Raw genomic sequence first — 56,826 nt, 5'->3', positions numbered from 1 at the left:
CGCTGACGCCCGCGAGGATGACGGGGACGGGCGTGAGGACGAGGAGCACGAGCCACGGCTCGGCGGCGTAGACGGGGCCGACGCCGACGCCGACCCCGAGGGCGACCACCGCGACGAACCCGACCGCAGCGCTCCAGGCGGCCGTCGTCGCGGCGCCCAGCCGGCGTACGACGTGCGCGAGGCCCGCGCCCACCAGCGCGGCCCCGGCGAGGCCGAGGGCGACGACGGGCGCCCCGGCGAACTGGTGCGCGAGGCCGGCGGTGCCGAGGCCGAGGGCGAGTGGAGTCGCTGCGCCGAAGGCCACTCGCGGTTCGACGGGCACCGACGGACGGAGCCACAGTCCCGCTGCGATCGCAAGGACCATCGCGGGAACCCAGGCCAGCGTGGGAGTCGGCACGACGACGAGCGCCGTCGCGGCGATCAGCGCAGCGGCGAACGGCGGCGCCACCAGCGCAGCGCGGTCGCCGCGCGCGAGCCGCGGTGCGAACGCGAGCCCGCCGAGGACGAGCGCGCACGCAGTGCCGGCGCACATCCACGGGGAGTCCCATGGCGCAGGGAACGGGTGGTGCGCCGCATCCGCCCAGCCGGGCAGTGTCGCCATGGTGATCGCGAACACGGTGGTCGTCACCACGAGGTGCAGGATGCCGAAGACCCCCGCCGAGGCCGCGGACCAGACACGCGCTGCGAGCACGCGGCCCGCGACCGAGAGCAGGAGGACGGCGGTGACCGCCCACCACCAGATGTCGGTGCTCGCGTGGGCGATCGCCCATGTCATCGCGGCCGCGGTCATCCCGGCCGCCGCGAGCGTCGGGATGGAACCACGAAGACGCCGGGACACGGGCGTTGCGGCGACGGCGAGGGCACCGGTCGCAAGCGCGAGCAGGATCAGGACCGCCACCGAGATGGTCGATGCGATGCCGCTCGCCGCCACGACGGTGAACAGCGCGAAACCCAGGGGGAGGGCCATGAGGGTGCGAAGCCGACGCAGGAACGACAGCGCGATCGCCGCCCCGATCGCCATCACGATCGGAGTCAGCACGACCCCGGGCTCGGAGTCGAAGGAGGTCGTGCTCACATTCGCGTCGCCGGGGACCGCCCAGACGAGGAACCGTTTGAACAGCAGCCCGGCGATCGCGGTGACGCCGAGCTGGATGCCGGGCACTGATGCGAGGACGGCGACGGCCGCGGCCGGGAGGAATGCGTTGCGCGCGTCGGCGTGGATGCCGCGTCGGAGCGTGAATGCCGCGAGCACGCACGCGACCGCGGTCGCGGCAGCGGGAGCGATCCAGACGGCGTCGGCGGCCTCGAGTTCGCCGGCCACGCCGAGCGTCGGGGCGAGCGCCGCGCTCGCGCCGGCGATGACCGCGGCCACCTGCGACCACGCCGGGTGGAGGCGCGCGGTCGGCAGTCGCAGTGCGGCCACCGCCAGCAGCCAGACCACCGCGACCGCGCCGAAGGCCCATGTCGCACTCCAGGTGATGTCGGGGAGCGCCCAGATCGCCGTGAGGAAGGCGAGCGCGCCGGCGGCTCCCGACTCGATGAGCACCACCGTGCGTTCGACCCGGGGCCGCACGAACAGCGCGGCGAGGCCGGCGGTCGCGGCGGCGAGGAAGCCGAGCCACACGCCGGTCGGGACGTCGGACTCGGACACGAGCCCCGCGGCGAGCAGGAACAGCGCGACCGGGGTGATGCCGGCGGCCGCGAAGCCCGGCACCCGGACCCCGCTCACGAGGCGGGACGCGGCGAGCAGCCCCGCGACGACGAGCAGTGCAGCACCCCAGTACGTCGAGACTCGGAGCGACCCCGTGCCGAAGACGTCGTTCGCGCGCACGGTGTACACGTCGAGCAGGAGCAGCACCACCGCGACGGATGCCACGCCCTCCGCGGTGCCGGGGAGCCGACGCGCCCGGAGGAACCACGCGAGCGCGAGCACCAGCACGCTCGCGGACGCGATGATGATCGAACGCACCTCGAGGCTCGCCACGAGGTAGGCCACGAAGAGGAACACGATCGCGGCGACCGAGAGCAGCACGACCCCGAGTGCGAGCAGGAGCACCTGCACGCCGGAGCGACGCGGGGCCGGCGGGCCGGCGGCGACGGTCGGAGGAGCGCCCGGCGCTCCTCCGCCGGCGGGGGCCGCCACCGGTGCGGCCGTCGTGGCAACGGGCGCAGCTCCGGCCACCGGTGCCGCCGGTGCCGCAGCCGCCGGCACCGGGGGCCTGGCGGGCGCCGTCGACCACCACGCTGCCGCGCCCGCGGCCTCGAACGCGGCTGCCTGGTCCGACCGCATGCGCGCGATGACGGCCTGGCGCCCGCGCTCCGCCTCGTACACCCGTGTCGAGGCGGCCAGCAGTTCGGATGCCGCGGGCACGGCGAGCTGCAGACCGCACACCTCGCACGTGGTGCTCCTGAGCCGTGAGAAGCAGGACGGGCAGAGGGTCGTGTCGACGAGTTGTGCGGGGTCGGTCGGCCAGCTTCGCGGGTCCCTGGGGAACGGTCCGGGTCGCGTCGTCTCTGGCATGCGCTCACTCTGGCATGCCGTTCGGCGACCGTACAGGATTTCCACAGGGTCGCCGGATCCCGCAGTCGGCCTGCGGGCGGGTCGAGCCGAGCGCACCGCCGCGGAGGCGCCCGAATCGGGTCGGATCCGCCGGCGCACCGGGGCGGCCCGGGAGCGTGCGGCCCGTGCAGTAGACTTTCGTGGGTTCATCCGTATTCCGGCGCGTTCGGCGTGCCGTCGCGGATGGGCTGACGAGTTGAGTCAGCGACTCGGGGCGTAGCTCAGCTTGGCTAGAGCGCCCGCTTTGGGAGCGGGAGGTCGCAGGTTCGAATCCTGTCGCCCCGACGGGTCGTGAGATCCGACACGAACTTTCCACACAACAGGAGATCTTCCCCATGCCGACCACTTCGGTTGAGAAGCTGAGCCCCACGCGCGCCAAGCTCACCATCTCGGTGACGCCCGAGGAGCTGAAGCCCAGCATCGCCCATGCCTACGAGCACATCGCCGAGCAGATCAACGTGCCCGGCTTCCGCAAGGGCAAGGTGCCGCCGCCCATCATCGACCAGCGGGTCGGCAAGGCCGCCGTGCTCGAGCACGCGGTGAACGAGGGCCTCGACGGCTTCTACCGCGCCGCGGTCACCGAGCACGAGCTCCGCCCGCTCGGCCGCCCCAACGCCGACATCGTCGAGTGGCCGAACGAGGCCGACTTCTCGGGCGACCTGCTCCTCGCGATCGAGGTCGACGTGCGTCCCGAGATCGAGCTCCCCGACTACCGCGGCCTCGAGATCACCGTCGACTCGGTCGAGGTGGGCGACGACGAGGTCACCGCTGAGCTCGAGCGGCTGCGCAGCCGCTTCGGCACGCTCATCACGGTCGACCGCCCCGCGAAGTCGGGCGACTTCGTCACGCTCGACCTCGTCGCCGTGATCGACGGCACCGAGGTCGACACCGCGAGCGGCATCTCCTACGAGCTCGGCTCGGGCGAGTTGCTCGAGGGCATCGACGAGGCGCTCGACTCGCTCACCGCGGGCGAGACCACCACCTTCGAGTCGAAGCTGCTCGGCGGCGACCACGAGGGCGAGACCGCCGAGATCACCGTCACCGTCACGGCCGTCAAGGAGCGCGAGCTCCCCGAGGCCGACGACGACTTCGCGCAGATCGCGAGCGAGTTCGACACCCTCGACGAGCTCACGGCCAGCCTCACCGAGCAGGTCGCCCGCAACAAGTCGTTCGGCCAGGGCAGCCAGGCCCGCGACCTCCTCGTCGACAAGCTCCTCGAGCTCGTCGAGGTTCCGGTCGCCGACAGCGTCATCGAGGACGAGGTGCACCGTCACCTCGAGTCCGAGGGCCGCCTCGAAGACGACGAGCACCGCGCCGAGGTGACCGAGTCGAGCACCAAGGCGTTCCAGACCCAGATCGTGCTCGACGCGATCGCCGAGGCGGAGAAGGTGCAGGTCAGCCAGGACGAGCTCACCCAGTACCTCGTGCAGGGTGCCGCTCAGTACGGCATGGACCCCAACGAGTTCGTGCAGATCCTGAGCCAGAACGGTCAGATCCCCGCCATGGTCGGCGAGGTCGCCCGCAACAAGGCCCTCGCGATCGCACTCGGCAAGGCCAAGGTCACGGATGCCGCCGGCAATCCCGTCGACCTCTCGGAGTTCACCGCCGTCGGCGACGAGGCGGAAGCCGAGGCCGAGCAGGCGGAGGCCGCGTCCGACGAGGCCGAGGCGAAGCCGGCCCCGAAGAAGCGCACGACCAAGAAGGCGGCCGACGACGCTGCCGCCGACGAGGCGGACGCCGAGGAGCCGAAGAAGCCGGCCCGCAAGCGCGCCGCCAAGACGGACGACGCAGAGTAGTCACCTCTCGACGATGTCGAGCGAAGGGCCGGATGCCGCAGCGCATCCGGCCCTTCGTCGTCCCGGCGAGCGACGGCTCAGTGCGGGAAGAGCAGCTCGCCGCCCACGAAGAACAGCACGAACACCGCGACGACGGCGGCCAGGATGATGAGCACGAGGGATCGATCGCCGCGCACGACCGCCCAGATCGACAGCACCACGCCGATCACCCCGACGCCGAAGATGAGCGGGCTCGGCAGCGGGAACGCGACGCCGACCTTGAGGACGAACAGCAGGATGAACGCCAGCGTCACGCCGAGTCCCCACCATCCCAGCCGCTTCGCCGGGAACACCTGCACCGCCATGCGCCGCCGCCTCGCCTTCCGGACCCTCGGGCCACCACCACCGCGTGGTGCCCCACACGATAGGGGCGGGCCGGACCGCGGGGTCATGACCTTCGGCCCACCGGGCGGCGGCTCCGCGCGACGCACCCGATATCGTCGAGGGACGACCGGAGGGACACCCGCATGACCGACTGGCAGGAGCGCGTCCACGCCGTGTGGGCGGCGACGGACGAGCTCGGCGACGACGAGGTCGTGCGCCGCATCGACGCGCTCGCCGCCGAGCGGCCGGAGGCGGATCCGCTCGCCCTCTTCGAGCGGGCCGGCGCGCGCGACTCCGCGGGCCTCGAGGAGGAAGCGGAACCCCTCTACCGCGCGGCCCTCGCGAACGGCCTCGGGGGATCCGAACGCGTGCAGGCGCACGTGCAGCTGGCCTCGACGCTGCGCAACCTGGGTCGTCCGCTCGAGTCCATCGCGCTGCTCGACGCGATCGAGCCCGAGGCCGGGGAACTGCGCGACGCCGTCGTCGCGTTCCGCGCGCTCGCGCGGGTCTCGGCCGGCGACGCCCGCCGCGCGGCATCCGAGGCCCTCGGCGCGCTCGCGCCGCACCTGCCCCGCTACCGCGTTTCGCTCGCCGCGTACGCAGCGGAGCTCGCGGCATCCGCCTAGGGCGAACAGCCCGGATCGCGCGCGTTGCACCGGATAGATTCGAGACAAGCGACAACCGAAACGGAGCGACACATGGCCGAACCGACACTGGGACCCAGTGTTTTCGATCGACTGCTGAAGGACCGCATCATCTGGCTGGGATCCGAGGTGCGCGACGACAACGCCAATGAGATCGCGGCGAAGCTGCTGCTCCTCGCCGCCGAGGACCCGAAGAAGGACATCTACCTCTACATCAACTCGCCCGGCGGCTCGATCACGGCCGGCATGGCGATCTACGACACGATGCAGTTCGTGCCCAACGACATCGTCACGGTCGGCATCGGCATGGCCGCATCCATGGGCCAGCTGCTGCTCACCGCGGGCACCAAGGGCAAGCGCTACATCACGCCCAACGCGCGCGTGCTGCTCCACCAGCCGCACGGCGGATTCGGCGGCACGTCGAGCGACATCCAGACGCAGGCCCAGCTGATCCTCGACATGAAGAAGCGCCTCGCCGAGATCACGGCGGCGCAGACCGGCAAGTCGGTCGAGCAGATCAACCGCGACGGCGACCGCGACCGCTGGTTCAACGCGCAGGAGGCGCTCGAGTACGGCTTCGTCGACCACATCCGCGAGTCCGCGCTCGACGTGTCCGGCGGCGGCGGAACCGACCAGGCGTAGGCACCGAGAGAAGAGAGAACGAGCGAATGAACACCCCTGCTTTCGGCGGCACCGCGTTCAGCGGTGTCCAGGCTCCAGGCTCCCGGTACATCCTGCCGAGCTTCGAGGAGCGCACGGCCTACGGCTACAAGCGCCAGGACCCGTACGCGAAGCTCTTCGAGGACCGCATCATCTTCCTCGGCGTGCAGGTCGACGATGCGTCGGCCGACGACATCATGGCCCAGCTCCTCGTGCTCGAGTCGATGGACCCCGACCGCGACATCATGATGTACATCAACTCGCCCGGCGGTTCCTTCACGGCCATGACGGCGATCTACGACACGATGCAGTACATCCGGCCGCAGATCCAGACCGTGGTGCTCGGACAGGCTGCGTCGGCTGCGGCGGTCATCGCCGCGGCGGGCGCGCCCGGCCGTCGCCTCGCGCTTCCGAACGCCCGCGTGCTGATCCACCAGCCCGCGATGGGCGAGGCCGGGCACGGCCAGGCATCCGACATCGAGATCCAGGCGGCCGAGATCCTGCGCATGCGCTCGTGGCTGGAGGAGACGCTCGCGCGCCACTCCAACCGCACGCAGGAGCAGGTCAACACCGACATCGACCGCGACAAGATCCTGTCGGCGAACGAGGCGCTCGAGTACGGCCTCATCGACCAGGTGCTCTCGTCGCGCAAGCAGCTGCCGTCGCTGGCGCGCTGATCGGGCCCCGAAGGGCGGGTGCGGATGCCGCATCCGCCCTTCGTCATTTCGTTTCCGCCAAACCGTGGCGTATGGGCCCCACCCCCATGCGGTCGGGCTAGGCTCGGAGCAGACGCGTGAAAGGGAGGGTGCGATGGCACGCATCGGGGAGAGCGCAGACCTGTTGAAGTGCTCCTTCTGCGGCAAGAGCCAGAAGCAGGTGCAGCAGCTCATCGCCGGACCCGGCGTCTACATCTGCGACGAATGCGTCGAGCTCTGCAACGAGATCATCGAGGAGCGCCTCGCCGAGGCGGGCGAGGCCGAGGCGGGGGAGTTCGAGCTCCCGAAGCCGAAGGAGATCTTCGCGTTCCTCGAGGAGTACGTCATCGGCCAGGAGGCCGCGAAGCGCGCCCTCGCCGTCGCCGTCTACAACCACTACAAGCGCGTGCGCGCCCGGGCCACGATCACCTCCGCCGACCGTGCCGACGACGACGTCGAGATCGCGAAGTCGAACATCCTCCTCATCGGCCCCACGGGCTGCGGCAAGACGTACCTTGCGCAGACCCTCGCGAAGCAGCTCAACGTGCCCTTCGCGGTGGCGGATGCCACGGCGCTGACCGAAGCCGGCTACGTCGGCGAAGACGTCGAGAACATCCTCCTGAAGCTCATCCAGGCTGCCGACTACGACGTGAAGCGCGCCGAGACCGGCATCATCTACATCGACGAGATCGACAAGATCGCCCGCAAAGCCGAGAACCCGTCGATCACGCGGGACGTGTCGGGTGAGGGCGTGCAGCAGGCGCTGCTGAAGATCCTCGAGGGCACCGTCGCATCCGTGCCGCCGCAGGGCGGCCGCAAGCACCCGCACCAGGAGTTCATCCAGATCGACACGACGAACGTGCTGTTCATCGTGGCCGGGGCGTTCGCCGGGCTCGAGGAGATCATCTCGTCGCGGGCCGGCAAGCGGGGCATCGGGTTCGGCGCACCGCTGCACTCCAAGCAGGACGAAGCGGAGCTGTTCAGCGAGGTGCTCCCCGAGGACCTGCACAAGTTCGGCCTCATCCCCGAGTTCATCGGACGGCTTCCCGTCGTGGCGACCGTGACGCCGCTCGACCAGCACGCGCTCATGGAGATCCTCACCGAGCCGCGCAACGCGCTCGTGAAGCAGTATCAGCGCATGTTCGAGCTCGACGGCGTGCAGCTCGACTTCGAGCACGCCGCGCTGGAGTCGATCGCCGACCTCGCCGTGCTGCGGCAGACGGGCGCGCGCGGCCTGCGGGCGATCATGGAGGAAGTGCTCGGGCCCATCATGTTCGAGGTCCCCTCCACCACCGGCGTCGCCCGCGTGGTCGTCACGAAGGAGTCGGTGCTCGAGAACGCGGCGCCGACGATCGTGCCGCACAAGCCGCGCCGCGCCGAGAAGTCGGCCTAGCCTCCTCGCGCAGAACGCGATGCAGGCCTGACGTGCGGGCCTGCTTCAGTCGAAGACGCGCAGCAGCTGCCAGTGCGTGCCGTCATGGGCGACGTCGAAGACGTGGGCCTCTCCGTCGCCCGTGACCGCCTGGAATCGCCAACCGGTGATCTCGAGCGGCGGGCCGCCCGGTGCGCCGGAGTCGGCGAACGGCTCCCACCAGTCGCACGGCGCCACGAGCGGGGTGGGGGTGTCGTTCACGCGGAAGCGGCGCGCCCGCCACACGAGGCGCAGCGGCTCGCCGGCCTCGCCTGTCCAGACCTCGACCGGCTCCTGAGTGCGCAGCATCCGACCTCCACCGACATTCGAAGATATGTTCGATGGTAGCACCCGCGGGCACGCCGGACGAGGGGCGATCCTCCGAGCGGATGCCGCGGAGGCATCCGCTCTCGTGAGGTGGCCAGGGGCGCGACGAACCGCCGCGCGACGCACTGCGCGGCGGCGAGGCGGAACGGCGGTGTCAGGCCAGGTCGTCGTCGGTGCGGGCGCCGAAGACGATCTCATCCCAGCTCGGCATCGACGCGCGGCCCTTCTTGGCACGGCTCACCGGCCCGGTCGCGGACTTGCCGCCCCAGAGTGCGCGTGCGGCGGAGCCGGGCGGCTCCTCGGCGGTCGGCTGCGGTTCGGGCGCGGCGGCGGTGGGAACCGGAGGGGGAGGGCTGGGCTCATGGCGCAGCACCGGATTCAGCGCGGTGGGCTGGGGGAGCCGCTCCTGCTCGCCGGTGGCGGCCTCCCGCTCGCCGCGGCGCCGCCGGAGCGCCTCGAGCAGGTCGGCGGTCTCGCCGGTCGAGGGCGCGGGTTCGTCGGCCCGCTTGATCGCGGCCCGCGCAGCGGCAGGGCTCGAGACCGAGGGAGTGCTGCGGGCGTAGGGCAGCACCTCGATCTGCGGGGCGGTGTCGTTGTCGTCGCCCTCGGGCTCGTCGAAGGTGAACGCCCCGCTGTCGAAGCGGGACTCCTCGGATTCGGGGCCGACGGCGCGCAGCCGGGGGATGAGTCCGCCCTTGACCTCGCCGTGCTGCGACAGCGTCATGGCCTCGGAGTTCTGCGGATGCAACGACTGCTTGCGCGGCTCGAAGCCCCATCTGGCGTCGTGGTCGATGCCGTCGGCCGTGAACTCGAGCTTGACGATCCAGCCGCGCTCCTCGTCCTTCCAGCTCGCCCAGCGCTCCCCGTGGGCGCCGAGTTTCGCGAGGCGCTCGCGCACGACCGTGCCGAACGAGGTGGGCTCATCGCCCGCCTCCATGTCGGCGGGGACGTGCACGGGCACCGCGAGCGCCGAGGTGATCACGTGCTCGCGCTCGGCGAGCACCGGACCCTCGAATCGGCGGATGTAGTCGACGGACGCGCCCGTGAGTTCGGCGACGTCCTCGGCGGACAGCCCGGAGCGGATGTGGGACTGCACCTCGCGTGGCGACAGCCTCGGACCGGTGTGCTGCTCTGGCTGAGCCTGGCGGATGCGCGACTGGAGCACCTCGTCGATCTCGATCCGGAAGCGTGCGCCGTCCTCGGACGCCGCGAGCAACGCGCCGTTCTCGACTCCGATTACCTTCAGTTCCTGCATCGCGAGAAGCCCTTCCGTGCCTTCGTCTCCGCCCAAGGATGCCATGCCGTCTTCGGTGCCGCCGGGAATAGGCCGGGCGTGCCGGAAGTTGTGCATTCCACAGGTTCGACGGCGCCGGCCAATTGGTTTGCTAACGCACTTGTTTTAGTGCAGACTGTGCCCGCCGAATCTTCGGCAATGAGGAAATGGATGGGAATGGCAACGGATTACGACGCACCGCGGAAGACCGAAGACGACTCCGAGTCGATCGAGGCCCTCAAGGAGCGCGTCCCCGACAAGATGTCCGGTGTCGTCGACGTCGAGGACGCCGACAACCCCGGCAGCTTCGACCTGGCCGGCGCTGATCTCTCCGACGTCGAACTCGACGTCGTCGTGCTTCCGCCCCAGGCGGACGAGTTCACCTGTGTGAACTGCTTCCTCGTGAAGCACCGCTCGCAGATCGACCACGAGACCAAGCTCGGTCCGATCTGCCTGGAGTGCGCGGCCTAGTCCGCACGCTCCACACCACGAGGCCGTCGCGATCCGTTGATCGCGGCGGCCAATTCGTTGGGCCGGCGGCTCGACACGAGCCAGTAGGGCGTGGGATCCGCCGGGTCCGTGACCGGAATGCGCGTGACGCCGTGGACCCAGCCCCGGATCACGAGGAACGCGCGCACGTCGAGGCCGGTGCCGCGCTCGATGCGCGCGGCGTCGCCGTCGGCGCCGTAGGCCGCTCCCGTCTGCTCGAGCGGGATCTGCGCCCGGCCGGCACGTAGGCGCCCGTCGACGACCTCGATGACCGGAGCGGTGAGCGACAGCGAGCCCACCACGGCGAGGTAGAGGACCACCCCGGTCACGATGCCGGCGGGGAGTGAGACGGGAGCGAGCACGAGGATGCTGGCGGGAACCAGCAGCAGGCTCGAGATGTAGATCCAGGGCGACGGCCACAGCCGCTCGCGGTAGTCGGGCATGGATCTATCAGACCAGACTTCTGCACTACCCTCGAACAGTGACCGAATCCGTCGACGTCCTGATCACGGCAGACCGCCTCCCCGCCTACGCCCACCCGGGCGATGCGGGCGCGGACCTGCACGCCGCCGAGGCGGTCGAACTGCAGCCGGGCCAGCGCGCCACCGTCGGCACGGGCGTCGCGATCGCGCTGCCCGACGGCTACGTCGCTTTCGTCGTCCCGCGGTCGGGGCTCGCCTTCAAGCACGGCCTCACGATCGTGAACGCACCGGGCACCGTCGACGCGGGCTATCGCGGCGAGATCAAGGTCGCGCTCCTCAACACCGACGCGACCGAGCCGTACCGCATCGAGGCGGGCGATCGCATCGCGCAGCTGGTCGTGATGCCGGTCAGCCGTGCGCGCTTCGTCGAGGTCGAACGACTTCCGGGCAGCCAGCGCGGCGAGGGGGGATTCGGTTCCACCGGATTCGGTGAAGGACACAAGTCAGGAGTGCACGCGTGAGCGACATCGAGAACATCGACGACACCCCCGTCGACCACCCCAAGTCGGCTCCGGCCGACCGTGCGGCGAACGGGCCGCTCGACGAGTCCGAGGCGAACCCGGTGCGTCCCTACGTCGACCTCGGCGGAGTGAAGGTGCTCCCGCGGGAGGGCCTGCACCTGCGCCTCGAGGTCGAGGAGGGCACGAAGCGCGTCGTGGCGATCGGACTCGACTACGCCAACTCCACGCTGCAGGTGCAGCCGTTCGCGGCTCCCCGCTCGAGCGGCCTCTGGCACGAGATCCGCGCCCAGATCGCCGACCAGATCGCGCGCCAGGGCGGCACCACCACGGTGCGCGAGGGAGCGTTCGGACCCGAGCTGCTCGCGCAGATCCCGGTCGCGACCGCCGACGGCACCCCGGGCCAGATGCGCCTCGCCCGCTTCATCGGCGTCGACGGCCCGCGCTGGTTCCTGCGCGGCGTCATCGCGGGCGAGGCCGCCGTCGATCCCAAGGCGGCCGAGCAGGTCGAGGACCTGTTCCGTTCCATCGTCGTGGTGCGCGGTGCCACCCCGATGCCGCCGCGCGACCTGATTCCGCTCCGGATGCCGGCGACCTCCGCCGGCGGACCCGTCGCCTAGGCGTGCGGATGTCCGACGCGGAGCCGCGTGACGCGGAGCGCGATCCCGTCGTGCCCGGTGACCCGGACGCGGTCGACCTGCCCGCATCCGGCGAGGCCGCCGGCAGCGAGCCGCATTCGGAGGCGCCCGACCAGGCCGCGGACCTCGGGCGACAGCTCGCGGCCGCCGCCGAGCGAGCGGGGCTGGGCAGCCTCGCGCGAGACGAGGCGCTGAGCGGTCGCGACCTCCTCGCGGCACTGGGCGGAATCCGCGGGCTCGCCGAGGCGATCGTGCCCGGCGTCGTGTTCCTGCTCGTCTACACGTTCACGCGTGAGCTCGTCTGGGCGCTCGTCGCCTCGCTCGGGCTCGCCGTCGTGTTCACGGTCGTACGGCTCGCGGCGCGGAGCCAGCCGACACAGGCCATCGCGGGACTGATCGGCGTCGCGGCATCCGCTGCCCTCGCGCTCTGGACGGGGCGCGCGGAGGACAACTACGTGCTCGGCTTCTACACCAATGCCGCCTACGGCACGGCGATGCTCGTGTCGCTGCTCGTCGGCTGGCCCCTGATCGGGCTCGTCGTCGGGTTCCTCATGGGCGACGGCACCGCATGGAAGCGCGACCGCCGCAAGTACCGTGCGATGCAGCTGCTCACCCTCATCTGGCTCGGGCTGTTCGTCGCGCGTCTCGCGGTGCAGTTGCCCTTCTACTTCGCCGGGAACGTCGAGGCGCTGGGCGCCACGCGGCTCCTCATGGGGGTGCCGCTCTACGCGCTCGCCCTCGTGTTCTCGTGGCTGCTGGTGCGCGCCGTGTACCCCGCAGCCGAGCGCCGCCGCGAGTGATAGAGTTATCTCGACGTCGAGATAAATCCGCACCCGGTGCGGAGGCTGTCCGTCGCAGGTGGCTTCGGTTACCCTTGCAGCGACGGCCCCGTGTCTGACGAATGGGTTCAAGTGCCGCCCCGGTTGTCGGCGGCATCCGCGAAGGAGAGGACATCGTGTCTGCAGTGAACAGTTTCGGGGCGAAGGACACGCTCCACGTCGGTGATCGGGCCTATGAGATCTTCCGCATCGACACGGTGCCCGGCTACGAGAAGCTCCCCTTCAGCCTGAAGGTGCTCCTCGAGAACCTGCTCCGCACGGAGGACGGCGCGAACGTCACCAAGGAGCAGATCGAGGCGCTCGGCTCGTGGGTCCCCACGGCGGAGCCCGACACCGAGATCCAGTTCACGCCCGCGCGCGTGGTCATGCAGGACTTCACGGGCGTGCCCTGCATCGTCGACCTCGCCACGATGCGCGAGGCGGTCGTGGCGCTCGGCGGAGACCCGAACCGGATCAACCCGCTCTCGCCGGCCGAGATGGTCATCGACCACTCGGTGATCGCCGACCTGTTCGGCACCGAGAACGCCCTCGAGCGCAACGTCGAGATCGAGTACGAGCGCAACGGCGAGCGCTACCAGTTCCTTCGCTGGGGCCAGACCGCCTTCGACGACTTCAAGGTCGTGCCGCCGGGGACCGGCATCGTGCACCAGGTCAACATCGAGCACCTCGCGAAGGTCATCTACGACCGCGAGGTCAACGGCGTCACCCGCGCATACCCCGACACCTGCGTCGGCACCGACTCGCACACCACGATGGTCAACGGCCTCGGCGTGCTCGGCTGGGGCGTGGGCGGCATCGAGGCCGAGGCGGCCATGCTCGGCCAGCCCGTGTCGATGCTCATCCCGAAGGTCGTCGGCTTCAAGCTGTCGGGCTCGATCCCGGCGGGCGTCACCGCGACCGACGTCGTGCTCACGATCACCGACATGCTGCGCAAGCACGGCGTCGTGGGCAAGTTCGTCGAGTTCTACGGATCGGGCGTGGCATCCGTGCCGCTGGCCAACCGCGCGACCATCGGCAACATGAGCCCCGAGTTCGGCTCGACCGCCGCGATGTTCCCCATCGACGACGTCACCATCGACTACCTGCGGCTCACCGGCCGCAGCGAGGAGCAGCTCGCGCTCGTCGAGGCGTACGCGAAGCTGCAGAAGCTCTGGCACGACGCCGACCACGAGCCCGTGTACTCGGAGTACCTCGAGCTCGACCTCTCGACGGTCGTTCCGTCGATCGCCGGCCCGAAGCGCCCCCAGGACCGCATCGTGCTCTCGGACGCGAAGGCACAGTTCGAGGCCGACCTCGTGAACTACGCCGAGGTCGACCACGACCTCGTCGACCTCGAGGGAGCCGAGTCCTTCCCGGCCTCCGACCCGCCCGGCAACTCGCCCGAAGACGAGCACAGCCACCACCTGCACCACCACCACAGCCACGCCCCGAAGACGGCGTCGAAGCCGACCACGGTCGACCTCGCCGACGGCACCTCGTACACGCTCGACCACGGCGCGGTCACGATCGCGGCGATCACGTCCTGCACGAACACGTCGAATCCGTCGGTCATGCTCGCCGCGGGCCTCCTCGCCCGCAACGCGGTGAAGAAGGGCCTCAAGGCGAAGCCGTGGGTCAAGACCACGCTCGCGCCGGGATCGAAGGTCGTCACCGACTACTACGAGAAGGCCGGCCTCACCGACGACCTCGAGGCCCTCGGCTTCTACACGGTCGGCTACGGCTGCACCACCTGCATCGGCAACTCGGGTCCGCTCATCGAGGAGGTGTCGGCGGCCGTGCAGCAGAACGACCTCGCCGTCACCGCGGTGCTCTCGGGCAACCGCAACTTCGAGGGTCGCATCAATCCCGACGTGAAGATGAACTACCTCGCGAGCCCGCCGCTCGTGATCGCCTACTCGCTCGCGGGCTCGATGAACTTCGACTTCGAGACCGACCCGCTCGGCCAGGACCTCGACGGCAACGACGTCTACCTCAGGGACATCTGGCCCGACACCGCCGAGGTGCAATCCACGATCGACACGTCGATCAACAAGGACATGTTCACGAAGCAGTACGCCAGCGTGTTCGAGGGCGACGAGCGGTGGCGCACCCTGCCCACGCCGACGGGCGCGACCTTCGAGTGGGACGCCGAGTCGACCTACGTGCGCAAGCCCCCGTACTTCGACGGCATGACGATGCAGACCACCCCGGTCACCGACATCGCGGGCGCCCGGGTGCTCGCCAAGCTCGGCGACTCCGTGACGACCGACCACATCAGCCCGGCCGGCAACATCAAGGCCGACAGCCCCGCGGGCCAGTACCTGACGGAGCACGGCGTCGACCGCAAGGACTTCAACTCGTACGGGTCGCGTCGCGGCAACCACGAGGTCATGATCCGCGGCACGTTCGCGAACATCCGCCTGAAGAACCAGCTCCTCGACGGCGTCGAGGGCGGCTACACGCGCGACTTCACCCAGGCCGACGGCCCGCAGTCGTTCATCTACGACGCGAGCCAGCACTACCAGGCCGAGGGCACCCCGCTCGTCATCTTCGGCGGCAAGGAGTACGGCTCGGGCTCGTCGCGCGACTGGGCGGCCAAGGGCACGAGCCTCCTCGGCGTCAAGGCCGTCATCACCGAGAGCTTCGAGCGCATCCACCGCTCCAACCTCATCGGCATGGGCGTCGTGCCGCTGCAGTTCCCGGCGGGCGAGTCGGCCGACTCGCTCGGCCTCGACGGCACCGAGGTCGTGTCGATCACGGGCCTCGAGCAGCTCAACGAGGGCGTCACCCCCAAGACGGTGCACGTCGTCGCCGAGCCGAGCGCGCACTCGCCCGAGGGCAAGCAGACCGTCGAGTTCGACGCGGTCGTGCGCATCGACACGCCCGGTGAAGCCGACTACTACCGCAACGGCGGCATCCTGCAGTACGTGCTGCGCTCGCTCGTCTGAGCGATCCGGCACGACGGCGGGGCCGGGCTCGGTGAGCCCGGCCCCGCCGTTCGCGTTACGGCGCATCGCTGGGGGAGCGTCCAGGGGGCGTCGCGTAGAATCGGTGGGTGCCTCGCCCCACCCGGGGGCAGGGTGGAAGGCGGCTCCGGATGACACTGCTCGAGACCATCTCCGGACCACGCGACCTCGACGCGTTGAGCCCTGAGCAGCTCGAGCAGCTCGCCCGGGAGGTGCGCGAGTACCTCGTGGCATCCGTGTCGAAGACGGGCGGACACCTCGGCCCGAACCTGGGCGTCGTCGAGCTCACGATCGCGATCCACCGGGTCTTCGATTCGCCCCGTGATGCGATCGTCTTCGACACCGGTCACCAGTCGTACGTGCACAAGCTGCTCACGGGTCGTCGCGACCTGTCGTCGCTGCGCACGACCGGGGGTCTCGCCGGCTATCCGCAGCGCTCCGAGTCCGTGCACGACGTCGTCGAGAGCTCGCACGCGTCGAGCTCGCTCTCGTGGGCCGACGGCATCTCGAAGGCGTTCGAGATGACGGGGCAGGGCGATCGCCACGTCGTCGCGGTCGTGGGCGACGGCGCCCTCACCGGCGGCATGACGTGGGAGGCACTGAACAACATCTCCGACGACAACACGCGCAACCTCGTGGTCATCGTCAACGACAACGGACGCTCGTACGCCCCCACGATCGGCGGCATGGCGCGCTTCCTGAGCTCGGTGCGCACCCGGCCGAGCTACCGCTCGCTCCACGAGAGCAGCAGCCGGGCGTTCGACAAGCTCGGTTCGCCGGGCCGCGCGTTCTACCGCGGCGTGCGCGGCGGCCTGCACGGCTTCCTCAGCCGGTTCAGCGGCAACGAGGCGCTCTACTCGAACCTCGACATCAAGTACATCGGCCCGGTCGACGGGCACGACGAGCACGCCGTCGAAGCGGCGCTCCGTCAGGCGAAGTCGTACGGCGCGCCGGTCATCGTGCACGCGATCACCGAGAAGGGCCGTGGCTACGAGCCCGCCCGCCGCGACGCGGCCGACCAGTTCCACGCCGTCGGGCAGATCGACCCCGAGACCGGCGAATCGCTCGAGACTTCGTCGGCGCCGTCGTGGACGGGCGTGTTCGCCGACGAACTCGTCTCGCTGGCCGAGCAGAACCCGCGCCTCGTGGGCATCACCGCAGCCATGCTCCGGCCCACCGGCCTGCACCGCATGGCCGAGCGCTTCCCGAGCCGCGTGTTCGACGTCGGCATCGCCGAGCAGCACGCCGCCACCTCGGCGGCCGGCCTCGCGTTCGGCGGACTCCATCCCGTGGTCGCCGTCTACGCCACGTTCATCAACCGTGCGTTCGACCAGGTGCTCATGGATGTCGCGCTGCACAAGGCGGGCGTCACCTTCGTGCTCGATCGCGCCGGCGTGACCGGGCCCGACGGGCCGAGCCACCACGGCGTGTGGGACCTGTCGATCCTCCAGGTGGTGCCGGGCATCCGCATCGCCGCGCCGCGCGACTCGGTGCGGCTCGTGGAGGAACTCGGCGAGGCGGTCGCCGTCGACGACGCGCCCACCGTGCTGCGGTTCCCGAAGGGCACCGTCGGCACCGAGTACGACGCCGTGCGCCGCCTCGACGACGGCGTCGACGTGCTCGCCGAATCCGAGCGCAAGGACGTGCTGCTCGTCACGGTCGGCCCGATGGCGGGCATCGGCCTCGAGGTCGCGCAGCGCCTCGAGGCGCAGGGAATCGGCGCGACCGTCGTCGACCCGCGCTGGGTCGTCCCGGTGCCGCGCAGCGTCGTCGACCTCTCGGCCGAGTACCGCATCGTCGTGAGCATCGAAGACGGCATCCGCGTGGGCGGCATCGGCACCCGCATCCGGCAGGATCTCCGCGAGGCGGGCGTCGACACCGCGGTGACCGAGATCGGCCTGCCCGACGAGTTCCTCGATCACGGGTCGCGCGGCGACATCCTCGAACGCGTCGGGCTCACACCGCAGCACATCGCGCGCGACGTCACTGCGATGGTGCTGGGCAGCAAGCTGCCGCACGCCCGCAACGCGGGCGCCGACCTGCCGGCCGGCTCGAGCCCGCAGCAGCGGGTCTGACCTCGATTCGCGACCACCCGGCCGCGTCGCCGTCTTCCCGCGCTGCCACCTCACGGCGGCTGCGCCGACGGCTCGCGCGAGCGGATGTCGCGTGCCGCCCTCACCCGATGCGGTAGACGTGCTCGACGGCATCGCCGAGCCTCGTGACGCCGGTGAGCTCGAGCGGCGGCGTGACCGCCCGCACCGGCAGCAGCGGCCGCCCGCGCCCGAGCGCCACGGGCATGTAGGTGACGAGCAGCTCGTCGAGCCGGCCCGCCGCGAGGAACTGCGCCGCGACCGGCCCGCCGCCGACGACCCAGACGTTGCGCCCCGCGGCGGCGGCGACGGCGGCATCGGCGATGGGCGCGATGTCGCCCGAGGCGAAGCGGATGTCGGCGCCGTCGGGCGACTCGAGCTCGCGGTGCGTGAGCACCCACGTGGGCACCGACCCGTAGGGCCAGCCGCCGCCCTCGCGCAGCACCCACTCGTAGGTGGTGGCGCCGAGCACGAGCGCGCCGACCTCGGCGAAGAAGCGTTCGTAGTGCCCTTCGAAGTCGTCCATGCCGAACTGGAGCAGCCATTCGAGCCCGTCGTGCTCGTCGGCGATGAAGCCGTCGAGCGTGGAGGCGACGTAGTACTGGATCTTGGTCATCACGCAAACGTACGAGCGGCCCCCGACATCCGTCGAGGGCCGCTCGCGTGGGCGTCGCGGTGGATCAGGCGTCGATGCCCGTCACGGGCGGGTGGTGGAACGTGTCGCCGAACACGCGCTCGCTCGCGCCGACCCGGTCGAGGTAGGGCGTGAGGCCGCCCATCTGGAAAGGGAATCCGGCGCCGAGGATCATGCAGAGGTCGATGTCCTCGGCAGCGGCGACGACCTGGTCGTCGAGCATGAGCTTCGTCTCGCGGGCGAGGCCGTCCTGCAGGCGGACGAGGATGTCCTCGGCCGTCGACGGGTTCGTGCCGCCCGACACGATCTTCAGGGCGTCCTTGTCGAAGCCCTTGACCCTGCCCTTGTCGTCCTTCTCGAGCAGGGTGCCGTACTCGGCCAGCTTGTGCAGGTTCTCCGAGCGGTAGAAGCGGTCGGGGAAGGCCGCGTGGTGCGTGTCGAGCACATGCGCGCCGACCGTGAGGCCCACGAGGTCGAGGAGCGCCGAGGGCGCCATCGGGAGGCCGAGCGGCGCGATGGCCTCGTCGACGGTCTGGAACGACGTGCCCTCATCGACCGCGCGCATCGCCTCGCCGAGGAGCACGGCGAGGAGGCGGTTCACGACGAAGCCGGGCGTGTCCGCCGTGATCACCGCGTTCTTCTTCAGCTTCGCGGCGGTGACCATCGCGGTCGAGAGCGTCGCGTCATCCGTCGCCGGGGTCTTGACGACCTCGATGAGCGGCATCACCGCGACCGGCGTGAAGAAGTGGAAGCCGACGACGCGCTCGGGGTGCTGCAGCTTCGCGCCGATCTGCTCCACCGAGAGCGAGGAGGTGTTCGTGGCGAGCACGGCCTCGGGCGAGATGTACCGCTCGACCTCGGCGAACACGTCCTGCTTGATCGCGAGCTCCTCGAAGACGGCCTCGATGACCCAGTCGCAGTCCGCGAAGTCGGCCTTGTCGGTCGTGCCCGTGACGAGGGCCTTCAGGCGGTTCGCCTCGTCGGGCGAGATGCGGCCCTTCTCGAGGAGCTTGTCGACCTCGCCCGTGATGGAGGCGACGCCCTTGTCGACGCGCGCCTGGTCGATGTCGGTGATGACGACCGGCACCTGCAGGCGGCGCAGGAACAGCAGGGCGAACTGGCTCGCCATGTAGCCGGCGCCGAGCACGCCGACCTTCGTGACGGGCTTCGCGAGCGCCTTATCGGGCGCGCCCGCGGGCCGCTTCGCGCGCTTCTGCACGAGGTTGAAGGCGTAGACGGATGCGTGGAACTGATCGCCTGCGATGAGGTCCGCGAGCGCGGCATCCTCACGCTCGAAGCCCTCGGCCCTCGTGCCGCTCTTCGCGGCCTTGAGCAGGTCGAGCGCGACGTAGGGAGACCGGGGCACGGTGCCGATGCGGCTCTGCAGCATCTTGCGGGCGATGCCGATCGCCGCGTCCCACTTGACGAGACGCTCGACCTTGCCGGGTTCGTTCGGCCGCTTCACCTTGATGCGGCCGGAGACGACGCCGTCGGCCCAGCGGATGGAGTCCTCGAGGTAGTTCACCGAGGGGAACATCACGTCGGCGATGCCGAGGTCGAGCACCTCCTGCGCCTTGAGCATGCGGTTCTGCTTGAGCGGGTTCTCGACGACGACCTTGAGCGCGTTCTCGATGCCGATGAGGTTCGGCAGCAGGGTCGCGCCGCCCCAGCCGGGGATGAGGCCGAGGAACACCTCGGGCAACGCGAACGCCGGCACCGACGCGTCGACCGTGCGGTAGTCGGCGTGGAGTGCGATCTCGACGCCGCCGCCCAGGGCGAGTCCGTTGACGAAGGCGAACGACGGCACGCCGAGCTCCGACAGCTTGCCGAGCACGTGGTGTCCGAGCTGTCCCATTCGCAGCGCGACCTCGCGGCTCGGGATCTCGGAGACCTTCGAGAGGTCGGCGCCGGCCGCGAGGATGAACGGCTTGCCCGTGACGGCGACCGCGTGGATCTCGCCGCGCGCGGCGCGCTCTGCGAGGGTGTCGAGCGTCTTCCCGTACTCGATCAGCGTGGCGGGGCCGAGCGTGTTCGGCCGGGTGTGGTCGCGCCCGTTGTCGAGCGTGAGGAGGGCGAGCGTGCGGCCCTCCGACAGCGGCACGTCGCGCACGTACGAATGCGTGACGACCTCGTCGTCGGACATGGCCGTGAGCGCGGAGAAGTCGATCTTCGTGTAGTCGGTCATCGTGGTCGTCCTCAGGCCTTCTTCGCTGCCTTGCGCGAGTAGTTCGGGTTCTCCCAGATCATGGTGCCGCCCTGTCCGAGGCCCACGCACATGGTCGTGATGCCGTACCGCACGTCGGGGCGCTCGGCGAACTGGCTCGCGAGCTGGTTCATGAGTCGAACGCCGGATGACGCGAGCGGGTGCCCGACGGCGATGGCGCCGCCCCACGGGTTCACTCGGGGGTCGTCGTCGTCGATGCCGTAGTGGTCGAGGAGCGAGAGCACCTGCACGGCGAACGCCTCGTTGACCTCGAGGAGGCCGATGTCGTCCATCTTCAGGCCGGCGCGGCGCAGCGCCTTCTCGGTGGCCGGAACGGGGCCGATGCCCATGATCTCGGGGTCGACGCCCGCGAAGGCGTAGCTCACGAGCTTCATCTTGGGCTGCAGCCCGAACTCCTTCGCCGCCGAACCGCTCGCGAGGAGGGCCGCCGTGGCGCCGTCGTTGAGGCCCGACGCGTTGCCGGCGGTGACGCGGCCGTGCGGACGGAACGGGGTCTTCAGGCCCGCGAGCCCCTCGAGGGTGGTCTCGGGCCGCATGACCTCGTCCTTCGTGGCGAGGCCCCAGCCCTCGGCGGTGCGGATCGCGACGGGCACGAGGTCCTGCTGGATCTTGCCCGCGGCGTAGGCGGCGGCCGTCTTCTGCTGGCTGCCGAGCGCATAGCGGTCGGCGCGTTCCTTGGTGAGGTGCGGGAAGCGGTCGTGGATGCGCTCGGCGGTCGCGCCCATGACCAGGGCGTCCTCGGAGACCATGCGCTCGGAGACGAACCGCGGGTTCGGGTCGACGCCCGATCCCATCGGGTGGTGGCCCATGTGCTCGACGCCGCCACCGATGGCGAGGTCGTACTGGCCGAAGCCGATCGATCCCGAGAGCATCGCGACCGAGGTCATGGCGCCGGCGCACATGCGGTCGATCGAGAACCCCGGCACCGACTTCGGCAGGCCTGCGAGGATCGCCGCCGTGCGGCCGAGCGTGAGGCCCTGGTCGCCGGTCTGGGTCGTGGCCGCGATGGCCACGTCGTCGATGCGGTCCTTCGGAACGCTCGGGTTCCGTTCGAGCAACCCGACGATCGCCTTCACGACGAGGTCGTCGGCCCTGGTGTTCCAGTACATGCCCTTTTCGCCGGCCCTGCCGAAGGGGGTTCGGACCCCGTCGACGAACACGACATCAGCTCGTTCAGCCACGCTGCAGCTCCCTTTCGATGAGGATCCACCGATCCTATGGACGGCCTCGGGAGGCGCGGAATCGCTTGACGGAACCTACGAAGCGTCGCGCTCGGCGTCTTCCAGCGATTGTGCCGCTGCTACAAACGCCGCCGCGATTCTCTGTGAGGTTGCCTCAACCTGCCAAGGTCGTGCCCCGAGGGCGGCGAGGGCCTCGCCCACCGACTCCGCGGTGGGTTCGGCGGGCGGATGCCACGCGAGGCGCCGGAGGTGGTCGGGCGTGAGCACGTTCTCGACGGGCATCACGAGCTCGTCGGCGACCTCGGTCAACGCCGCCCTCGCCAGGCGGAGCCGGGCGTCGGCCTCCGGGTTGCGCGCGGCCCACGACCGCGGGGGCGGAGGAGCGTCGGTGGGCACCCGCACCGCGGGCGGTTCGCTCGCGAGCCCCTCCTCGATGGCCGCCCACCAGCGATCGAGCTCCGTCCGGCTCGCGCGGCCGTTGAACTCGCGCAGTTCGGCGAGGGCGCGCTTGGACTGCGGGAGCGCCTTCGCGGCAGCGAGGAGCGCGGCATCCGGAACCAGGCGGCCGGGGGCGACGTCGAGCTCGACGGCGAGCGCATCGCGACTGAGCCAGAGGGAGCGGGCCACCGCGAGGTTGCGGGGGGTGCGGATCGCGTGGATCCCGGAGAGGCGTCGCCACGGCTCGGCGGCGGCCGGCTTCGCCTCCCGTCGCAGCACCGCCTCGAACTCCTGCGCGGCGAGCTCGGACTTGCCGGCCTCGGCGAGCCGCGTCACCAGGTGGTCGCGCACGTCGACGAGGAGTTCGACGTCGAGCGCGGCGTACTTCAGCCACGACTGCGGCAGGGGCCGCGTCGACCAGTCCGCGGCCGAGTGCTCCTTCGCGAGCCGGATGCCGAGGAGTTCCTCGACGACCGACGCGAGGCCGACGCGCGGCATCCCGAGCAGGCGCGCCGCGAGCTCGGTGTCGAAGATCGTGGTGGGGTCGAGTCCGACCTCGCGGAGGCAGGCCAGGTCTTGGCTCGCCGCGTGCAGCACCCATTCGACGTCGCCGATGGCCGCCTGCAGCGCCGTGAAGTCGCCGAGCTGCGGCGGATCGAAGAGGAACACGCCCGCGTCCCGCCGGAACACCTGGATGAGGTACGCGCGCTGCGAGTAGCGGAATCCGCTCGCCCGCTCGGCGTCGACTGCGACGGGACCGGTGCCGGCGGCGAGGAGTGCGACGGCGGCGCCGTACTCCTCACGCGTCTCGATCGCGCGGTAGTCCTCAGCCACGATTCGACCTCCGTCGGGGAAGGGCCGTCACCCCCTCGGATCGAGGCGGCAGCCCGGCGAGCATGCACAACAACTCGCCCCAGCCTTCCACATGCGGCGCGATGACCCCATCGAGCGGCGTCCACGAGGCGCGCAGCTCGAGCTGGGCGCCGTCGCCCTGCCGGGCGAGTTCGCCGAACCCCGTCGAGAGCACCTTCGTCGCCGTGCCGGATGCCGCGACGTAGCGGGCGCCGCGGGCATCGAGCGCGTCCACGAGCCACGACCACGCGACATCCGCGAGGAACGGGTCGAGCCCGATGTCGGTCTCGAGCGGCGCCTGCGCGAAGCACACCACGCGGAACCGGCCGCCCCACGCTTCGGGCTCGTCGGGATCGTAGAGCAGCACGAACCGGCCGGTGCCGAGCTCGGAGTCGTCGCCGTGCGCGGTCGGCGCGACATCCGCCGCCAACGCCACCGCGAACGGGGCGAGCGCCACGGGCGCCGGGATCTCGGTCACGCGCAGTTCGGCGCGCGTCGACGCGGACCGCAGCGAGTCGAGTGCGGCAGCGAACTCGGGGGGAGGCGTGATCGCTGAGTCGGACACGTGTGCAGACTAGAGTCTCGGGCAGGGCGGACGTCGACGGCGCGCCGCTCCGACCCGCAGTGCCGGTGAGGGAGGCTCGGATGGCTCTGACGAGGCGGTCTCGCACCGCGATCGGCATCGTGCTCGGCGTGCTCGGCGCGCTCGTGACGGGCGCTGCCATCGCCGCGGCCGTGACGGCGGTCGTGTTCGCGCGGCGGGTGGTGATCCCGCCGCTCAAGCGCGACGAGGACCTGCAGCTCTCGTCGGTCGACCTCGCCGGGGGACGGCTCGCCCTCGCGAGCTCCGACGAGTCCCGCATGCGCGGGCGCTACGGCCTCTGGTTCGAGAACGACTCGGGTCACGCGCGCATCGGCGACGTGGTCGACGAGGACGACCGGTCGGTGCGGCGCACGATCGACTCGGTCGACTTCGGGCGGCTCGACCGGGCGCGGCGGGGGCGCATCAACAGCTGGTACCACCTCGGGCCGTGGGAGGTCGCCGACGACTACGAGAACGTCCTCGTCGAGACGGCACTCGGACCGGCGCCCGCCTGGTTCGTCCCCGCGCCGACGGAGTCCCACGACTGGATCATCCAGGTGCACGGACGCGGCGCGAAGCGGCAGGAGGGGCTGCGCGCCGTGCCGCCGGCCCGCGCCCAGGGCTGGAACTCGCTGCTCGTCTCCTATCGCAACGACGGCGAAGCGCCGGAGAGCGAGGATCGACGCTACGGGCTCGGCGGCACCGAATGGGCCGACGTCGTCGCCGCCGTGCGCTTCGCGAACGATCGCGGCGCGCGGCGCATCGTGCTCATGGGCTGGTCGATGGGGGGCGCGATCGCGCTGCAGGCGTTCTTCCGCTCGGCCGAGGTGCGCGAACGACTGGTGGGCATCGTGCTCGAATCGCCCGCGGTCGACTGGGTCGACATCCTGCGCTTCCAGGGGCGAGCGGCGGGCCTGCCGCACGACGCCGGCGAGTTCGTGGCCCGCGTGCTCAGCGCTCCGCTCGGCGGTGTGGTCACGGGGCTGGCGGCGCCGATCGACCTCGAGGCGCTCGACGCCGTCGCGCGTGCCGACGAGCTCGACGTGCCGATCCTCCTCATGCACAGCGTCGACGATGGGTTCGTGCCCATCGAGGGGTCGAGGCGGCTCGCGACGGTGCGCGCCGACATCGTGCAGTTCGAGGTCTTCGAGGGCGCCCGGCACACCAAGCTCTGGAACCACGACCCCGAACGCTGGACCGCACTGCTCGGGGACTGGCTCGCGGCACGCTGACCGATGACGCGGTCACGCCGATGGCGGTACGACGCCGCGGCGGGCGTTCGCCGCGGTCAGCCGGCGAGGCGCTCGGCGAGCTGGCGCTTCGCGCGAGCGAGCATGCCCGACATCCCGCGCACGCGCAGCGGCGACACCGCCTCGCCCAGTCCGAGCGACTGCGGGTAGTCGGCGGGGACGGCGAGCACCTCGTCGGGGGTGAGGCCGTCGAGTCCCTGCGCGAGGATCGACGCGAACCCGCGCGTCGTGGGCGCCTCGGCGGGCGCCGTGGCGTGCATGTGCACGAGTCCCGCGTCGTCGACCTCCACGAAGATGTAGACCGGCGACTGGCACTCCACGACCCGTTCGAGCAGGTCGGGGTGATCGCGGTAGCGCTCGGGCAGCTCGGGCAGCTCGTTCGAGAACTCGAGCAGCAGTTGCAGGCGGTCCTTCACGCCGAGGGCGAGGAAGTCCTCACGGGTCTCTGCGAGCCGGGCGGGGAGGGTCGTGGCATCCATCGCCTTCATTCTCCCATCCGGATGCCGCATGCCCGCCGTGCGGGCGCGGCATCCGTCGTCGCGGGCCGCCCCGCCATCGGCCCGCCGCTGCCGACTAGCGCCCGGGGACCTCGCCGCGCTCGACGCCGGTGACGATGGGCACGCGCACCGCGTTGCCCCACTCGGTCCACGAGCCGTCGTAGTTGCGGACGTGGTCGAAGCCGAGGAGGTGGGTCAGCACGAACCACGTGTGGCTCGAGCGCTCGCCGATGCGGCAGTAGGCGATGACCTCGTCGCCGTCGGCGAGCCCGGCCTCGTCGCGGTAGATCGCGTCGAGCTCCGCGCGGGTCTTGAACGTGCCGTCGGCTGCGGCCGCGCGCGCCCAGGGCACGGATGCCGCGGTCGGGATGTGCCCGCCGCGCAGCGCGCCCTCCTCGGGGTACGCGGGCATCGTGGTGCGCTCGCCGGAGTACTCCTCGGGGGAGCGGACGTCGATGAGCGGCTTGCCCAGGTGCTCCAGCACGTCCTCCTTGAATGCGCGGATCGCGGAGTCCTCGCGCTCGACCACGGGGTACTCGACGGGCGTCACCTCGGTGGGATCGGTCGTGAGCGGCCGGCCCTCCGCGATCCAGAGGTCGCGGCCGCCGTCGAGGAGGCGCACGTCCTCGTGGCCGAAGAGGGTGAACACCCAGAGCGCGTAGGCGGCCCACCAGTTGTTCTTGTCGCCGTAGACGACGACGGTGGTGTCGCGGGCGATGCCCTTCGATCCGAGCAGGGCGGCGAACTGCTCGCCCGTGAGGTAGTCGCGCACGACCGGATCGTTGAGCTCGGTGTGCCAGTCGACCTTGACGGCGCCGGGGATGTGGCCGGTCTCGTAGAGGAGCACGTCCTCGTCGGACTCGACGACGACGAGCCCGGGCTGCCCGAGGCGTTCGGCGAGCCACTCCGTGGTGACGAGCCGCTCGGGGTGCGCGTACTCGGCCAGCTTGGCTGCGGGGTCGAACTCGACGGACATGAGACCTCCTGGGAACGCCCGGTCGGGCGGGGGTGCGCGGGGGAGCGGACTAGGCTGGTGGCCGTCCACCTCGAATCTACGCGTGGTGCCGGTCGAAGTCATACGACCCGTCATCCGGTGCAATACGGGAGCCGCCTCAGCATGACCTCGGCATCGCATGCCCTTCTCCGCATCGTCGATCGGAATCCCTCGATCACGGGCGCCGAGATCGCATCCGAGCTCGTGCCGCCCCCGCAGTTCGAGCACGCGTCGTTCGAGTCGTACCGACCCGACCCCGACTTCCCGTCGCAGCAGGCCGCGCTCGACCGGCTCGGCGAGTTCGCGGGCGCCTGGCGCGCCGCGCAGCGCCCCGGCGGGTTCTTCTCCCGCAAGCGTCCGGCCCGCATCGAGCTGCCCGGCGTCTACCTCGACGGCGGCTTCGGCGTCGGCAAGACCCACCTGCTCGCCGCGCTCTGGCACGTCGCGCACGGCCCGAAGTACTTCGGCACCTTCATCGAGTACACGGCGCTCGTCGGCGCACTCGGCTACGCGCAGGCGGTCGTGCTGCTGCGCGGCGCCCGTCTCATCTGCATCGACGAGTTCGAGCTCGACGACCCGGGCGACACCATGCTCATGACCCGGTTCCTCGGCGAGCTCATCGCCGACGGCACCCGGGTCGCCGCCACCTCGAACACCCCGCCCAACGCCCTCGGCGAGGGCCGCTTCGCGGCGGCCGACTTCCTGCGCGAGATCCACGCCCTCTCGTCGAACTTCGAGACGCTGCGCATCGACGGGCTCGACTACCGCCGCCGCGACACCGAGGGCCACGCCGAGGCGCTGGCCGACGACGCGGGCGTCGAGCACGCGGCATCCGCCCTCTCGGCTCGCGGGCACCGGGTGTCGCTCGACTCGTTCGACGCGCTCATCGCCCACCTCGCCACCGTGCACCCCTCGAAGTACATCAAGCTCATCGACGGCATCGAGGTGATCGCACTCACCGGCGTGCACGAACTCACCGACCAGAACGCCGCGCTGCGGCTCGTCGCCTTCATCGACCGGGTGTACGACGCGGAGGTGCCGATCGTCTCGAGCGGGCTGCCGCTCGACCAGGTCTTCGCCGGCGACATGATGTCGGGCGGCTACCGCAAGAAGTACCTCCGCTCGATGTCGCGCATGATCGCCCTCACGACGGGCGAGCTGCCGCCGCACGACTGAACGGCCGGGGCCGATCGGGCCGTGATTCACACGGTCTGCCCCGCTTCGCGAAACGCGCTGTTTACCTGAGCGCGAAGCACGTAACAACCTCGAAACCTGAGACGGCCGCTCTCGAAACGTCTCGTCGTGAAACTTGGGCCACAGGATCCCCCACCTGATTCCCCAAGAGAGGTTCGAGATGGATCAAGGCAATACTGCGTTCCTTCTGATCATGGCGGCACTCGTGCTGCTCATGACCCCCGGGCTCGCATTCTTCTACGGCGGTCTCGTCAAGGCGAAGAGCGTCATCAGCATGATGATGATGAGCTTCGGCGCCATCGGCCTCATCGGAGTGCTCTGGGTGCTCTACGGCTACGCCATCGCGTTCCCCTCGGCTGACGGCCTCGCCGCGCCGTGGTCGATCGACTGGTCGGCCATCGGCCTGACCAGCCTCCTCGAGGCCCCGGAAGGCGCCGCCTACCCGCCGCTCGCGTTCGTCGCGTTCCAGGCGACCTTCGCGATCATCACCGTCGCACTGGTCTCGGGCGCCATCGCCGACCGTGCGAAGTTCGGCGCCTGGATGATCTTCGCGGGCGTGTGGGCCACCATCGTCTACTTCCCGGTCGCGAGCTGGGTGTTCAACTTCGGCCTCGACCCCGAGACGGGCAAGTTCGCGTACGGCGGCTGGATCACCTACGGCATGCAGGAGTTCTTCGGCGTCGGCGCACTCGACTTCGCCGGTGGCACCGCGGTGCACATCAACGCCGGTGCGGCAGCCCTCGCCCTGGCGCTCGTGCTCGGCAAGCGCGTCGGCTTCTCGAAGGGCGCGCACGTGCCCCACAACCCGCCGTTCGTCCTCCTCGGCGCGGGCCTCCTGTGGTTCGGCTGGTTCGGCTTCAACGCGGGCTCCGAGCTCGCCGCCGACAACACGGCGGCCATCGCGTGGATCAACACCCTCGCGGCCCCCGCAGCGGCCCTCCTCGCCTGGCTCGTGGTCGAGAAGATCAAGGACGGCAAGCCCACCTCGGTCGGCGCCGCATCGGGTGCCGTCGCCGGCCTCGTCGCGATCACCCCGGCGTGTGCCTTCCTGACCCCGATCTGGGCCATCGTGCTCGGTGTCGTCGCCGGCGCCGTCTGCGCGCTCGCGATCGACCTGAAGTTCAAGTGGGGCTTCGACGACTCGCTCGACGTGGTGGGCATCCACCTCGTCGGCGGCATCATCGGTACCCTCTACCTCGGCTTCTTCGCCAACGGCACCGGCCTCATCTACAGCGGTGACGCCACCCAGCTGCTCGTGCAGGCGATCGCGGCCTTCTCGGTCCTCATCTACTCGTTCGTGCTCGCGTACGCCATCGGCTGGATCATCCAGAAGACGATCGGCTTCCGCGTGAAGAACGAGGACGAGCTCGCGGGCATCGACCTCGTCGTGCACGGCGAGGAGGGCTACAAGCTCGAGACCGTCTGACGACGCTGAATCACCGCGAGGGCGGTGGGGTAGTGTGCGGGTGTGCCAGACACCAGCCGCTTCCTCACCGCCCTCGGCCGTGTGCTGCGCGGTCTCACGCAGGGTCGCGGCAGCGGTGCTGCGAACGGCTCCGCGGATGCCGCGGGCGCCGGCGTCCTCACCGAGGAGCGAGCGTCGCCCGGCCGCGCCGGGGCATCCGCGACCGTCGAGGTCGACGCTGCTCGACTCCGCGGCGTGCGCCTGGCCCATGCCCCCTCGCGCGATGGCGAACCGGACCCGGGTGAGGTCGTCTGGACCTGGGTGCCCTACGAGGAGCACGACGGCCGTGGCAAGGACCGGCCGGTCGTGATCGTCGCGGCCGGTGCGCCGGGGGAGTACCTCGCCGTGCAGCTCACGAGCAAGCCGCACGACGGCGACCGCGACCACGTGTCGCTCGGAACCGGCCCGTGGGATCCGGAGGGCCGGCCGAGCTGGGCGCGCATCGACCGGGTGTTCCGCGTGCACGCCGACGGGATGCGGCGGGAGGCGGCCGCGCTCGACGCCGAGCGCTTCGCTCGCATCGCGGAGGCACTCAGGGCGCGCTACGGCTGGCGCTGAGCGATTCGGTGCGTCGCGCCGGGATCAGCGCGGTTCGCCCCCGCCGGATCTGGCGCGATCCGTCCGTGAAACGAGGAAACCCCCGGGGTGACCGGGGGTTTCCGTCTGTGGGCGATGCCGGGCTCGAACCGACGACCTCTTCCGTGTGAAGGAAGCGCGCTACCAGCTGCGCCAATCGCCCATCAGGATTCGCGACCCGGACTCGCCGTGCCGCGGGTTCGATACTAGCCGACGACAGGGCCCGAATGCACATCGGCGCCGGAGCGCCGGTCCGGGCGCGGCGGTTCCCGGCGAGGAGGCCGCGTGGAAGCTGCGCGCGGGGCCGCAGGGATGCCGCCGAGCGTCGACACGCCCGGGTTGCACGGCCGGATTGCTCGCCTGATCTGGGCTGATCCTGTGAGGCGGGCGCTCGGTTTGTCATTCGTTCACGGTTTCAGTTAGAGTCTCTCTGCACGCAGAAATGCGAGCAACGCGGATGTGGCGCAGTGGTAGCGCATCACCTTGCCAAGGTGAGGGTCGCGAGTTCGAATCTCGTCATCCGCTCTGATCAGGGTCGGGCGAAAGCCCGATTCCTGTTCTTTTGGTGGTGAACCCAGACACGGTGGATTGGCCGAGTGGCGAGGCAGCGGCCTGCAAAGCCGTATACACGGGTTCGAATCCCGTATCCACCTCCAAGCTGAGACCAGTTCTCGACTTGGGCGATTGGCGCAGCGGTAGCGCGCTTCCCTGACACGGAAGAGGTCACTGGTTCGATCCCAGTATCGCCCACCAGCAGTCCCTCGGATCTCCGGGGGAGTTTTCTCATTCGCCCGGCGGATGCTCCAGCATGATGGAGCCATGGCCGGTGTGCTGCTCGACCTCGACGGCGTCGTGTACGTGGGCGACGCGCTCGTGCCCGGCGCTGCCGACACCATTGCGTGGCTCGCCCGGAACGGCGTGCCGTATCGCTACCTGACCAACACCACCTCGCGCCCGCGCAGCGCGATCGTCGAGCAGCTCGGGCGCATGGGCATCACCTCGAACCCGGCCGAGGTCGTCACGCCGGTGGTCGCGGCATCCGCCTGGCTGCGCCGCGAGGGAATCGAGCGCCCCGCCCTCTTCGTTCCGGATGCCACGGCGGCCGAGTTCGCGGCACTGGACACCGTCGCGGCATCCGACGACGAGCGACCGGGCGCGGTGGTCATCGGCGACCTCGGCCGCGGATGGGACTTCGCGACGATCAACCGCGCGTTCCGGCTGCTGATGGACGAGCCGCGGACGCCGCTCGTCGCCCTCGGGCTCACCCGCTACTGGCGGGCCGACGACGGGCTCCGCCTCGACACCGGACCGTTCGTGCGTGCGCTGGAGTACGCCACCGGACGCGCGGCGGTCGTGCTCGGCAAGCCCGACGCCGCCTTCTACGACATCGCGGTCGAGGACCTCGGCCTCGAGGCCGACGAGGTCGTGATGGTCGGCGACGACGTGCGCGCCGACGTCGGGGGCGCACAGCGCGCCGGGCTCGCCGGCGTGCTGGTGCGCACCGGCAAGTTCTCGGCGCAGGACCTCTCGGGCGACGTCGTCCCCGACGCGGTGCTCGACTCGATCGCCGACCTACCGGGATGGTGGGCGCGGAGCTGAAGGTCGTCGCTCGGTCAGCCGCTCGGCTGCAGCGGGTCGAACACGAGGGGCGGATGGCCGATGCGCGTGCTGAACCACGACCAGGCCTCGCCCGAGGTCTGCTCGATGGAGGCCACGGTGTCCTGGGCGGGCGGGACGTTGCGGAGGATGATCGTGATGACGCGGCGTCCGCTGAACCGGATCGAGGCCGGCGCATCGACCGTGCCGCTGCCGGCGTACCCGCTCGGCGTGAACGCGGCCCTGGTCGGCGCGTCGACCGCGAACGTGAACACGTAGGTGGCATTGCCGGTGGCGCCGTAGGCGGCCGGGTTGAAGTGCACGGACACCGCCGGGTTGCGATTCGGCGATTCGCGCAGGTCGAAGCCGGCGTACGGCGTCGTGGTGTCCGTCTGCACGATCGTCGGCCTGATGAGCGTGAGGTTCGTGCGTCCGCGCCCGACGGTGACGGCGGGGGAGAGCACCTCGATCGGTGCCCAGAAGACGGGACCGAGGCCCAGATCGCCGGCGCGGTGCTTGGCGATCCAGTCGGCGGCCGTGAGGTCGGCCTCGAAGGCGGAGAGGTCGACGGGCGTTGCGAGGTCGATGTCGCGATCGTCCCCGGAGTTCCCTGCATTGGACATGAGGAAGACTCTACGAAGCGTGCGCCGGTTCGTCGTCAGTGCCTGCACCGAGCCCCGAATCGCAGGGCGCACGGCTCGGCTCGGCCCGGGGGCCCGGAGCAGCGTCGACGGGTGCGTCCGGCGGCGGGCGGCGGGCGCCGCGGCATCCTGTGGCTACTAGTGTTGAAGGGTTCGTTTCGACTCACAGGGAGTGGATCACAGTGGCCGACGGCTTCGAGCTCTTCACCGATCGATCCGTTGTCGCGATGCGCGTCAACGGCGAGCTCAAGGACCTCGCCACGACGGTGACGGAGACCGACGTGGTCGAGCCCGTCACGATCGACTCGCCCGACGGCTTGAACATCCTGCGCCACTCCACCGCGCACGTGCTCGCACAGGCCGTGCAGACGATCAACCCCGAGGCGAAGCTGGGCATCGGTCCGCCCGTCACCGACGGCTTCTACTACGACTTCGACGTCGCCGAGCCGTTCACCCCCGAGGACCTGAAGGCGCTCGACAAGGAGATGGCCCGCATCATCCGCTCGGGGCAGCGGTTCGTGCGTCGCGTCGTGAGCGACGACGAGGCGCGCGCCGAGCTCGCCGACGAGCCCTACAAGCTCGAGCTCATCGGGCTCAAGGGCCACGCGACCGGCACCGAGCAGTTCGAGGAGAGCGAGTCGGTCGAGGTCGGCGGCGCCGAGCTCACGATCTACGACAACGTCGACCCGAAGACCGGCGAGACCGCGTGGAAGGACCTCTGCCGAGGCCCGCACCTGCCGAACACCCGCATGATCGGCAACGCCTTCGCGCTCATGCGCGTCGCGGCCGCCTACTGGCGCGGCTCGGAGAAGAACACGCAGCTCCAGCGCGTCTACGGCACCGCGTGGCCGACCAAGGACGAGCTCCGCGCGTACCAGCACCGCCTCGAGGAGGCCGCGCGCCGCGACCACCGCAAGCTCGGCGCCGAGCTCGACCTGTTCTCGTTCCCCGAGGAGATCGGCTCGGGCCTGCCGGTGTTCCACCCCAAGGGCGGCATCATCAAGCGCGAGATGGAGGACTACGTCCGCCGCCGCCACATCGAGGAGGGGTTCCAGTACGTCTCGACCCCGCACATCACGAAGGCGCACGTCTTCGAGCTGTCGGGTCACCTGCCGTACTACAAGGACACCATGTTCCCGCCGATGGAGCTCGAGAACAGCGAGTACTACCTCAAGGCGATGAACTGCCCGATGCAGAACCTCATCTTCCGGTCGCGCGGTCGTTCCTATCGAGAGCTGCCGCTGCGCTTCTTCGAGTTCGGCACCGTCTACCGGTACGAGAAGTCGGGCGTCGTGCAGGGGCTCACGCGCGTGCGCGGGCTCACCCAGGACGACTCGCACAGCTACGTCACCCCGGAGCAGGCGCCCGCGGAGGTCAAGCACCTGCTCGACTTCGTGCTCGGGCTGCTGCGGGACTTCGGCCTCGATGACTTCTACCTCGAGCTGTCGACCCGCGACGCGGCATCCGACAAGTTCAAGGGCACCGACGAGGAGTGGGAGGTCGCCACCGCCGTCCTCCGCGACGTCGCGGAGGCATCCGGCCTCGAGCTCGTGCCCGACCCGGGCGGCGCCGCGTTCTACGGCCCGAAGATCTCGGTGCAGGCGCGCGATGCCATCGGGCGCACCTGGCAGATGTCGACCATCCAGTACGACTTCAACCAGCCGGCCGGATTCGGCCTCGAGTACACCGCGGCAGACGGCACGCACCAGCAGCCGGTCATGATCCACTCGGCGAAGTTCGGATCGATCGAGCGCTTCTTCGGCGTGCTCACCGAGCACTACGCCGGTGCCTTCCCCGTCTGGCTCTCGCCTGTGCAGGTCGTCGGCATCCCTGTGGCCGACGAGTACGCGCCGTACCTCGGCGCGATCCTCACCCAGCTGCGCGGCGCCGGCGTACGCGCGGAGCTCGACACGAGCGACGACCGCATGCAGAAGAAGATCCGCACGCACACCACGCAGAAGGTGCCGTTCCAGCTCATCGCGGGCGAGAACGACCGCTCCGCAGAGACCGTGAGCTTCCGCTTCCGCGACGGCTCGCAGCAGAACGGCGTGCCCGTGGCCGAGGCGATCAGCCGCATCCGTGCCGCGATCGACGACCGCCGGCAGGTGGTCTCGAAGGACGACCTGTTCTCATGACGGCCTACGACCACGGCGAGTTCGAGGGCGTCCCCACGGATGCCTCGAGCGAACTCGCCGGTGTCCCCGACGCGTTCCAGCGGCTCTGGACGCCGCACCGGCTCGTCTACATCCAGCACGGGCAGCAGCCCGACGAGCACGCCTGCCCGTTCTGCCGCGCGCCCGAAATGAGCGACGAGCAGTCGCTCATCGTCGCGCGCGGCGAGCACGCCTACGTGCTGCTCAACCTGTACCCCTACAACTCCGGCCACCTGCTCGTGTGCCCCTACCGCCACATCGCCACGTACGACGAGGCGAGCCCCGAGGAGGTAGCGGAGATCGGCGAGCTCACCCAGGTGGCGATGCGCGTGGTGAAGCGGGTGTCGCGGTGCGACGGGTTCAACATCGGCATGAACCAGGGCCGCATCGCCGGCGCGGGCATCGCCGAGCACCTGCACCAGCACATCGTGCCGCGGTGGGCCCTCGACTCGAACTTCTTCCCGATCATCGCCGGAACCAAGGCCCTGCCGCGCCTCCTCGGCGAGGTCCGCCACGAGATCGCTGAGGCCTGGCCCGCCTGAGCGGTCGTCGGTCGTCGGTCGGTCGACCAGCGGCGGAGCCGCCCATCGCGAGCTCGCGGCCGGTCTCGATACGGCGCGGCGGACCACCCGACCAGCCACGGAGGGTCCGGCAGGACTCAGCGGACCTGCCGGACCTCGAACTGCATCCGCGGGTGCGCGTAGGCCTCCTGCGACTCCACGAGCTGCAGCTCGCGCTCGCCCGAGTCGTGGGTCTTCGCGAGCAGGTCGAACACGCTCGACGCCGTGCGCGCGAGCGCGTCGGCCGCGTCGCCCGTGCGGCGGTGGTGCGCGGTGAAGAGCGCCGCCGTGACATCCCCCGAGCCGTTCGCCTTCATCGGCAGGAGCGGGGTCTGCACGATCCACGCGCCCTGGTCGTCGACGGCGAGCATCTCGATCGTGCCCTCCTCGCGGTCGGGACGCTCGACGCTCGTCACGAGCACGGTGCGCGGGCCCGACGCCCGGGCCAGGTCGACCGACTCGAGCGTCGACTCGAGCGAGCCGGGCTCGGTTCCGGTGAGGTAGCCGAGCTCGAACTGGTTCGGCGTGATGAGGTCGGCGGCGGGCACCACGCGGTCGCGCAGCAGCACGGGGATCGCCGGAGCCACGAAGCATCCGCTCTTCGCATTCCCCATCACCGGATCGCACGAGTAGACGGCATCGGGGTTCGCCGCCTTGATGCGGGCGACCGCGTCGAGGATGACCTCGGCGATCCCCTCGGAGCCCTGGTAACCCGAGAGGACGACGTCGATCTTCGGGAACGCGCCACGGTCCTCGATGCCGTCGATCACCGCGCGCACGTCGTCGGGGCTGATCAGCGGACCGCGCCACGCGCCGTAGCCGGTGTGGTTCGAGAAGTTGACCGTGTAGACCGGCATGACCTCGACGCCGATGCGCTGGAGGGGGAAGACGGCTGCGGAGTTGCCGACGTGGCCGTAGGCGACGGCGGACTGGATGGAGAGGACCTTCACCCGTCGATCATTCCATCCCGGCGGGCGTGAGGCGTCCGCCCGCCGCGCGCACGGCGGCGGCGATGTCGGCGGCGAGGCGGTCGGCGTCGGCGTCGGTCAGGTCGTGCACGGTGAGCCGCAGCCGGCGGCTCGCGGCGGGCGCGTCGGCGAGGACGAACTCGTCGCCGGCCCGCACGAGCCAGCCGCGCCGCATGAGCTGCTCCGACACGTCGCGGGCGGGCACCGGCAGCGCGACCCACAGGTTGAGCCCGTCGCCGGCCGCGGCGGGCACCCCGAGCGCGGTGAGGCGTGCGGCGAAGGCGTCGTTGCGGGCGGCGTAGTGCGCGCCCGCCTCCGCGATCCTCGCGACGACCCCGGGATCGGTCACGAGGGCGAGCGTGAGGCGCTGCAGCAGATGGCTCACCCACGTGGTGCCGGGCGTGAGCCGCATCGCGAGCCGCTCGGCCGTGTCGGGATCGGAGGCCGTGACCGCGAGACACATGTCGGGCCCGAGGAACTTCGACACCGAGCGCACGAGCGCCCACCGCCGGTGGTCGGGGCCGATGAGGGAACGGAACGGGCTGCGCGACAGCATCGAGAAATGGTCGTCCTCGATGACGAGCACGTACGGGTGGGCCCGCAGCACGTCGCGCAGCTGCTCTGCACGGCGCTCGGACAGGCTCGAGCCGGTGGGGTTCTGCGCCCGCGGGGTGCACACGACGGCGCGCACGCCCTGGTCGAGTGCGGACCGCAGCCCGTCGACGGTCATGCCCTCGTCGTCGACCGGGACCGGCACGGCCCGATACCCGCCGACGCGCACCGTGTGGATGCTTGTGAGGAAGCACGGATCCTCGAGCGCCACCGCGTCGTCTCGCACGAGCGCCTGGGCGAGCAGTCGCTCGACGGCGTCGGCCGCGCCGCTCGTGATCGTGAGCCGCAGGTCGGGCGGTGCCACGTCGGCCCCCATCCACGCCTGCGCCCAGCGCTCGAGGCCGGGGTCGATGACCGGCTCGCCGTAGAGCACCGGCCGCGCGGCCAGTTCCGCGAGCACCCGGGACGGGTCGGGGATGAGGTCGGGGTCGGGGTTGCCGGTCGCCACGTCGCGCAGCACGCTGTCGGCGGCGAATCCCTCCTGCGCGACCGCGGACCGGTCGGCGACGTGCGTGCCGCCGCGACCGCGGGTGACGACCATGCCCGCAGCGATGAGCTGCCGGTACGCCGCGACGGCGGTGTTGCGGTTCACGCCCAGGTTGTCGGCGAGATTGCGGACGGGGGGCAGGGGATCGCCCGGATGCAGCGAGCCGCGCTCGATGAGCGCGCGCACGCTCGCGGCGATGTCCGCGGCCGACCGGCCGGTGATCTCGAGGGTCATGTCATGATCCATGCCTGTTCGTGATGCAGTGTCCGGTCCATGCTATCTTTTGGCCTAGGCCAAGCAACCGCCTTGTCCCCAATATTGCGCGATCGCGCGTCATCCGTCGAAGGGAACCCCTGATGAGCACTGCCGAGACCGGCTCCAGCCGTGTGAAGCGCGGCCTCGCCGAGATGCTGAAGGGCGGCGTCATCATGGACGTCGTCACCCCCGAGCAGGCGCGCATCGCCGAGGACGCCGGCGCGGTCGCCGTCATGGCGCTCGAGCGCGTGCCGGCCGACATCCGCGCACAGGGCGGCGTCGCGCGCATGAGCGACCCCGACCTCATCGAGGCGATCATCGCCGAGGTCTCGATCCCGGTCATGGCGAAGGCCCGCATCGGCCACTTCGTCGAGGCGCAGGTGCTGCAGGCGCTCGACGTCGACTACATCGACGAGTCCGAGGTGCTCTCGCCGGCCGACTACGTGAACCACATCGACAAGTGGGCGTTCAACACGCCTTTCGTCTGCGGTGCGACGAACCTCGGCGAGGCGCTCCGCCGCATCAACGAGGGTGCCGCGATGATCCGCTCGAAGGGCGAGGCCGGCACCGGCGACGTCTCCGAGGCGACCAAGCACATCCGCAAGATCACGTCCGAGGTCAACCAGCTCAAGTCGATGACCCGCGACGAGCTCTACGTCGCAGCCAAGGAGCTCCAGGCGCCGTACGACCTCGTGCTCGAGGTCGCCGAGACCGGCAAGCTCCCCGTCGTGCTCTTCACCGCGGGCGGCGTGGCCACCCCGGCGGATGCGGCGATGATGATGCAGCTCGGCGCCGACGGCGTGTTCGTGGGCTCGGGCATCTTCAAGTCGGGCAACCCCGAGGCGCGCGCGGCCGCGGTCGTCAAGGCCACCACGTTCTACGACGACCCCTCGGTCATCGCGGAGGTCTCGCGCGGCCTCGGCGAGGCCATGGTCGGCATCAACGTCGGCGACCTGCCCGCGCCGCACCGCCTCGCCGAGCGCGGCTGGTGACCTCACTCCGCGACGAATCGCTCGGCGCGGTCGACGCGTCCGGCCCCCGGGTCGGCGTGCTCGCCCTGCAGGGCGACTTCCGCGAGCACGCCCGCATCCTCGGCGAGCTCGGGGCGCGGGTCACGCTCGTGCGACGGCCGGGCGATCTCGAGGGCATCGAGGGGCTCGTGATCCCCGGTGGCGAGTCGAGCGTCATGGACAAGCTCGCGCGGGCGTTCGGCCTGGCCGAACCGCTGCGCGAGCGCATCCGCGACGGCCTGCACGTCTACGGCACGTGCGCGGGACTCATCATGCTCGCCGACACGCTCCTCGACGCGATCGCCGGCCAGGAGAGCTTCGGCGGACTCGACGTCGTCGTGCGGCGCAACGCCTTCGGCTCGCAGAACCAGTCGTTCGAGACCGACCTCGAGATCCCGGTGCTCGGTGAGCGCCCGCTGCGAGCGGTGTTCATCCGGGGGCCGGTGGTCGAGTCCGTCGGCCCGAAGGCCACGCCCATCGCGACGCTCGCCGACGGCCGCGTCGTCGCCGTCGAGCAGGGGGGCCTGCTCGGCACGAGCTTCCACCCCGAGATCAACGGCGACACGCGGTTCCACGAGTACTTCCTCTCGAAGCTCCGCTCGGCCTGACGGGTCGGCGGTGATGCCGGGCGGATGTCGCAGGCGCGGTGCAGACTCGGACGCATGACCGAATCCATCGCGCTCCTCCGCGGCGTCAACGTCGGCGGCATCACGATCCGATCGGCCGAGCTGCGCGAGGTGTTCGAGCAGCTCGGCTTCCGCGACGTGCGCACGGTGCTCGCGAGCGGCAACGTCGCCTTCACCGTGCGCACCCGCGAGGCGCCGGCGCTCACGAAGCGGCGCATCGAGCAGGCCTTGCGCGACCGCTTCGGGTACGACGCGTGGATCGTGCTCGTAAGCCGCCGCGACCTCGAGCGGGCGATCGACGGCTTCCCGTTCGACGCAGACGACTCGGGGCGACAGCCGTGGGTGATCTTCGGCTCGGAGCCGCCGGTGCTCGACGAGCTCATGGCCTTCGCCGACGAGGCCGACCCCGAGGTCGATCCGATCGCGCGGGGCGACGGCGTCGTGTATTGGAATCCGGTGAAGGGCACCACGACGAGCACCCCGTTCGCGAAGCTCCTCGCGAAGGCGAAGTACAAGTCGACGACGACGAACCGCAACCTGCGTACGCTGCACAAGCTGCTCGAGTGACGGGCGGCGGCAGCGGCGGTGGCGCACGCGGCGCACCGCGTGCGCGCGGCATCCGCCCGTCGCCGAAGGCAGCCGCGCGCCCTGCCGTAGAATGATCTGTCGGCGGGCGGACCCGCCGTCAAGCGGATACAGGAGAGTCATGTCCGGGCATTCCAAGTGGGCGACGACCAAGCACAAGAAGGCCGTCATCGACGCGCGCCGCGCGAAGTCGTTCGCGAAGCTCATCAAGAACATCGAGGTCGCGGCCAAGATGGGCGGTGCCGACCTCTCGGGCAACCCCACCCTCGTCGACGCGGTGCAGAAGGCCAAGAAGACCTCCGTCCCCAACGACAACATCGACCGCGCCATCAAGCGCGGCGCGGGACTCACCGGCGAGTCGATCGAGTACACGACGATCATGTACGAGGGCTACGGACCCAACGGGGTCGCCCTGCTCATCGAGTGCCTCACTGACAACAAGAACCGGGCCGCGGCCGAGGTGCGCACCCTCATGTCGCGCAACGGCGGCACGATGGCCGACCCGGGTTCGGTCGCCTACAACTTCGCACGCAAGGGCGTCATCGTGGTGCCCGCCGAGGGCACGACCGAAGACGACGTGCTCGCGGCGGTGCTCGACGCCGGTGCCGAGGAGGTCACCGACGAGGGCGACACCTTCGAGGTCATCACCGAGGCGTCCGACATGGTCGCGGCCCGCACCGCGCTGCAGGAGGCCGGCATCGACTACGACTCGGCCGACGCGGCGTTCGTGCCGAACCTCAAGGTCGAGATCGACGCCGACACCGCCCGCAAGGTGTTCCGCCTCATCGACGCCCTGGAAGACAGCGACGACGTGCAGAACATCTACAGCAACTTCGACCTGTCGCCCGAGGTGCAGGCCGAACTCGAGGCGGAGTAGCCACCGCATGCGGGTCCTCGGCATCGATCCCGGGCTGACCCGCTGCGGCGTGGGCGTCGTCGACGTCGCGCAGGACCGGTCGGCGACGCTCGTCGACGTGATCGTGCTGCGCTCGCCCGCCGACCTCGACACGCCCGCCCGGCTCGCGCGCATCGCCGACGGCATCGAGGCGATCATCGAGGAGCACCGGCCGCAGGCGGTCGCGCTCGAGCGGGTGTTCGCGCGGAGCGACGTGTCGACGATCATGGGCACCGCCCAGATCTCCGGCGTCGCGATGCTCATCGCGGCGCGGCGGGCCCTGCCCGTGGCGATGCACACGCCGAGCGAGGTGAAGGCCGCGATCACCGGCTACGGCCGCGCCGACAAGAAGCAGGTCGGTGCGATGGTCGCGCGCATCCTCGGGCTCGAGGCGGTGCCGAAACCGGCGGATGCCGCGGACGCGCTCGCCCTGGCGATCTGCCACGCCTGGCGCACCGGGGGAGTCGCGGGCGCCGCCGTGACCGAGGCCGCCGGTCCGCGTTCCGCCGACGCGCCCGCGCTCACTCCGGCGCAGCGGGCATGGATCGCCGCGGAGCGCTCCGCGGCGGTGTCGGGGGCGGCCCGTAGGCTGAAGGCGTGATCTCCTCCCTTCGAGGCCGAGTGCTCTCGGCATCCGGCAGCACGCTGGTCATCGAGGTCGGCGGCGTCGGCTTCCGCGTGAATGCGACGCCCGCGCTCGTGCTCGCCAGTCGCGAGGGCCAGGAGCTGTTCGTGCATACCACCCTCGTGGTCCGCGAGGACTCGCTCACCGTGTTCGGCTTCGCGACGCTCGACGAGCTCGAGGTGTTCGAGCTGCTCATCGGCGTGACCGGCGTCGGCCCGAAGTCGGCCCTCGGCGTGCTCTCGGTCATGTCGCCCGAACAGGTCGCGGTGGCGGTGCAACGCGACGACGACGCAGCATTCCGCAAGGTGAGCGGCATCGGGCCGAAGACCGCGAAGCTCATCGCCGTCTCCCTCGCGGGCAAGCTCACGGTCTCGCCCGTGACCTCGACGGGTTCGTCGATCGTCGGTGGCGGCGTCGCCGACAGCGTGCTGGCGGCGCTCACGGGGCTCGGCTGGTCGGAGCGCGTCGCAGCCGACGCGTTGACCGAGACCCTCGAGGAGGCCTCACCCGTCGAGGCGTCCTCGGTGCCGACGCTCCTGCGGCTCACGCTCGCGCGCCTCGGGCCCGCGCAGCAGACGGCGAGGGCGCGATGAGCGCGGCAGGGCCCGACGAGCTCGGCGGCGACCTCGACCTCACCGACCCCGAGCTCGCGTCCGAGGCTGAACTCGCCTTCGAGGGCGCGCTCCGGCCGCGCAGTCTCGAGGAGTTCGTGGGCCAGAGCCGCGTCCGCGGTCAGCTGCAGCTGCTGCTCACCGCCGCCACCCTGCAGCAGCGCACGCCCGACCACATCCTCCTCGCGGGCCCTCCGGGGCTCGGCAAGACCACGCTCGCCATGATCGTGGCGCACGAGGGCGGGCGGCCGCTCCGCATGTCCAGCGGGCCGGCCATCCAGCACGCCGGCGACCTTGCCGCGATCCTGTCGTCGCTCGTGCCGGGCGAGGTGCTGTTCATCGACGAGATCCACCGCATGGCGCGGTCGGCCGAAGAGATGCTCTACCTCGCCATGGAGGACTTCCGCATCGACATCATGGTCGGCAAGGGCGCCGGTGCGACCTCGGTGCCCCTCGACCTCGCACCGTTCACGCTCGTCGGCGCGACGACGCGCGCCGGCCTGCTCCCGAACCCGCTGCGCGATCGCTTCGGCTTCACGGCGCACCTCGAGTTCTACGACGAATCCGAGCTGCAGCAGGTGCTCACGAGGGCTGCGGTGCTGCTCGGGCTGCGCATCGACCGCGACGCGGTGGCCGAGATCGCGGGTCGCTGCCGGGGCACCCCGCGCATCGCGAACCGCCTGCTGCGCCGAGTTCGCGACTACGCGCTCGTGCACCCGTCCACGGGGGCCGGACAGCGTGTGGGCGATGCCGACCTCGCAGCCGTTCGTGCTGCGCTCGACCTGTACGACGTCGACCCCCTCGGGCTCGACCGACTCGACCGCGCCGTGATGATGACGATCCTCACCCGCTTCGGCGGCGGCCCGGTCGGCCTCAACACCCTCGCCGTCTCGGTCGGCGAGGAGGCCGAGACCATCGAGGCGGTCGTCGAGCCGTTCCTCGTGCGCATCGGGCTCGTCACCCGAACCCCCCGCGGTCGCGTCGCGACCCCGACCGCATGGCGGCACTTCGGGCTCGCCGACGATCGTGCACCGCACGCATCGGCGCTTCCGATCGATGACCTATAATCCTTGGAGGCTCCGGCTTCCCGCCCCCCACCCCGTGCGCACGGCGCACCTCGGAAGGTTCTCCTCCTCATGACGTTCGATCCGTTCACCATCATCATGCTCGCCGTCCTGGCGGTGCTGATCTTCTTCATGTTCCGCAACTCGCGCAAGCGCCAGGCCGAGGCTCGCGAACTGCAGTCGAAGGTGGCCCCCGGCGCGAAGGTGATGACGAACTTCGGCGTCTTCGGCACCATCCTCTCCATCGACGAAGAGGAGAACCAGGTCCTCCTCGAGACGAGCCCCGGCACGGTCCTCACGGTGCACCGCCAGACGGTGGCGCGCGTGATCACCCCTGCCGAGGAGCCGGAGGCGCTGGCCGTCGAGACCGCCGACGGCGAGCCGGAGTTCGGCGAGCGCGTCGACGAGACCCCGAACGACGAGACGCCCGACTCCAAGAAGTCGAACGACTAGGCTCCCTACCCGACGCACCGCCCGCGCGATGCCGCGCGGGCGCTTGCAGAGAAAGCAGAACACGTGGCTGCACCATCCAAGCGGTCGACCCGACCGACGCCCGTCCGCAAGGCCTGGCGCTCGCTCACCTGGCTCGGCGTCATCATCGTCGCGCTCTTCGGCATCAACGCCGCCGGCGTGATGTGGGCGGGGGGTTCCTGGACCCCGAAGCTCGCCCTCGACCTCGAGGGCGGCACGCAGATCATCCTCGCGCCGCAGCTCGCCGACGGCGAGTCGGTGACGCAGGAGCAGCTCGACCAGGCGGTGTCGATCATCCGCCAGCGCGTCGACGCGTCCGGCGTCTCCGAGGCCGAGATCAACACGCAGGGCGGCCAGAACGTCGTCGTCGCCATCCCCGGCGAGCTCGACGACCAGACGCGGGCGCGCATCGAGTCGTCGGCGAAGCTCGAGCTCCGCCCCGTGCTCCTCGCCGACGTCGCGACGAACCAGTCGATCGACCCGAGCGCGAGCGCACAGCCGACCGACGCGGCATCCGATCTCGCGACCACGCCCACGGCGGTGCCCACCGACGGGAGCGATCCCTCCTGGATCACGCCCGCGCTGCAGGACCAGTTCGACACGTTCGACTGCGCTTCGATCGACTCGAGCGGCGCGAACGCCGCCCCGGCCGACGAGCCCCTCGTGACGTGCGATTCCGGTCGCACCATCAAGTACCTCCTCGGGCCGGTCGAGGTGAGCGGCGAGAACATCACCGACGCCACGAACGGCATGGTCACGACGCAGACCGGTGCGAGCACCGGCCAGTGGGCCGTCAACATCGTCTTCGACGACCAGGGCACCAAGGACTTCGCCACGGTGAGCCAGCGGCTCTTCGCCCTCAACGGCCAGACGCCGCGCGACCAGTTCGCCTTCGTGCTCGACGGCGCCGTGCTCTCGGCGCCGCAGATGAACGGCGTCATCACCGACGGCCGTCCGCAGATCACCGGCAGCTTCACGCAGGAGTCCTCGAAGGCGCTCGCCGACCAGCTCAAGTTCGGTGCGCTGCCGATCAGCTTCACGGTGCAGTCGTCCGACACCATCTCGGCCACGCTCGGCACCTCGCAGCTGGAGGCCGGGCTCATCGCCGGGCTCATCGGCCTCATCCTCGTCGTGATCTACACGCTGTTCCAATACCGTGCGCTCGGCACCGTGACGATCGCGTCGCTCGTGATCGTGGGCGTCATCACGTACCTGACGATCACGATCCTGTCGTGGCGCGAGGGATACCGCCTGTCGCTCGCCGGCATCGCCGGCCTCATCGTGGCGATCGGCTTCACGGCGGACTCGTTCATCGTGTACTTCGAGCGCGTCCGCGACGAGCTCCGTGACGGGCGTCCGCTCGTCGGCGCCGTCGAGGCCGGCTGGAAGCGAGCCTTCCGCACGATCCTCGCGTCCAAGGGCGTCAACCTGCTGGCGGCCGTGGTGCTGTTCGTGCTCGCAGTGGGCAGCGTGCGCGGCTTCGCCTTCACGCTCGGTATCACGACGGTGATCGACGTGATCGTCGTCATCCTCTTCACCCACCCGATGCTGCAGCTGCTCGCGCAGACGAGGTTCTTCTCGAGTGGCAACCCCTGGTCGGGCCTCGACCCGAACGCGCTCGGCGCGGTCTACCGCGGTCGTGCGGAGTTCCGCAAGCCGGTGGCCGTACCGGCGACCAAGGTCGCCTCGAGCGCGAAGGAGGCGCAGAAGCGCCAGACCATCGCGGAGCGCAAAGCGGCGCAGGTCGACGCCACCGTCGGCGCGAGCGAAGGCAAGGAGTCCTGATGGCCAACCGTCTCACCACGTTCGGCAACGACCTCTACACGGGCAAGCGCTCGTTCAACTTCGTCGGCGGACGCAAGAAGTGGTACGCCGTCGTCGCGGTCCTGCTGATCCTCTCGGTGCTCGTGCCGGTGGTGCGCGGCTTCAACTTCGGCATCGAGTTCCGCGGCGGATCGCAGTTCCATATCGCCGGCGTCGCCGACGCGACCTCGCAGCCGGCGATCGACGCCGTGGCGAGCGTCGCGCCCGATGCCGTCGCGAAGGTCACGATCGTCGGCAACCAGGGCGTGCGCGTGCAGACCGACCAGCTCGAGAAGGCGGAGTCCGAGCAGGTCAGCGCGGCCCTCGCCGAGGCGTACGGCGTCGACCCGTCGGAGGTGACCTCCTCGTTCATCGGCGCCAGCTGGGGCGCGGATGTCACGAGGCAGGCGCTCTTCGGCCTCCTCGCGTTCCTGCTCCTCGCCGCGATCGTGATGGCGCTCTACTTCCGAACATGGAAGATGTCGCTCGCGGCCATCCTGGCGCTGCTCGCCGACCTCATCGTCACGACCGGCGTGTACGCGGCGGTCGGGTGGGAGATCTCGCCGGCGGCCCTCATCGGCATCCTCACGATCCTGAGCTACTCGCTGTACGACACGGTCGTCGTGTTCGACAAGATCCGCGAGAACACCGCGGCCGACGGCCAGGAGTCCCGCCGCACGTTCGCGGAGTCGGTGAACCTCGCGGTGAACCAGACGCTCGTGCGTTCGATCAACACGAGTGTCGTGGCAGCGCTGCCCGTCGCGGCCATCCTCTTCATCGGTGCGGGCGCGCTCGGCGCCGACACGCTCCGCGACATCTCCCTCGCGCTCCTGGTGGGCATCATCGTCGGCACCTGGTCGACCGTGTTCCTCGCCGCACCGCTCTACTCGCAGCTGCGCGAGGGCGAGCCCGCGATCAGGAAGCACGACCAGAAGGTGCTCAAGGAGCGGGAGCGCGCGAGCGTTTCGAAGGCGGATGCAGAGGAACTGACGACGGCGTGATCGGGCCCGACTCGGCCCTCGTGCTGAACCACGCTCCGGAGCGGCGATAATTGAAGTTCTGGAGGTGTGAGCGATGACCGAGACGGGAGTCAACTCGACCGCGTCGCTGCGCCGTCTGGTGCCGCGGATCTTCTCGAAGGCGCAGCCCTCCGGTGCCGTCGACACGCTCCTCCGCACGGTGCGGATGCACCACCCGAAGGCCGACCTCGGGCTCGTCGAGCGCGCGTACACGGTCGCCGAGCGTGCCCACGAGGGCCAGAAGCGCAAGAGCGGCGAGCCGTACATCACGCACCCCATCGCGGTCGCGCAGATCCTCGCCGACCTCGGCATCGGGTCGAAGACGGTCGCCGCCGCGCTGCTGCACGACACCGTCGAGGACACCGCCTACACGCTCGACCAGGTGCGCGCGGACTTCGGCGACGAGATCGCGATGCTCGTCGACGGCGTCACCAAGCTCGACAAGGTGAAGTACGGCGACTCGACGCAGGCCGAGACCGTGCGCAAGATGATCGTCGCGATGTCCAAGGACATCCGGGTGCTCATCATCAAGCTGGCCGACCGGCTGCACAACGCCCGCACGTGGGGCTTCGTGCCCGCGGAGTCCGCGACCCGCAAGGCCACCGAGACCCTCGAGATCTACGCGCCGCTCGCGCACCGCCTCGGCATCCAGACCATCAAGTGGGAGCTCGAGGACCTGTCGTTCGCGGTGCTCTACCCGAAGCTCTACGCCGAGATCGAGAGTCTCGTCAAGCAGCGCACGCCCCAGCGCGAGGAGTTCGTGCAGTCGGTCATCGACCTCGTGAGCGAAGACCTCAAGGCCGCGAAGATCCGCGGCAAGGTGATGGGCCGCCCGAAGCAGTACTACTCGATCTACCAGAAGATGATCGTTCGGGGTCGCGAGTTCGACGAGATCTACGACCTCGTGGGCATCCGCGTGCTCGTGAACTCGGTGCGCGACTGCTACGCGGTGCTCGGTGCGATCCACGCGCGCTGGACTCCGCTGCCCGGCCGCTTCAAGGACTACATCGCGACGCCGAAGTTCAACCTGTACCAGTCGCTGCACACGACGGTCATCGGACCGAAGGGCCGTGCCGTCGAGATCCAGATCCGCACGCACGACATGCACCAGCGTGCGGAGTACGGCGTCGCCGCGCACTGGAAGTACAAGGAGCGCATGGCGGGCCGCACCGTCGACAAGACCGGCCAGAATGACACCGACATGGCGTGGCTCGCCCACATCTCCGACTGGCAGGCCGAGACCGCCGACCCGGGGGAGTTCCTCGACTCCCTCCGGTTCGAGATCGGCGCCAAGGAGGTCTACGTCTTCACGCCCAAGGGGCGCGTGATCGGCCTGCCCGCGGGCGCCACGCCCGTCGACTTCGCGTACGCCGTGCACACCGAGGTCGGCCACCGCACCATGGGGGCCAAGGTCAACGGGCGCCTCGTGCCGCTCGAGAGCGAACTGTCGAGCGGCGACGTGGTCGAAGTGTTCACGTCGAAGAACCCCGACTCGGGCCCGAGCAAGGACTGGCTGAACTTCGTCAAGAGCCCCCGTGCCCGCAACAAGATCCGCCAGTGGTTCACGAAGGAGCGACGCGACGAGGCGATCGAGCACGGGCGCGATGCCATCGCCCGCGCGATGCGCAAGCAGAACCTGCCGCTGCAGAAGCTCATGAGCCAGGAGTCGTTCGCCGAGGTCGCGGCGCAACTGCGCTACGACGACGTGTCGTCGCTCTACGCGGCGGTCGGCGAGGGACACGTGTCGACGCAGTCGGTGATCGAGAAGGTCGTCGCACTCGTGCGCGACGTCGACGACGTCGACGAGCCCGACCTGCCGATTCCGGTGCGCACGCGGCCGCTGCCGCGCAACAGCGACTCGGGTGTGCTCGTGCGAGGAGCGCCCGACATCCTCGTCAAGCTCGCGCGCTGCTGCACGCCGGTGCCGGGCGACGAGATCGTGGGCTTCATCACCCGTGGTTCCGGGGTGTCGGTGCATCAGGCCAAGTGCCACAACGTGCAGTCGCTGCTGCGCGAACCCGAGCGCATGATCGACGTCGAGTGGGCGCCGAGCTCGAAGAGCGTGTTCCTCGTGCAGATCCAGATCGAGGCGCTCGACCGGGCCGGCCTGCTGTCGGATGTCACGCGCGTGCTCTCGGAGCACCACGTCAACATCCTCTCGGCGAACGTCTCCACCTCGACGGATCGCCTCGCGCTCAGCCGCTTCGTGTTCGAGATGGGCGACACGACCCACCTCGACCGGGTGCTCAACGCGGTGCGACGCATCGACGCCGTCTACGACGTCTACCGCGTCAGCGACGGCTGAGCTCGCTCAGCGGCACGGGCCCGGGCATCGACCGAGGCCGCCCCCGTCATGCCTGACGCGGGATCGCCAGGAGCTCGGCAGCGGCGAGCCGGCCGCGTGCGAGCGTCTTGTGCGGGAGCCGCGCCGCAGCGTCGATCCGGGCGTGCACCCGCTGGCCCAGCTCGGGCACCGAACCGAGCAGTCGCACGACGACGTCGATGACGGTGCGGTCGTCGAGCTCCGCCTCGCGCAGGAGGTCGAAGGCGGTGCGGACGGCGCTCGTGCACCGTGCGCCCGCGAACTCCAGCACGTCGCCCGCGAGCAGCGACACCTCGCGCACCACCCACGGCCGGTCGAGCCGCACCGCGATGCGCTCCGTATGGGGAACGCAGTACTGCGCGGGACGCGGGGGAGCGTCGAGCGCGCCATGCACCCACGCGGCGGTCAGTCGCTCGGCGATGAGGGTGCGCCCGACGTCGACCGCGACGGCCGCGGCGCGCAACGACGGCAGGTCGGGTTCGTCGACCGGGCACCAGCCGTCGGCGAGCTCGACGAGCTCGCCGTCGATGCGAGCGGCGCACAGTTCGGCAAGATCCAGGTCATCGGTGCCGAGCACGGAGGGGAGTCGCGTCATGCTCCAATGCTGCGCGCCGCCCGCACGACGAGCGCCCCGCGGCATCCGATCTGTGGAGAACGGACGCCACGGGGCGCTTGTGAGCTTCTGGTCGGCTCGAGTCAGCCGCCGACGGCCTTGAGCCACGCCTTGCGCGCCTCGAGCGCCTCGCGAGCGGATGCCGCGGCCTTCTCGTCGCCGGAGGCCTCGGCCGCGGCGAGCTCGCCCTCGAGCTTCTCGATCGCGTCCTGCAGCTGACCGAGCATGCCCTCGGAACGTGCCTTCTTCTCGGGATCCTCGCGCTGCCAGCGCTCTTCCTCGAGGCCCTTGACGTGGTTCTCGACCTTGCGCAGGCGGTCCTCGACGACGCGCACCTGGTCGCGCGGCACGCGACCGATCTCGTCCCAGCGGCGCTGGATGGCGTTGAGCGCGGCGCGGGCCCGCTTGGGGTCCTGCTCGGCGAGGAGCTTGTCGGCCTCGTCGAGCAGCGCGAGCTTCTCGGTGAGGTTGGCCCGGTACTCCTCGTCGTCCTTCGCGTCGACCTCGGCCTTGGCCTGGAAGAGCACGTCGCCGGCGGCCTTGAACTTCGCCCACAGCGCGTCGTCGAGCTTCTTGCCGGCGCGACCCGCCAGCTTCCACTCGTCGAGGAGTGCGCGGTACTCGACGACGGCGTCGGCGCCGCGCGGCGCGAGCGCCTCCGCACGCTCGATGAGCTGCTGCTTGCGGGTGCGGACATCGCGGTGCGCCGCGTCGAGCTCGGCGAAGAACGCCTTGCGGTGCTGCTCGATCGTCGAGCGCGCAGCGCGGAACCGCTTCCAGAGCTCGTTGGCCTCGTTCTTGGGCAGGCGCGGCCCCTCCTGCTGGTGGCGCTGCCACCGGGCGAAGAGGGCGTCGAGCTCGGCGCTGGTCTGCTTCCACTGCGTCTTCGCCGGGTCCTGCGCGGCGAGCGCCTCGGCCGATTCGACGATCGCGGTGCGCTCGGCGATGGCTTCGGCGACCGCCGCCTTCGCCTCCGCCTGCTGCTGGGCCGTGAGCTCCTCGGTCGTGCCGGACAGCGCCTCGAGGCGACGGGCGAGGGCGTCGAGGTCGCCGACGGCGTGGGCGTCGGCGACGGACGCCTGGAGCGTCGCGACGGCCTTCGCCACGTCGGCCGCCGGTGCGCCACGGCGCGCCCGCTGCTCGAGCAGGCTCACTGCGCCGGCGAGATCGGCGTACTTGCGCTCGAAGTAGGCGAGCGCCTCCTCGGGGGAGCCGTCGGGGTACTGCCCCACCTCACGCTCACCGTCGCTCGTCCGCACGAAGACGGTGCCCGCCTCGTCGACGCGGCCCCACGGTTGCTGTGCTGAATCGGTCACGGACTCACCCTATGTCGTCGGTCGGATGCCGCGCGTCGGCGGCGATGACGGCATCCAGCCTATTGCACCCCTCGAGCCCGCCCGCGCGCGAGCGGACCCGCTGACGCGGCATCCGTCGCCCTGCCGCGCCGTCGCGGAGACCCGGTCGCGTGCGCCGCCGACGCGGCGGCCGTCACTGCAGGGTGAAGCCCGTGATGGTGACCGGCGTCGCCGGGGCCGCGTCGTTGCTGCCGTCGACGGTGCCCGCATCGGTGATGCCGCTGCGGAGCTGGTCGAGGCCGCTCGTGACCCTGCCGATCACGGTGTAGCCGCCCGCGCTGTCGGAGTTGAGGGTGGTGTCCTCGTAGACGATGAAGAACTGGCTGCCGTGGCTGTAGCCGTTGTCGGGTTGGCGGGCCATGGCGATGGTGCCGGCCGGGTAGACGCCGTCGGCGGGCGCGTTCTCGACCGGTCCGTAGCTGTAGCCCGGACCGCCCGAGCCGTCGCCCTCGGGGTCGCCGCACTGCAGCACGAAGATGCTGACGTTCGTGAGGCGGTGGCAGGTGAGGCCGTCGTAGAAGCCCGACTGCGCGAGGCTGATCTCGCTCGAGACGGCCTGCGGCGCCGCTGCGCCGTCGAGCTCGACGCCGAGGGGGATGTCGTTGAGGGTGAGCGTGCCCGTCCACGTGCGCGACTCGGCGAGGTCGGGCGAGGGGACGTCGCCCTGGTTCTGCCCGGCCTCGGCGCTGGGGGTGGGGGTCGGCGTGGGCGTGGCCTCCGGTGCACCGGGGCCGCCCGAGAAGTAGAAGAGCTGCGCGGCGGTGGCGAGCGTGAGCACGACGACGAGCGCGATCCCCGCGATGACGTTGTCGCGCCGGCGGCGGTGCTGCTTGCGCGCGTGCACCTCCTGGCGGGCCTGGTAGGTGCGCAGTCGCGCGCGCTCCTCGCGCGCCTGACGGTCGTTCGTTGCCACGCTGCTCCTTCTCGGGATCCTGCGACGAGACTCTACGCAAGCGGTGGGGCCCGCACCAATCGTGCCGGCGCGGTTCCCGGCCCGCGGCGGCCGGGGTGTCGGATGCCGCGGCTACGCTGGATCGCATGGTGGATTCCGGTTCGGGGCTCCGCGCCGGCGCGACGCCGCTCGCGGTGCGCATGCGACCGGCGAGCCTCGACGAGGTCGCCGGCCAGAAGCACCTCCTCACTCCCGGGTCCCCGCTCGTGGCGCTCGCGGGCGACCGCACCGGCGAGACCGGCTCGGTGTCGGTGATCCTCTGGGGTCCGCCCGGCACCGGCAAGACCACCCTCGCGCAGGCGATCGCGCGATCGTCGGGCCGCAAGTTCGTCGAGCTGTCGGCCGTGACGGCCGGGGTCCGCGACGTGCGCCAGGTCATGGAGGAGGCGCGCGCGAGTCGCGACCTCTACGGGCTGTCCACCGTGCTCTTCCTCGACGAGATCCACCGCTTCACCAAGGCCCAGCAGGACGCATTGCTGCCCGGCGTCGAGAACGGCTGGGTCATCCTGGTGGCGGCGACCACCGAGAACCCGTCGTTCTCGGTCATCTCACCGCTCCTCTCACGGTCGCTGCTGCTCACGCTCGAGCTGCTGAGCGACGACGACCTCGGCATGCTCGTCGACCGGGCCGTGGCCGACGTGCGCGGCCTCGGCGGGCGGTTCGTGCTCGAGCCCGAGGCGCGCGCGACCATCGTGCGGCTCGCCTCGGGAGACGCGCGCCGGGCGCTCACCGCCCTCGAGGCGGCATCCGTCTCGGCCGCGAGCACCCACGCGGAGCAGGAGGCGGGCGCCGAGGGAGAGGATCGGAAGGTCGACGCGAAGGACGACCATGAGGCCCCCGTCGACCTCCCCGTGATCACTCCCGAGATCGTCGCGCGTGCGGTCGACCGCGCGCTGCTCCGTTACGACCGCGCGGGCGACGAGCACTACGACGTCATCAGCGCGTTCATCAAGTCGGTGCGCGGCAGCGACGTCGACGCGGCGCTGCACTACCTCGCGCGCATGATCGAGGCGGGGGAGGATCCGCGCTTCATCGCGCGGCGCATCATCGTGCTCGCCTCGGAGGACATCGGACTCGCCGACCCGACCGCGCTCGGCGTGGCCGTCGCCGCGGCCGACGCCGTGCAGTACATCGGCATGCCCGAGGGCCGCATCCCGCTCGCGCAGGCGGTCGTGCACCTCGCGACCGCGCCCAAGTCGAACGCCGCGTACCTCGGCATCGACAAGGCGATCGCCGACGTGCGCGCGGGCAAGGCCGGCCGGGTGCCCAAGCACCTCCGCGACGCGCACTACCCGGGTGCCAAGCGCCTCGGTCACGGCAAGGGCTACCGCTATCCCCACGACGACGCGATCGGCGTGGTGGCGCAGGAGTACCTGCCCGACACGCTCCGCGGGGCGGTCTACTACGAGCCCACCGAGCACGGCAACGAGCGCGAGGTGTCGGCGCGGCTCGCGAAGCTCCGCCGCATCGTCCGCGGCGGCAGCTGAGGGGGCCCGCCGGGTTCCGCGGATGCCGTGGCGCGGCCCTGGTGCGCAGGAAACACGAGACTCGGGCGAGTGACCCGTCCGTGATATGATTTCCGCTGGCCTGAAGCCAGGTTCTCGAGCGCGGCTGCGAGAGAGCCACCGGCGAATGGGAACGATCTGTAGCCGATCGGCCCTTGGCGAATCCCTCTGACACAGACTTCCGGCGCACGATCGCGCCGTGAATTCAATTGAGATTCTTCCGAAAGGACATTCGTGTCGAACCAGTCACGCAGCAAGACCCGCCTCTCCCGCGCGCTCGGCATCGCCCTCACCCCGAAGGCCGCCAAGTACATGGAGAAGCGTCCGTACGCTCCCGGTGAGCACGGCCGCACCAAGCGCAAGCAGGACTCGGACTACGCCGTGCGCCTCCGCGAGAAGCAGCGTCTCCGCGCCCAGTACGGCATCCGCGAGAAGCAGCTCCGCATCGCGTTCAACGAGGCCCGTCGCACCGACGGCCTGACCGGTGAGAACCTGGTCGAGCTCCTCGAGATGCGCCTCGACGCGCTCGTGCTCCGCGCCGGCTTCGCCCGCACCATCACGCAGGCCCGCCAGTTCGTCGTGCACCGTCACATCACCGTCGACGGCCAGCTCGTCGACCGTCCGTCGTTCCGCGTGAAGCCGGGGCAGACCATCGGCGTCAAGGCGCGCTCGGAGGGCACCGAGCCCTTCCAGGTCGCCGCGGCCGGCGGTCACGTCGACGTGCTCCCGAAGACCCCGAGCTACCTCGAGGTCGAGCTCGACAAGCTCCAGGCCAAGCTCGTGCGTCGCCCCAAGCGCGCCGAGGTGCCCGTCACCTGCGACGTGCAGCTCGTCGTCGAGTACTACGCCGCTCGCTGAGCGGAGCTCGCACGGAACGGGGTCGCGGTTCGCCGCGGCCCCGTTCCGCGTCTCCGGGCGGATGCCGCGGCGCACGCCCTAGACTGGATGGAAGCGTGCGTGCGGCGCATCGCATCGGCCCGATCCCAGCGAGGAGTGAGACGTGAAGAGCATCGTGTGGTTCGCCCTCGGCGTGGCGACGGGGTTCGTCGTCGCCCACCAGGTCAACCAGACCGCGCAGGGCCGTGAGTTCTTCGCCGACGTCGATGCGAAGGCGCGCGCATTCGGTCGCGCCGTCGCCGACGGCTACCACGCGCGCGAGGCCGAGCTGCGCGACGCCGAAGCCGGCTGATCGCGCCCCCACCACCGCACCACCATTCGCCGGGTCGCCCCCGCCTCTCGAACCCCAGAACGGAACCATGCAGACTGCCGACATCCGCCAGCGCTGGCTGGACTTCTTCGCCGCGCGGGGACACGCCGTCGTCCCCTCGGCCTCGCTCGTCTCCGACGACCCGACGCTCCTGTTCACGGTGGCCGGCATGGTGCCGTTCGTGCCGTACCTCACCGGGATCGTCCCCGCGCCGTACGACCGCGCCACGAGCGTGCAGAAGTGCATCCGCACCAACGACATCGAAGAGGTCGGCAAGACCCCGCGCCACGGCACGTTCTTCCAGATGAACGGCAACTTCTCCTTCGGCGACTACTTCAAGGAGGGGGCGATCACCTACGCGTGGGAGCTCCTCACGACGCCCGAGGCCGACGGCGGCTACGGCTTCGAACCGAAGGACCTCTGGGTCACCGTCTACGAGGACGACGACGAGGCCATCGAGATCTGGAAGCGCGTCGCGGGCCTGCCCGAGGAGCGCATCCAGCGGCTCGGCAAGGACACGAACTACTGGCACACCGGGCAGCCCGGCCCCGCGGGCCCGTGCTCGGAGATCTTCTTCGACCGCGGACCGGCGTACGGCGCCGACGGCGGCCCGGCGACCGATGACGACCGGTACGTCGAGATCTGGAACCTCGTGTTCATGCAGTACCTCATCGCGGACGTGAAGTCGAAGACCGACTTCCGCATCGTGCGTGAGCTGCCGAAGAAGAACATCGACACCGGCATGGGGCTCGAGCGCGTCGCGTTCCTCAAGCAGGGCGTCGAGAACATGTACGAGATCGACCAGGTCCGTCCGGTGCTCGACCGTGCCGCCGAGCTGTCGGGCCGTCGCTACGGCGCGGACCACGACGACGACGTGCGCATGCGCGTCATCGCCGACCACATCCGCTCCTCGCTCATGCTCATGAGCGATGGCGTCACGCCGTCGAACGAGGGACGCGGCTACATCCTGCGCCGACTGCTGCGCCGCAGCATCCGTGCGATGCGCCTGCTCGGCGTCGAGGGCCCCACGTTCTCGGAGCTGTTCGCCGCGTCGCGCGACGCCATGAAGGCGGCGTACCCCGAGGTGGAGTCGAACTACTCGCAGATCCTGCAGCTCGCGGTCGGCGAGGAGGAGACGTTCCTGCGCACGCTGTCGGCGGGCACGTCGATCCTCGACCTCGCGGTCGCGAAGACGAAGGACTCCGGTTCGCCCGAGCTCGCGGGCGACACCGCGTTCCTCCTCCACGACACGTACGGCTTCCCCATCGAGCTCACCCTCGAGATGGCCGAGGAGGCCGGCCTGGCCGTCGACCGCACCGCGTTCGACTCGCTCATGCACGACCAGCGCTCCCGCGCGAAGGCCGACGCGAAGTCCAAGAAGAAGGTGCTCGCCGACCTGTCGGTGTACGCCGACATGCGCGCCAAGGGCGAGACGATCTTCACGGGCTACACCGAGCTCGCCCAGGACTCGACCGTGCTCGGCATCCTCGTCGACGGCCGGCCCGCACCGGTCGCCGTGGCGGGCCAGACCGCCGAGGTGATCCTCGCCGAGACCTCGCTGTACGCGGAATCCGGCGGCCAGGCGCCCGACCAGGGCCGCATCGTGGGCGACGGCTTCGAGCTCGAGGTGCTCGACGTGCAGAAGCCCGTCAAGGGCCTCATCAGCCACACGGTGAGGGTCACGGCGGGCGAGGTCGGCACGGGCGTCGCCGCGACGACCCTCGTCGACGAGGAGTACCGGCGCGGGGCGACCCAGGCGCACTCCGGCACCCACCTCGTGCACGCGGCGCTCAGGCAGGTGCTCGGACCGAACGCGCACCAGTCCGGATCGTTCAACAAGGCGGGCTACCTGCGTCTCGACTACGGCTGGAACCAGGCGCTCTCGCCGGCGACCCGCAGCGAGATCGAGGAGATCGCGAACGACGCGATCCGCGACAACCTCCAGGTGGTCACCCGCGAGATGCCCCTCGACGAGGCGAAGCAGCTGGGCGCGATGGCGCTCTTCGGCGAGAAGTACGGCGACATCGTGCGCGTGGTCGACATCGGCGGCCCCTGGTCGCGCGAGCTCTGCGCGGGCACGCACGTGACCACGAGCGCCGAGATCGGCATGATCAACATCGTCGGCGAATCGTCCGTGGGTGCGTCGAACCGCCGTGTCGAGTCGCTCGTGGGCCGTGACGCCTTCCAGCGCTTCGCGGCGGAGCGCGCGCTCGTCGGCGAGCTCACCTCGACCCTCAAGACGCGTCCGGAGCAGCTCGTCGACCGCGTCGGCGAGCTCGTCGCGAGCCTGAAGGCCGCCGAGAAGAAGATCCAGGCCTTCGAGGCCAAGGCGCTCGGCGACCGCGTCCCCGACCTCGCGGCGAAGGCCCAGCGTACGGGCGACGTGCTCCTGGTCGCCGAAGCCGTCGGATCGCTCGGCTCCGGAGACGAGCTGCGCCAACTCGCGCTGTCCGTGCGCGGCAAGCTGGGCGACGCGGCATCCGTCGTGGCCCTCGCTGCCGAGGTGGGCGGCAAGCCCCTCGCCATCGTCGCCACGTCGCCCGCTGCGCGCGACGCCGGCGCGAACGCCGGTGCGCTCGCGAAGCTCATGGCGTCGACGCTCGGCGGTGGCGGCGGAGGCAAGCCCGATCTCGCACAGGGCGGCGGCAACGACGTCGGGGCCATCCCGGCGGCGCTCGCCGCCGTCCGGGCGGAACTCGGCAGGTAAGCCGTGCGGAACGGCGCGCGGCTCGGCATCGACGTCGGACGGGCCCGCATCGGCGTCGCGCGCTCCGATCCGTCGGCGATCCTCGCGGTTCCCGTCGAGACGGTCGCCCGGAGCGCCGACGGCGACGGCGACATCCGACGCATCCTCGCGCTCGCCGAGGAGTTCGACGCGATCGAGCTCGTCGTGGGCAACCCGCTCTCGATGTCGGGCGCGGCGACCGCGTCGACGGCGGACGCCGTGGCCTTCGCCGAGCGCCTCGCCGCGGCGGGGGCGCACGTGCGGCTCGTCGACGAGCGGCTGTCGACGGTGAGCGCCCAGCAGGCCCTGCGAGCCACCGGGAAGTCGTCGAAGAAGCAGCGTCCCATCATCGACCAAGCGGCAGCCGTTATCATTCTGCAACATGCCATCGATGCCGAACGGGCATCGGGTGCCGCCCCCGGCCGCACCATCCCCGCCGACGAAGGGCCCTGACCCAGTGAGCCAGCTCCCCCCAGAGCAGCGCGGCAACCCAGCGCGGTCGTCGTCCGAGTGGGACGCGATCCTGTCCGGGCGCGGCGCGGCGGATGTCGCTCCGCCGGCCCCGCCCGCGCCGGCCCCGCCCGCGCCGGTCCCGGCTGCGCAGGCC

At 70.6% G+C, this 56,826-nt stretch carries 52 protein-coding genes and 5 tRNA genes (1 of these 57 only partly in view); 38 read left to right on the top strand and 19 right to left on the bottom strand.

The window, feature by feature from the left end; all coding sequences use genetic code 11:
* Positions 1-2,521: the 5' portion of an SCO7613 C-terminal domain-containing membrane protein gene (locus EDM22_RS07065; protein ID WP_138708041.1), read on the bottom strand. The gene continues 1,259 nt to the left of window position 1, outside the view; the window shows 2,521 of its 3,780 coding nt (coding positions 1-2,521); the start codon lies at positions 2,519-2,521; its stop codon lies off the left edge, out of view.
* Positions 2,522-2,770: 249 nt separating this feature from the next.
* Between EDM22_RS07065 and EDM22_RS07060 the strand changes: the two genes are divergently transcribed.
* Together EDM22_RS07060 and tig are read left to right on the top strand one after the other, a co-directional pair.
* Positions 2,771-2,845 (top strand) — tRNA-Pro (locus EDM22_RS07060).
* 50 nt (positions 2,846-2,895) lie between these two features.
* Positions 2,896-4,356 (top strand): trigger factor, encoded by a 1,461-nt coding sequence (gene tig / locus EDM22_RS07055; RefSeq protein WP_122936359.1) that lies wholly within the window; start codon positions 2,896-2,898, stop codon positions 4,354-4,356.
* Positions 4,357-4,433: 77 nt separating this feature from the next.
* On the opposite strand, the gene EDM22_RS07050 is transcribed toward tig, so the two are convergent.
* Positions 4,434-4,700 carry a hypothetical protein gene (locus EDM22_RS07050; RefSeq protein WP_122936358.1) on the bottom strand — a complete coding sequence of 89 codons (267 nt, stop codon included), beginning with the start codon at positions 4,698-4,700 and terminating at the stop codon, positions 4,434-4,436.
* 162 nt (positions 4,701-4,862) lie between these two features.
* Between EDM22_RS07050 and EDM22_RS07045 the strand changes: the two genes are divergently transcribed.
* From EDM22_RS07045 to clpX, 4 genes are all read left to right on the top strand, one after another.
* Positions 4,863-5,345, top strand: a complete 483-nt coding sequence (locus EDM22_RS07045) for a tetratricopeptide repeat protein (RefSeq protein WP_122936357.1) — start codon at positions 4,863-4,865, stop codon at positions 5,343-5,345.
* A gap of 33 nt (positions 5,346-5,378) precedes the next feature.
* Positions 5,379-6,005: an ATP-dependent Clp protease proteolytic subunit gene (locus EDM22_RS07040; RefSeq protein WP_281274071.1), complete on the top strand. Its 627-nt coding sequence runs from the start codon at positions 5,379-5,381 to the stop codon at positions 6,003-6,005.
* Positions 6,006-6,031: 26 nt separating this feature from the next.
* Complete coding sequence (locus EDM22_RS07035; RefSeq protein WP_122936355.1) at positions 6,032-6,700, top strand: ATP-dependent Clp protease proteolytic subunit; 669 nt, start codon at positions 6,032-6,034, stop codon at positions 6,698-6,700.
* Positions 6,701-6,833: 133 nt separating this feature from the next.
* Positions 6,834-8,111, top strand: a complete 1,278-nt coding sequence (gene clpX, locus EDM22_RS07030) for an ATP-dependent Clp protease ATP-binding subunit ClpX (protein ID WP_122936354.1) — start codon at positions 6,834-6,836, stop codon at positions 8,109-8,111.
* A 45-nt stretch (positions 8,112-8,156) separates the two neighbouring features.
* Here the strand turns inward: clpX and EDM22_RS07025 are convergent, their stop codons facing one another.
* Entirely contained in the window at positions 8,157-8,438 is a 282-nt protein-coding gene (locus EDM22_RS07025; protein ID WP_122936353.1) for a hypothetical protein, read from the bottom strand.
* 172 nt (positions 8,439-8,610) lie between these two features.
* A complete protein-coding gene (sepH, locus tag EDM22_RS07020) occupies positions 8,611-9,711 on the bottom strand; it encodes a septation protein SepH (RefSeq protein ID WP_122936352.1) in 1,101 nt (366 codons plus the stop codon).
* Positions 9,712-9,906: 195 nt separating this feature from the next.
* On the opposite strand from sepH, the gene EDM22_RS07015 reads away from it, so the two are divergent.
* A complete protein-coding gene (locus tag EDM22_RS07015; protein ID WP_092669728.1) occupies positions 9,907-10,200 on the top strand; it encodes a DUF4193 domain-containing protein in 294 nt (97 codons plus the stop codon).
* Here EDM22_RS07015 and EDM22_RS07010 read toward each other — a convergent pair.
* Positions 10,197-10,661 carry a DUF3093 domain-containing protein gene (locus EDM22_RS07010; protein WP_122936351.1) on the bottom strand — a complete coding sequence of 155 codons (465 nt, stop codon included), beginning with the start codon at positions 10,659-10,661 and terminating at the stop codon, positions 10,197-10,199. The genes EDM22_RS07015 and EDM22_RS07010 overlap by 4 nt on opposite strands.
* Positions 10,662-10,699: 38 nt before the next feature.
* Between EDM22_RS07010 and dut the strand changes: the two genes are divergently transcribed.
* From dut to dxs, 5 genes are all read left to right on the top strand, one after another.
* The gene (dut, locus tag EDM22_RS07005; protein WP_122936350.1) at positions 10,700-11,161 is read left to right on the top strand and encodes a dUTP diphosphatase; all 462 of its coding nucleotides are present in this window, start codon (positions 10,700-10,702) and stop codon (positions 11,159-11,161) included.
* Positions 11,158-11,778: a DUF3710 domain-containing protein gene (locus EDM22_RS07000; protein ID WP_122936349.1), complete on the top strand. Its 621-nt coding sequence runs from the start codon at positions 11,158-11,160 to the stop codon at positions 11,776-11,778. The genes dut and EDM22_RS07000 overlap by 4 nt, the downstream gene beginning before the upstream one ends.
* Before the next feature lie 8 nt (positions 11,779-11,786).
* The gene (locus EDM22_RS06995) at positions 11,787-12,596 is read left to right on the top strand and encodes a DUF3159 domain-containing protein (protein ID WP_122936348.1); all 810 of its coding nucleotides are present in this window, start codon (positions 11,787-11,789) and stop codon (positions 12,594-12,596) included.
* Between the two features lie 155 nt (positions 12,597-12,751).
* Positions 12,752-15,562 carry an aconitate hydratase AcnA gene (gene acnA / locus EDM22_RS06990; RefSeq protein WP_122936347.1) on the top strand — a complete coding sequence of 937 codons (2,811 nt, stop codon included), beginning with the start codon at positions 12,752-12,754 and terminating at the stop codon, positions 15,560-15,562.
* A 149-nt stretch (positions 15,563-15,711) separates the two neighbouring features.
* Entirely contained in the window at positions 15,712-17,655 is a 1,944-nt protein-coding gene (gene dxs / locus EDM22_RS06985) for a 1-deoxy-D-xylulose-5-phosphate synthase (protein WP_122936346.1), read from the top strand.
* 100 nt (positions 17,656-17,755) lie between these two features.
* On the opposite strand, the gene EDM22_RS06980 is transcribed toward dxs, so the two are convergent.
* The 5 genes from EDM22_RS06980 to EDM22_RS06960 form a co-directional block, all read right to left on the bottom strand.
* A complete protein-coding gene (locus EDM22_RS06980; RefSeq protein ID WP_122936345.1) occupies positions 17,756-18,286 on the bottom strand; it encodes a dihydrofolate reductase family protein in 531 nt (176 codons plus the stop codon).
* Positions 18,287-18,350: 64 nt separating this feature from the next.
* Positions 18,351-20,489 (bottom strand): 3-hydroxyacyl-CoA dehydrogenase NAD-binding domain-containing protein, encoded by a 2,139-nt coding sequence (locus EDM22_RS06975; RefSeq protein ID WP_122936344.1) that lies wholly within the window; start codon positions 20,487-20,489, stop codon positions 18,351-18,353.
* Between the two features lie 11 nt (positions 20,490-20,500).
* The gene (locus EDM22_RS06970; RefSeq protein ID WP_122936343.1) at positions 20,501-21,709 is read right to left on the bottom strand and encodes a thiolase family protein; all 1,209 of its coding nucleotides are present in this window, start codon (positions 21,707-21,709) and stop codon (positions 20,501-20,503) included.
* A 75-nt stretch (positions 21,710-21,784) separates the two neighbouring features.
* The gene (locus EDM22_RS06965) at positions 21,785-22,981 is read right to left on the bottom strand and encodes an HRDC domain-containing protein (RefSeq protein ID WP_122936342.1); all 1,197 of its coding nucleotides are present in this window, start codon (positions 22,979-22,981) and stop codon (positions 21,785-21,787) included.
* Positions 22,974-23,564, bottom strand: a complete 591-nt coding sequence (locus tag EDM22_RS06960) for a DUF3000 domain-containing protein (protein WP_122936341.1) — start codon at positions 23,562-23,564, stop codon at positions 22,974-22,976. Before EDM22_RS06960 ends, EDM22_RS06965 begins: the two co-directional genes overlap by 8 nt.
* 80 nt (positions 23,565-23,644) lie before the next feature.
* Between EDM22_RS06960 and EDM22_RS06955 the strand changes: the two genes are divergently transcribed.
* The gene (locus tag EDM22_RS06955; protein ID WP_122936340.1) at positions 23,645-24,814 is read left to right on the top strand and encodes an alpha/beta hydrolase family protein; all 1,170 of its coding nucleotides are present in this window, start codon (positions 23,645-23,647) and stop codon (positions 24,812-24,814) included.
* 56 nt (positions 24,815-24,870) lie between these two features.
* Here the strand turns inward: EDM22_RS06955 and EDM22_RS06950 are convergent, their stop codons facing one another.
* Both EDM22_RS06950 and EDM22_RS06945 read right to left on the bottom strand, forming a co-directional pair.
* Positions 24,871-25,311: a SufE family protein gene (locus EDM22_RS06950; RefSeq protein ID WP_122936395.1), complete on the bottom strand. Its 441-nt coding sequence runs from the start codon at positions 25,309-25,311 to the stop codon at positions 24,871-24,873.
* Between the two features lie 94 nt (positions 25,312-25,405).
* Positions 25,406-26,305: a sulfurtransferase gene (locus EDM22_RS06945; RefSeq protein ID WP_122936339.1), complete on the bottom strand. Its 900-nt coding sequence runs from the start codon at positions 26,303-26,305 to the stop codon at positions 25,406-25,408.
* A gap of 141 nt (positions 26,306-26,446) precedes the next feature.
* On the opposite strand from EDM22_RS06945, the gene zapE reads away from it, so the two are divergent.
* From zapE to EDM22_RS06930, 3 genes are all read left to right on the top strand, one after another.
* Positions 26,447-27,499: a cell division protein ZapE gene (zapE, locus tag EDM22_RS06940; RefSeq protein WP_122936338.1), complete on the top strand. Its 1,053-nt coding sequence runs from the start codon at positions 26,447-26,449 to the stop codon at positions 27,497-27,499.
* A gap of 178 nt (positions 27,500-27,677) precedes the next feature.
* Entirely contained in the window at positions 27,678-28,943 is a 1,266-nt protein-coding gene (locus EDM22_RS06935; protein WP_122936337.1) for an ammonium transporter, read from the top strand.
* 42 nt (positions 28,944-28,985) lie between these two features.
* Positions 28,986-29,540 carry a type II toxin-antitoxin system PemK/MazF family toxin gene (locus EDM22_RS06930; protein WP_212591911.1) on the top strand — a complete coding sequence of 185 codons (555 nt, stop codon included), beginning with the start codon at positions 28,986-28,988 and terminating at the stop codon, positions 29,538-29,540.
* A gap of 108 nt (positions 29,541-29,648) precedes the next feature.
* On the opposite strand, the gene EDM22_RS06925 is transcribed toward EDM22_RS06930, so the two are convergent.
* Positions 29,649-29,721, bottom strand: a tRNA-Val gene (locus EDM22_RS06925).
* Between the two features lie 290 nt (positions 29,722-30,011).
* On the opposite strand from EDM22_RS06925, the gene EDM22_RS06920 reads away from it, so the two are divergent.
* The 4 genes from EDM22_RS06920 to EDM22_RS06905 all read left to right on the top strand — a co-directional run bounded on the left by EDM22_RS06920 (position 30,012) and on the right by EDM22_RS06905 (position 31,157).
* Positions 30,012-30,083: transfer RNA gene (locus EDM22_RS06920), tRNA-Gly, on the top strand.
* Positions 30,084-30,140: 57 nt separating this feature from the next.
* A tRNA-Cys gene (locus tag EDM22_RS06915) sits at positions 30,141-30,214 on the top strand.
* A gap of 22 nt (positions 30,215-30,236) precedes the next feature.
* Positions 30,237-30,311: transfer RNA gene (locus EDM22_RS06910), tRNA-Val, on the top strand.
* Between the two features lie 66 nt (positions 30,312-30,377).
* Positions 30,378-31,157: a TIGR01458 family HAD-type hydrolase gene (locus EDM22_RS06905; protein ID WP_122936336.1), complete on the top strand. Its 780-nt coding sequence runs from the start codon at positions 30,378-30,380 to the stop codon at positions 31,155-31,157.
* 14 nt (positions 31,158-31,171) lie between these two features.
* Here EDM22_RS06905 and EDM22_RS06900 read toward each other — a convergent pair whose 3' ends face one another.
* Positions 31,172-31,777: a hypothetical protein gene (locus EDM22_RS06900; RefSeq protein WP_122936335.1), complete on the bottom strand. Its 606-nt coding sequence runs from the start codon at positions 31,775-31,777 to the stop codon at positions 31,172-31,174.
* Positions 31,778-32,022: 245 nt separating this feature from the next.
* On the opposite strand from EDM22_RS06900, the gene thrS reads away from it, so the two are divergent.
* Both thrS and EDM22_RS06890 read left to right on the top strand, forming a co-directional pair.
* On the top strand, positions 32,023-33,930 hold the full coding sequence (thrS, locus tag EDM22_RS06895; protein ID WP_245989261.1) for a threonine--tRNA ligase: 1,908 nt from the start codon (positions 32,023-32,025) through the stop codon (positions 33,928-33,930).
* Complete coding sequence (locus tag EDM22_RS06890) at positions 33,927-34,490, top strand: HIT family protein (protein ID WP_122936333.1); 564 nt, start codon at positions 33,927-33,929, stop codon at positions 34,488-34,490. The genes thrS and EDM22_RS06890 overlap by 4 nt, the downstream gene beginning before the upstream one ends.
* Before the next feature lie 116 nt (positions 34,491-34,606).
* Here the strand turns inward: EDM22_RS06890 and pdxY are convergent, their stop codons facing one another.
* Positions 34,607-35,458, bottom strand: a complete 852-nt coding sequence (gene pdxY / locus EDM22_RS06885) for a pyridoxal kinase PdxY (protein ID WP_122936332.1) — start codon at positions 35,456-35,458, stop codon at positions 34,607-34,609.
* Between the two features lie 7 nt (positions 35,459-35,465).
* Complete coding sequence (locus tag EDM22_RS06880) at positions 35,466-36,809, bottom strand: aminotransferase class I/II-fold pyridoxal phosphate-dependent enzyme (RefSeq protein ID WP_245989257.1); 1,344 nt, start codon at positions 36,807-36,809, stop codon at positions 35,466-35,468.
* 122 nt (positions 36,810-36,931) lie between these two features.
* Between EDM22_RS06880 and pdxS the strand changes: the two genes are divergently transcribed.
* From pdxS to EDM22_RS06825, 11 genes are all read left to right on the top strand, one after another.
* The gene (gene pdxS / locus EDM22_RS06875) at positions 36,932-37,822 is read left to right on the top strand and encodes a pyridoxal 5'-phosphate synthase lyase subunit PdxS (protein WP_122936330.1); all 891 of its coding nucleotides are present in this window, start codon (positions 36,932-36,934) and stop codon (positions 37,820-37,822) included.
* Entirely contained in the window at positions 37,819-38,448 is a 630-nt protein-coding gene (gene pdxT / locus EDM22_RS06870; RefSeq protein ID WP_122936329.1) for a pyridoxal 5'-phosphate synthase glutaminase subunit PdxT, read from the top strand. Before pdxS ends, pdxT begins: the two co-directional genes overlap by 4 nt.
* Positions 38,449-38,502: 54 nt before the next feature.
* The gene (locus tag EDM22_RS06865) at positions 38,503-39,033 is read left to right on the top strand and encodes a DUF1697 domain-containing protein (protein ID WP_122936328.1); all 531 of its coding nucleotides are present in this window, start codon (positions 38,503-38,505) and stop codon (positions 39,031-39,033) included.
* 139 nt (positions 39,034-39,172) lie between these two features.
* A complete protein-coding gene (locus tag EDM22_RS06860) occupies positions 39,173-39,928 on the top strand; it encodes a YebC/PmpR family DNA-binding transcriptional regulator (RefSeq protein WP_122936327.1) in 756 nt (251 codons plus the stop codon).
* 7 nt (positions 39,929-39,935) lie between these two features.
* Positions 39,936-40,547: a crossover junction endodeoxyribonuclease RuvC gene (gene ruvC, locus EDM22_RS06855; RefSeq protein ID WP_122936326.1), complete on the top strand. Its 612-nt coding sequence runs from the start codon at positions 39,936-39,938 to the stop codon at positions 40,545-40,547.
* The gene (gene ruvA, locus EDM22_RS06850) at positions 40,544-41,164 is read left to right on the top strand and encodes a Holliday junction branch migration protein RuvA (protein WP_122936325.1); all 621 of its coding nucleotides are present in this window, start codon (positions 40,544-40,546) and stop codon (positions 41,162-41,164) included. The genes ruvC and ruvA overlap by 4 nt, the downstream gene beginning before the upstream one ends.
* Positions 41,161-42,249, top strand: coding sequence for a Holliday junction branch migration DNA helicase RuvB (ruvB, locus tag EDM22_RS06845; protein WP_122936324.1), 1,089 nt, complete (start codon positions 41,161-41,163; stop codon positions 42,247-42,249). Before ruvA ends, ruvB begins: the two co-directional genes overlap by 4 nt.
* A 69-nt stretch (positions 42,250-42,318) precedes the next feature.
* Positions 42,319-42,699, top strand: a complete 381-nt coding sequence (yajC, locus tag EDM22_RS06840; protein ID WP_122936323.1) for a preprotein translocase subunit YajC — start codon at positions 42,319-42,321, stop codon at positions 42,697-42,699.
* Positions 42,700-42,879: 180 nt separating this feature from the next.
* Positions 42,880-44,502 carry a protein translocase subunit SecD gene (gene secD, locus EDM22_RS06835; RefSeq protein WP_122936393.1) on the top strand — a complete coding sequence of 541 codons (1,623 nt, stop codon included), beginning with the start codon at positions 42,880-42,882 and terminating at the stop codon, positions 44,500-44,502.
* Positions 44,502-45,521, top strand: coding sequence for a protein translocase subunit SecF (secF, locus tag EDM22_RS06830; protein ID WP_122936322.1), 1,020 nt, complete (start codon positions 44,502-44,504; stop codon positions 45,519-45,521). The genes secD and secF overlap by 1 nt, the downstream gene beginning before the upstream one ends.
* 73 nt (positions 45,522-45,594) lie before the next feature.
* Entirely contained in the window at positions 45,595-47,844 is a 2,250-nt protein-coding gene (locus EDM22_RS06825; protein WP_122936321.1) for a RelA/SpoT family protein, read from the top strand.
* Positions 47,845-47,890: 46 nt separating this feature from the next.
* Here EDM22_RS06825 and EDM22_RS19470 read toward each other — a convergent pair whose 3' ends face one another.
* The 3 genes from EDM22_RS19470 to EDM22_RS06810 all read right to left on the bottom strand — a co-directional run bounded on the left by EDM22_RS19470 (position 47,891) and on the right by EDM22_RS06810 (position 50,743).
* Positions 47,891-48,457 (bottom strand): hypothetical protein, encoded by a 567-nt coding sequence (locus EDM22_RS19470; protein ID WP_170964046.1) that lies wholly within the window; start codon positions 48,455-48,457, stop codon positions 47,891-47,893.
* Between the two features lie 101 nt (positions 48,458-48,558).
* Positions 48,559-49,791, bottom strand: coding sequence for a DUF349 domain-containing protein (locus EDM22_RS06815; RefSeq protein ID WP_122936320.1), 1,233 nt, complete (start codon positions 49,789-49,791; stop codon positions 48,559-48,561).
* 172 nt (positions 49,792-49,963) lie between these two features.
* Positions 49,964-50,743, bottom strand: coding sequence for a peptidylprolyl isomerase (locus EDM22_RS06810; RefSeq protein WP_122936319.1), 780 nt, complete (start codon positions 50,741-50,743; stop codon positions 49,964-49,966).
* 125 nt (positions 50,744-50,868) lie between these two features.
* Here EDM22_RS06810 and EDM22_RS06805 point away from each other — a divergent pair, with 125 nt between their 5' ends.
* The 5 genes from EDM22_RS06805 (at position 50,869) to ruvX (ending at position 56,672) form a co-directional block, all read left to right on the top strand.
* A complete protein-coding gene (locus EDM22_RS06805; RefSeq protein WP_122936318.1) occupies positions 50,869-52,269 on the top strand; it encodes a replication-associated recombination protein A in 1,401 nt (466 codons plus the stop codon).
* Between the two features lie 252 nt (positions 52,270-52,521).
* On the top strand, positions 52,522-53,145 hold the full coding sequence (gene rpsD / locus EDM22_RS06800) for a 30S ribosomal protein S4 (protein WP_122936317.1): 624 nt from the start codon (positions 52,522-52,524) through the stop codon (positions 53,143-53,145).
* 142 nt (positions 53,146-53,287) lie between these two features.
* A complete protein-coding gene (locus EDM22_RS06795) occupies positions 53,288-53,476 on the top strand; it encodes a hypothetical protein (protein ID WP_122936316.1) in 189 nt (62 codons plus the stop codon).
* A gap of 67 nt (positions 53,477-53,543) precedes the next feature.
* Positions 53,544-56,201 carry an alanine--tRNA ligase gene (alaS, locus tag EDM22_RS06790; protein WP_122936315.1) on the top strand — a complete coding sequence of 886 codons (2,658 nt, stop codon included), beginning with the start codon at positions 53,544-53,546 and terminating at the stop codon, positions 56,199-56,201.
* A gap of 3 nt (positions 56,202-56,204) precedes the next feature.
* Complete coding sequence (gene ruvX / locus EDM22_RS06785) at positions 56,205-56,672, top strand: Holliday junction resolvase RuvX (RefSeq protein WP_122936314.1); 468 nt, start codon at positions 56,205-56,207, stop codon at positions 56,670-56,672.
* The last annotated feature ends 154 nt before the right edge of the window (positions 56,673-56,826 follow it).

The organism is Agromyces tardus, from assembly GCF_003710805.1.
GTDB lineage: Bacteria > Actinomycetota > Actinomycetes > Actinomycetales > Microbacteriaceae > Agromyces > Agromyces tardus.
The sequence above is the reverse complement of the archived record's forward strand: the minus strand, read 5'-3'. Positions and strand labels throughout refer to the sequence as shown.

Bases quoted from the DNA above. Each gene is read 5' to 3' on its own strand.
- tig (WP_122936359.1), top strand. From the start codon at position 2,896: ATGCCGACCACTTCGGTTGAGAAGCTGAGCCCCACGCGCGCCAAGCTC.
- EDM22_RS07050 (WP_122936358.1), bottom strand. From the start codon at position 4,700: ATGGCGGTGCAGGTGTTCCCGGCGAAGCGGCTGGGATGGTGGGGACTC.
- EDM22_RS07045 (WP_122936357.1), top strand. From the start codon at position 4,863: ATGACCGACTGGCAGGAGCGCGTCCACGCCGTGTGGGCGGCGACGGAC.
- EDM22_RS07035 (WP_122936355.1), top strand. From the start codon at position 6,032: ATGAACACCCCTGCTTTCGGCGGCACCGCGTTCAGCGGTGTCCAGGCT.
- clpX (WP_122936354.1), top strand. From the start codon at position 6,834: ATGGCACGCATCGGGGAGAGCGCAGACCTGTTGAAGTGCTCCTTCTGC.
- EDM22_RS07025 (WP_122936353.1), bottom strand. From the start codon at position 8,438: ATGCTGCGCACTCAGGAGCCGGTCGAGGTCTGGACAGGCGAGGCCGGC.
- sepH (WP_122936352.1), bottom strand. From the start codon at position 9,711: ATGCAGGAACTGAAGGTAATCGGAGTCGAGAACGGCGCGTTGCTCGCG.
- EDM22_RS07015 (WP_092669728.1), top strand. From the start codon at position 9,907: ATGGCAACGGATTACGACGCACCGCGGAAGACCGAAGACGACTCCGAG.
- EDM22_RS07010 (WP_122936351.1), bottom strand. From the start codon at position 10,661: ATGCCCGACTACCGCGAGCGGCTGTGGCCGTCGCCCTGGATCTACATC.
- EDM22_RS06995 (WP_122936348.1), top strand. From the start codon at position 11,787: ATGTCCGACGCGGAGCCGCGTGACGCGGAGCGCGATCCCGTCGTGCCC.
- dxs (WP_122936346.1), top strand. From the start codon at position 15,712: ATGACACTGCTCGAGACCATCTCCGGACCACGCGACCTCGACGCGTTG.
- EDM22_RS06980 (WP_122936345.1), bottom strand. From the start codon at position 18,286: ATGACCAAGATCCAGTACTACGTCGCCTCCACGCTCGACGGCTTCATC.
- EDM22_RS06975 (WP_122936344.1), bottom strand. From the start codon at position 20,489: ATGACCGACTACACGAAGATCGACTTCTCCGCGCTCACGGCCATGTCC.
- EDM22_RS06955 (WP_122936340.1), top strand. From the start codon at position 23,645: ATGGCTCTGACGAGGCGGTCTCGCACCGCGATCGGCATCGTGCTCGGC.
- EDM22_RS06950 (WP_122936395.1), bottom strand. From the start codon at position 25,311: ATGGATGCCACGACCCTCCCCGCCCGGCTCGCAGAGACCCGTGAGGAC.
- EDM22_RS06945 (WP_122936339.1), bottom strand. From the start codon at position 26,305: ATGTCCGTCGAGTTCGACCCCGCAGCCAAGCTGGCCGAGTACGCGCAC.
- zapE (WP_122936338.1), top strand. From the start codon at position 26,447: ATGACCTCGGCATCGCATGCCCTTCTCCGCATCGTCGATCGGAATCCC.
- EDM22_RS06935 (WP_122936337.1), top strand. From the start codon at position 27,678: ATGGATCAAGGCAATACTGCGTTCCTTCTGATCATGGCGGCACTCGTG.
- EDM22_RS06905 (WP_122936336.1), top strand. From the start codon at position 30,378: ATGGCCGGTGTGCTGCTCGACCTCGACGGCGTCGTGTACGTGGGCGAC.
- EDM22_RS06900 (WP_122936335.1), bottom strand. From the start codon at position 31,777: ATGTCCAATGCAGGGAACTCCGGGGACGATCGCGACATCGACCTCGCA.
- thrS (WP_245989261.1), top strand. From the start codon at position 32,023: ATGCGCGTCAACGGCGAGCTCAAGGACCTCGCCACGACGGTGACGGAG.
- EDM22_RS06890 (WP_122936333.1), top strand. From the start codon at position 33,927: ATGACGGCCTACGACCACGGCGAGTTCGAGGGCGTCCCCACGGATGCC.
- EDM22_RS06880 (WP_245989257.1), bottom strand. From the start codon at position 36,809: ATGACCCTCGAGATCACCGGCCGGTCGGCCGCGGACATCGCCGCGAGC.
- pdxS (WP_122936330.1), top strand. From the start codon at position 36,932: ATGAGCACTGCCGAGACCGGCTCCAGCCGTGTGAAGCGCGGCCTCGCC.
- EDM22_RS06865 (WP_122936328.1), top strand. From the start codon at position 38,503: ATGACCGAATCCATCGCGCTCCTCCGCGGCGTCAACGTCGGCGGCATC.
- EDM22_RS06860 (WP_122936327.1), top strand. From the start codon at position 39,173: ATGTCCGGGCATTCCAAGTGGGCGACGACCAAGCACAAGAAGGCCGTC.
- ruvC (WP_122936326.1), top strand. From the start codon at position 39,936: ATGCGGGTCCTCGGCATCGATCCCGGGCTGACCCGCTGCGGCGTGGGC.
- ruvB (WP_122936324.1), top strand. From the start codon at position 41,161: ATGAGCGCGGCAGGGCCCGACGAGCTCGGCGGCGACCTCGACCTCACC.
- yajC (WP_122936323.1), top strand. From the start codon at position 42,319: ATGACGTTCGATCCGTTCACCATCATCATGCTCGCCGTCCTGGCGGTG.
- secD (WP_122936393.1), top strand. From the start codon at position 42,880: ATGTGGGCGGGGGGTTCCTGGACCCCGAAGCTCGCCCTCGACCTCGAG.
- secF (WP_122936322.1), top strand. From the start codon at position 44,502: ATGGCCAACCGTCTCACCACGTTCGGCAACGACCTCTACACGGGCAAG.
- EDM22_RS06825 (WP_122936321.1), top strand. From the start codon at position 45,595: ATGACCGAGACGGGAGTCAACTCGACCGCGTCGCTGCGCCGTCTGGTG.
- EDM22_RS19470 (WP_170964046.1), bottom strand. From the start codon at position 48,457: ATGACGCGACTCCCCTCCGTGCTCGGCACCGATGACCTGGATCTTGCC.
- EDM22_RS06805 (WP_122936318.1), top strand. From the start codon at position 50,869: ATGGTGGATTCCGGTTCGGGGCTCCGCGCCGGCGCGACGCCGCTCGCG.
- alaS (WP_122936315.1), top strand. From the start codon at position 53,544: ATGCAGACTGCCGACATCCGCCAGCGCTGGCTGGACTTCTTCGCCGCG.